This is a genomic window from Rahnella victoriana (assembly GCF_021276285.1).
Taxonomy (GTDB): Bacteria; Pseudomonadota; Gammaproteobacteria; order Enterobacterales; family Enterobacteriaceae; genus Rahnella; species Rahnella victoriana.
Window position 1 is genome coordinate 519,044 of sequence record NZ_CP089919.1, and the last position, 57,671, is coordinate 576,714.

Annotated in this window: 53 protein-coding genes (2 of these 53 running past the window's edge); 21 read left to right on the forward strand and 32 right to left on the reverse strand. The window is 54.5% G+C overall.

The annotated features are described in order from the left end of the window. Positions 1–341, reverse strand: partial view of a tRNA uracil 4-sulfurtransferase ThiI gene (gene thiI / locus J9880_RS02585; protein ID WP_095924942.1) — the 5' portion only. The gene continues 1,108 nt to the left of window position 1, outside the view; the window shows 341 of its 1,449 coding nt (coding positions 1–341); it begins with the start codon at positions 339–341; its stop codon lies off the left edge, out of view. Between the two features lie 276 nt (positions 342–617). Between thiI and xseB the strand changes: the two genes are divergently transcribed. The 4 genes from xseB (at position 618) to J9880_RS02605 (ending at position 4,834) form a co-directional block, all read left to right on the forward strand. After that, positions 618–860 (forward strand): exodeoxyribonuclease VII small subunit, encoded by a 243-nt coding sequence (gene xseB / locus J9880_RS02590; protein ID WP_095924941.1) that lies wholly within the window; start codon positions 618–620, stop codon positions 858–860. Positions 861–865: 5 nt separating this feature from the next. Further along, positions 866–1,795, forward strand: a complete 930-nt coding sequence (ispA, locus tag J9880_RS02595; RefSeq protein ID WP_119826801.1) for a (2E,6E)-farnesyl diphosphate synthase — start codon at positions 866–868, stop codon at positions 1,793–1,795. A gap of 18 nt (positions 1,796–1,813) precedes the next feature. Next, the gene (dxs, locus tag J9880_RS02600) at positions 1,814–3,676 is read left to right on the forward strand and encodes a 1-deoxy-D-xylulose-5-phosphate synthase (RefSeq protein WP_095924939.1); all 1,863 of its coding nucleotides are present in this window, start codon (positions 1,814–1,816) and stop codon (positions 3,674–3,676) included. 183 nt (positions 3,677–3,859) lie between these two features. Then, positions 3,860–4,834: an aldo/keto reductase gene (locus J9880_RS02605; protein WP_095924938.1), complete on the forward strand. Its 975-nt coding sequence runs from the start codon at positions 3,860–3,862 to the stop codon at positions 4,832–4,834. Between the two features lie 69 nt (positions 4,835–4,903). On the opposite strand, the gene pgpA is transcribed toward J9880_RS02605, so the two are convergent. The 6 genes from pgpA to nrdR all read right to left on the reverse strand — a co-directional run bounded on the left by pgpA (position 4,904) and on the right by nrdR (position 9,247). Further along, the gene (pgpA, locus tag J9880_RS02610) at positions 4,904–5,398 is read right to left on the reverse strand and encodes a phosphatidylglycerophosphatase A (RefSeq protein ID WP_095925292.1); all 495 of its coding nucleotides are present in this window, start codon (positions 5,396–5,398) and stop codon (positions 4,904–4,906) included. 62 nt (positions 5,399–5,460) lie between these two features. Further along, complete coding sequence (thiL, locus tag J9880_RS02615; protein WP_232770042.1) at positions 5,461–6,447, reverse strand: thiamine-phosphate kinase; 987 nt, start codon at positions 6,445–6,447, stop codon at positions 5,461–5,463. A 164-nt stretch (positions 6,448–6,611) separates the two neighbouring features. Beyond that, the gene (gene nusB, locus J9880_RS02620; protein WP_013576663.1) at positions 6,612–7,025 is read right to left on the reverse strand and encodes a transcription antitermination factor NusB; all 414 of its coding nucleotides are present in this window, start codon (positions 7,023–7,025) and stop codon (positions 6,612–6,614) included. Between the two features lie 20 nt (positions 7,026–7,045). Next, entirely contained in the window at positions 7,046–7,516 is a 471-nt protein-coding gene (gene ribH, locus J9880_RS02625) for a 6,7-dimethyl-8-ribityllumazine synthase (RefSeq protein WP_095924936.1), read from the reverse strand. A gap of 123 nt (positions 7,517–7,639) precedes the next feature. Next, the gene (ribD, locus tag J9880_RS02630) at positions 7,640–8,749 is read right to left on the reverse strand and encodes a bifunctional diaminohydroxyphosphoribosylaminopyrimidine deaminase/5-amino-6-(5-phosphoribosylamino)uracil reductase RibD (RefSeq protein WP_195817012.1); all 1,110 of its coding nucleotides are present in this window, start codon (positions 8,747–8,749) and stop codon (positions 7,640–7,642) included. Positions 8,750–8,797: 48 nt separating this feature from the next. Then, the gene (gene nrdR / locus J9880_RS02635) at positions 8,798–9,247 is read right to left on the reverse strand and encodes a transcriptional regulator NrdR (protein ID WP_015698341.1); all 450 of its coding nucleotides are present in this window, start codon (positions 9,245–9,247) and stop codon (positions 8,798–8,800) included. Positions 9,248–9,407: 160 nt separating this feature from the next. On the opposite strand from nrdR, the gene J9880_RS02640 reads away from it, so the two are divergent. Next, complete coding sequence (locus J9880_RS02640) at positions 9,408–9,971, forward strand: DUF3251 domain-containing protein (protein ID WP_131693515.1); 564 nt, start codon at positions 9,408–9,410, stop codon at positions 9,969–9,971. Positions 9,972–10,039: 68 nt separating this feature from the next. Here J9880_RS02640 and secF read toward each other — a convergent pair whose 3' ends face one another. From secF to queA, 5 genes are all read right to left on the reverse strand, one after another. After that, the gene (gene secF, locus J9880_RS02645) at positions 10,040–11,011 is read right to left on the reverse strand and encodes a protein translocase subunit SecF (RefSeq protein ID WP_095924933.1); all 972 of its coding nucleotides are present in this window, start codon (positions 11,009–11,011) and stop codon (positions 10,040–10,042) included. Between the two features lie 10 nt (positions 11,012–11,021). Continuing rightward, complete coding sequence (gene secD, locus J9880_RS02650; RefSeq protein ID WP_119826807.1) at positions 11,022–12,869, reverse strand: protein translocase subunit SecD; 1,848 nt, start codon at positions 12,867–12,869, stop codon at positions 11,022–11,024. 27 nt (positions 12,870–12,896) lie between these two features. Further along, positions 12,897–13,229: a preprotein translocase subunit YajC gene (gene yajC / locus J9880_RS02655; protein WP_095924931.1), complete on the reverse strand. Its 333-nt coding sequence runs from the start codon at positions 13,227–13,229 to the stop codon at positions 12,897–12,899. A gap of 162 nt (positions 13,230–13,391) precedes the next feature. Continuing rightward, entirely contained in the window at positions 13,392–14,516 is a 1,125-nt protein-coding gene (gene tgt / locus J9880_RS02660; protein WP_095924930.1) for a tRNA guanosine(34) transglycosylase Tgt, read from the reverse strand. Positions 14,517–14,628: 112 nt separating this feature from the next. Further along, entirely contained in the window at positions 14,629–15,699 is a 1,071-nt protein-coding gene (gene queA, locus J9880_RS02665) for a tRNA preQ1(34) S-adenosylmethionine ribosyltransferase-isomerase QueA (protein WP_095924929.1), read from the reverse strand. 134 nt (positions 15,700–15,833) lie between these two features. Here queA and J9880_RS02670 point away from each other — a divergent pair, with 134 nt between their 5' ends. From J9880_RS02670 to ggt, 3 genes are all read left to right on the forward strand, one after another. Further along, positions 15,834–16,415: an ACP phosphodiesterase gene (locus J9880_RS02670; RefSeq protein WP_095924928.1), complete on the forward strand. Its 582-nt coding sequence runs from the start codon at positions 15,834–15,836 to the stop codon at positions 16,413–16,415. A 224-nt stretch (positions 16,416–16,639) separates the two neighbouring features. Further along, positions 16,640–17,242 (forward strand): peroxiredoxin C, encoded by a 603-nt coding sequence (locus J9880_RS02675; RefSeq protein ID WP_095924927.1) that lies wholly within the window; start codon positions 16,640–16,642, stop codon positions 17,240–17,242. A gap of 255 nt (positions 17,243–17,497) precedes the next feature. Continuing rightward, complete coding sequence (ggt, locus tag J9880_RS02680; RefSeq protein WP_195816780.1) at positions 17,498–19,249, forward strand: gamma-glutamyltransferase; 1,752 nt, start codon at positions 17,498–17,500, stop codon at positions 19,247–19,249. Positions 19,250–19,388: 139 nt separating this feature from the next. Here the strand turns inward: ggt and proY are convergent, their stop codons facing one another. From proY to J9880_RS02695, 3 genes are all read right to left on the reverse strand, one after another. Further along, on the reverse strand, positions 19,389–20,813 hold the full coding sequence (proY, locus tag J9880_RS02685; RefSeq protein WP_205948387.1) for a proline-specific permease ProY: 1,425 nt from the start codon (positions 20,811–20,813) through the stop codon (positions 19,389–19,391). A gap of 162 nt (positions 20,814–20,975) precedes the next feature. Next, entirely contained in the window at positions 20,976–22,295 is a 1,320-nt protein-coding gene (gene brnQ, locus J9880_RS02690) for a branched-chain amino acid transport system II carrier protein (protein WP_095924924.1), read from the reverse strand. 444 nt (positions 22,296–22,739) lie between these two features. After that, positions 22,740–23,843, reverse strand: coding sequence for a cobalamin-independent methionine synthase II family protein (locus tag J9880_RS02695; protein ID WP_133822750.1), 1,104 nt, complete (start codon positions 23,841–23,843; stop codon positions 22,740–22,742). Between the two features lie 273 nt (positions 23,844–24,116). Here J9880_RS02695 and J9880_RS02700 point away from each other — a divergent pair, with 273 nt between their 5' ends. Together J9880_RS02700 and J9880_RS02705 are read left to right on the forward strand one after the other, a co-directional pair. Continuing rightward, entirely contained in the window at positions 24,117–24,512 is a 396-nt protein-coding gene (locus J9880_RS02700; RefSeq protein WP_095924922.1) for a type II toxin-antitoxin system RelE/ParE family toxin, read from the forward strand. After that, positions 24,505–24,837, forward strand: a complete 333-nt coding sequence (locus J9880_RS02705) for a helix-turn-helix domain-containing protein (protein ID WP_095924921.1) — start codon at positions 24,505–24,507, stop codon at positions 24,835–24,837. Before J9880_RS02700 ends, J9880_RS02705 begins: the two co-directional genes overlap by 8 nt. A 33-nt stretch (positions 24,838–24,870) precedes the next feature. On the opposite strand, the gene phoR is transcribed toward J9880_RS02705, so the two are convergent. Both phoR and phoB read right to left on the reverse strand, forming a co-directional pair. Beyond that, positions 24,871–26,190: a phosphate regulon sensor histidine kinase PhoR gene (gene phoR / locus J9880_RS02710; RefSeq protein WP_095924920.1), complete on the reverse strand. Its 1,320-nt coding sequence runs from the start codon at positions 26,188–26,190 to the stop codon at positions 24,871–24,873. A gap of 22 nt (positions 26,191–26,212) precedes the next feature. After that, positions 26,213–26,902: a phosphate response regulator transcription factor PhoB gene (gene phoB / locus J9880_RS02715; protein WP_013576682.1), complete on the reverse strand. Its 690-nt coding sequence runs from the start codon at positions 26,900–26,902 to the stop codon at positions 26,213–26,215. Positions 26,903–27,140: 238 nt separating this feature from the next. On the opposite strand from phoB, the gene sbcD reads away from it, so the two are divergent. The 5 genes from sbcD (at position 27,141) to J9880_RS02740 (ending at position 34,471) form a co-directional block, all read left to right on the forward strand. Further along, on the forward strand, positions 27,141–28,379 hold the full coding sequence (sbcD, locus tag J9880_RS02720) for an exonuclease subunit SbcD (protein ID WP_095924919.1): 1,239 nt from the start codon (positions 27,141–27,143) through the stop codon (positions 28,377–28,379). Continuing rightward, the gene (sbcC, locus tag J9880_RS02725; RefSeq protein ID WP_232770043.1) at positions 28,376–31,624 is read left to right on the forward strand and encodes an exonuclease subunit SbcC; all 3,249 of its coding nucleotides are present in this window, start codon (positions 28,376–28,378) and stop codon (positions 31,622–31,624) included. The genes sbcD and sbcC overlap by 4 nt, the downstream gene beginning before the upstream one ends. Positions 31,625–31,863: 239 nt before the next feature. Continuing rightward, positions 31,864–32,877, forward strand: coding sequence for an ABC transporter substrate-binding protein (locus tag J9880_RS02730; protein ID WP_119826815.1), 1,014 nt, complete (start codon positions 31,864–31,866; stop codon positions 32,875–32,877). Positions 32,878–32,888: 11 nt separating this feature from the next. After that, on the forward strand, positions 32,889–33,653 hold the full coding sequence (locus J9880_RS02735) for an ABC transporter permease (RefSeq protein WP_095924916.1): 765 nt from the start codon (positions 32,889–32,891) through the stop codon (positions 33,651–33,653). Next, positions 33,650–34,471, forward strand: a complete 822-nt coding sequence (locus J9880_RS02740) for an ABC transporter ATP-binding protein (protein WP_229920935.1) — start codon at positions 33,650–33,652, stop codon at positions 34,469–34,471. Before J9880_RS02735 ends, J9880_RS02740 begins: the two co-directional genes overlap by 4 nt. Positions 34,472–34,541: 70 nt before the next feature. On the opposite strand, the gene mak is transcribed toward J9880_RS02740, so the two are convergent. Next, entirely contained in the window at positions 34,542–35,462 is a 921-nt protein-coding gene (gene mak, locus J9880_RS02745) for a fructokinase (protein ID WP_095924915.1), read from the reverse strand. Between the two features lie 210 nt (positions 35,463–35,672). Between mak and rdgC the strand changes: the two genes are divergently transcribed. Beyond that, on the forward strand, positions 35,673–36,587 hold the full coding sequence (gene rdgC / locus J9880_RS02750) for a recombination-associated protein RdgC (protein ID WP_119826819.1): 915 nt from the start codon (positions 35,673–35,675) through the stop codon (positions 36,585–36,587). Between the two features lie 67 nt (positions 36,588–36,654). Here rdgC and ppnP read toward each other — a convergent pair whose 3' ends face one another. The 8 genes from ppnP to J9880_RS02790 all read right to left on the reverse strand — a co-directional run bounded on the left by ppnP (position 36,655) and on the right by J9880_RS02790 (position 43,757). Further along, the gene (gene ppnP / locus J9880_RS02755; protein WP_013576688.1) at positions 36,655–36,945 is read right to left on the reverse strand and encodes a pyrimidine/purine nucleoside phosphorylase; all 291 of its coding nucleotides are present in this window, start codon (positions 36,943–36,945) and stop codon (positions 36,655–36,657) included. Between the two features lie 181 nt (positions 36,946–37,126). Then, on the reverse strand, positions 37,127–37,804 hold the full coding sequence (locus J9880_RS02760) for an AroM family protein (protein ID WP_131693519.1): 678 nt from the start codon (positions 37,802–37,804) through the stop codon (positions 37,127–37,129). A gap of 4 nt (positions 37,805–37,808) precedes the next feature. Beyond that, a complete protein-coding gene (locus J9880_RS02765) occupies positions 37,809–38,738 on the reverse strand; it encodes a DUF1177 domain-containing protein (protein ID WP_095924912.1) in 930 nt (309 codons plus the stop codon). Between the two features lie 135 nt (positions 38,739–38,873). Further along, a complete protein-coding gene (locus tag J9880_RS02770; RefSeq protein ID WP_095924911.1) occupies positions 38,874–40,451 on the reverse strand; it encodes an OPT/YSL family transporter in 1,578 nt (525 codons plus the stop codon). Positions 40,452–40,524: 73 nt separating this feature from the next. Beyond that, the gene (locus J9880_RS02775) at positions 40,525–41,304 is read right to left on the reverse strand and encodes an IclR family transcriptional regulator (RefSeq protein ID WP_095924910.1); all 780 of its coding nucleotides are present in this window, start codon (positions 41,302–41,304) and stop codon (positions 40,525–40,527) included. A 547-nt stretch (positions 41,305–41,851) separates the two neighbouring features. Continuing rightward, positions 41,852–42,376 (reverse strand): shikimate kinase AroL, encoded by a 525-nt coding sequence (gene aroL, locus J9880_RS02780; RefSeq protein ID WP_095924909.1) that lies wholly within the window; start codon positions 42,374–42,376, stop codon positions 41,852–41,854. Positions 42,377–42,650: 274 nt separating this feature from the next. Further along, on the reverse strand, positions 42,651–43,229 hold the full coding sequence (locus tag J9880_RS02785; RefSeq protein ID WP_095924908.1) for a class I SAM-dependent methyltransferase: 579 nt from the start codon (positions 43,227–43,229) through the stop codon (positions 42,651–42,653). Between the two features lie 252 nt (positions 43,230–43,481). After that, positions 43,482–43,757, reverse strand: coding sequence for a YdgH/BhsA/McbA family protein (locus J9880_RS02790; protein ID WP_095924907.1), 276 nt, complete (start codon positions 43,755–43,757; stop codon positions 43,482–43,484). Positions 43,758–44,146: 389 nt separating this feature from the next. On the opposite strand from J9880_RS02790, the gene J9880_RS02795 reads away from it, so the two are divergent. Next, positions 44,147–45,067: a DUF808 domain-containing protein gene (locus J9880_RS02795; protein ID WP_095924906.1), complete on the forward strand. Its 921-nt coding sequence runs from the start codon at positions 44,147–44,149 to the stop codon at positions 45,065–45,067. A 55-nt stretch (positions 45,068–45,122) separates the two neighbouring features. Here the strand turns inward: J9880_RS02795 and J9880_RS02800 are convergent, their stop codons facing one another. Then, positions 45,123–45,893 (reverse strand): class I SAM-dependent methyltransferase, encoded by a 771-nt coding sequence (locus J9880_RS02800; protein ID WP_095924905.1) that lies wholly within the window; start codon positions 45,891–45,893, stop codon positions 45,123–45,125. Between the two features lie 138 nt (positions 45,894–46,031). Here J9880_RS02800 and J9880_RS02805 point away from each other — a divergent pair, with 138 nt between their 5' ends. From J9880_RS02805 to sseA, 3 genes are all read left to right on the forward strand, one after another. After that, a complete protein-coding gene (locus tag J9880_RS02805) occupies positions 46,032–46,823 on the forward strand; it encodes a helix-turn-helix transcriptional regulator (RefSeq protein WP_119826823.1) in 792 nt (263 codons plus the stop codon). Between the two features lie 121 nt (positions 46,824–46,944). Next, positions 46,945–47,493, forward strand: coding sequence for a GNAT family N-acetyltransferase (locus tag J9880_RS02810; protein WP_232770044.1), 549 nt, complete (start codon positions 46,945–46,947; stop codon positions 47,491–47,493). A gap of 34 nt (positions 47,494–47,527) precedes the next feature. Continuing rightward, positions 47,528–48,373: a 3-mercaptopyruvate sulfurtransferase gene (gene sseA / locus J9880_RS02815; RefSeq protein WP_232770045.1), complete on the forward strand. Its 846-nt coding sequence runs from the start codon at positions 47,528–47,530 to the stop codon at positions 48,371–48,373. Here the strand turns inward: sseA and J9880_RS02820 are convergent. The 5 genes from J9880_RS02820 to purL form a co-directional block, all read right to left on the reverse strand. Next, on the reverse strand, positions 48,342–49,175 hold the full coding sequence (locus J9880_RS02820) for a phosphate/phosphite/phosphonate ABC transporter substrate-binding protein (protein WP_232770046.1): 834 nt from the start codon (positions 49,173–49,175) through the stop codon (positions 48,342–48,344). The two genes, sseA and J9880_RS02820, sit on opposite strands and share 32 nt — an antisense overlap. Before the next feature lie 12 nt (positions 49,176–49,187). Beyond that, positions 49,188–50,195 carry a fatty acid desaturase gene (locus tag J9880_RS02825; RefSeq protein ID WP_232770047.1) on the reverse strand — a complete coding sequence of 336 codons (1,008 nt, stop codon included), beginning with the start codon at positions 50,193–50,195 and terminating at the stop codon, positions 49,188–49,190. A gap of 101 nt (positions 50,196–50,296) precedes the next feature. Then, positions 50,297–51,598, reverse strand: a complete 1,302-nt coding sequence (gene agp / locus J9880_RS02830; RefSeq protein ID WP_232770048.1) for a bifunctional glucose-1-phosphatase/inositol phosphatase — start codon at positions 51,596–51,598, stop codon at positions 50,297–50,299. A gap of 150 nt (positions 51,599–51,748) precedes the next feature. Then, entirely contained in the window at positions 51,749–52,360 is a 612-nt protein-coding gene (pagP, locus tag J9880_RS02835) for a lipid IV(A) palmitoyltransferase PagP (protein ID WP_095924898.1), read from the reverse strand. Between the two features lie 253 nt (positions 52,361–52,613). Then, complete coding sequence (purL, locus tag J9880_RS02840; RefSeq protein ID WP_195817011.1) at positions 52,614–56,507, reverse strand: phosphoribosylformylglycinamidine synthase; 3,894 nt, start codon at positions 56,505–56,507, stop codon at positions 52,614–52,616. Positions 56,508–56,782: 275 nt separating this feature from the next. Between purL and mltF the strand changes: the two genes are divergently transcribed. Beyond that, positions 56,783–57,671, forward strand: the 5' portion of a protein-coding gene (gene mltF, locus J9880_RS02845) for a membrane-bound lytic murein transglycosylase MltF (RefSeq protein ID WP_232770049.1). The gene runs 572 nt beyond the window's last position; the window shows 889 of its 1,461 coding nt (coding positions 1–889); it begins with the start codon at positions 56,783–56,785; the stop codon falls past the right edge of the window.

Here is a 57,671-nt window from a genome sequence, read left to right on the forward strand (position 1 = left end):
CGACGTTTAACACGCACGCAGAAGGTTTTCCCTTCCACTTCAGCACGATAGGCTTCCAGCGTTTGCTCGAAAATGTGGTGAACGTCAGTATAAGGACGGTCTTCCACTTCCTCGACATAACGGATGCCGGGAATGCGACAGAGCAATTCCTGGATCAGGTCGTGTTTGCTTTCGTCTTTGCTGCGAACTTCGATATGATCCCAGTGGCGGACCACGGCCAGCGTCTCATCATGCGGTCGCACGATATTGCGAATGCTGCTTGAGAGGATCTTAATGAAGCGCAAACGCACAGATTGGCTCTTGATGGTGATTTCAGGGAACAATTTAATGATAAACTTCATGGCAGTCTTTTGTTAGCGGGTGAAAAAACGGGGTAGTAAGTCGCTGAATAAGGATCTAGGATCCTATTATTGCTAAGCCAAATGTTGGTTCTGTGTCACATTGGGCTTAGCAATAATATCTGCGGCGCAGAGTATATCACTTAAAATGGGTACTCTGTGCACAAAACCCGACAGCAGATGTCATGCTGAACAGGAATGTCTCTTGAGGCTGAGCGCTGACTCTGCCGCTTCAGTACTTCGATCATCCATTCTGATCAACGATATTAAAAGAGAATTATGCCAAAAAAATCTGCACCACCTGCCAATTTTGAAACGGCTCTGGCCGAACTGGAACAGATCGTTTCCCGCCTCGAATCCGGCGAGTTGCCTCTGGAAGAGGCTCTCACTGAATTTGAGCAAGGCGTCCAGCTGGCACGTCAGGGGCAACAAAAGCTGCAGCAGGCAGAGCAACGCGTCCAGATCCTGCTCGACAGTGATAACGATGCGCCGCTGACGCCTTTCACCCCGGAAGCTGAGTAACTGGCATGTCTGAAGCGATCTCTCCCTCTTCCATCGACGGGTTTACGCACGACTTGCGCAAGATGCAAAAGCGTGTCGATGAGGCATTAACGGCGTATGTCAGCGCTCAGCCGCTGGCAGATTTGCCACTGGTTGAGGCCATGCGCTACGGTGCGCTGCTGGGCGGCAAACGCCTGCGCCCGTATCTGGTTTACGCCAGCGGCCAGTTATTCAGCCTTGATTTGAAAAATCTTGATGCCCCGGCGGCGGCTGTGGAATGCATCCACGCGTATTCACTGATCCACGATGATTTACCGGCCATGGACGACGACGATTTGCGCCGTGGTCAGCCAACCTGTCACATTAAATTTGGCGAAGCCAATGCGATTCTGGCGGGCGATGCCCTGCAGACCCTGGCTTTCTCCATTCTGGCTGACAGCGAGATGCCGGATGTTGCGGTGAAAGATCGTCTGGCGATGGTTTCCGAACTGGCACGCGCCAGCGGAGCAAGCGGAATGTGCGGCGGTCAGGCACTGGATTTAGCGGCGGAAGGTCATCAGGTTGATCTCGCCGCACTGGAAAAAATTCATCGTCACAAAACCGGTGCGCTGATCCGCGCTGCCGTGCGCATGGGCGCGCTGGCTGCCGGGGAAACCGGCCGTGCCGTTTTACCGATACTGGATAACTACGCTCAGGCCATTGGCTTAGCGTTCCAGGTTCAGGACGATATTCTGGATGTAATAGGTGATACCGCCACGCTCGGTAAACGTCAGGGCGCTGATCAGCAGCTTGGTAAAAGCACGTACCCTGCCCTGCTGGGGCTGGACGGTGCAAAAGCCAAGGCCGCGGATCTGTATCAGGAAGCCGTTGCCGCGCTGGATCAGCTCGCGGCACGCTCTTACAACACCGCGCCACTTCTCGCGTTAGCCCGCTTTGTCATTGAACGCGATAATTAAACTTACTATGAGCAACTGATGAGTCTTGAATTAGCCAAATACCCGACACTGGCGCTGGCGGAGGATCCTGAAGATCTCCGTTCGCTCCCTAAAGAGAGCCTGCCGAGGCTCTGCGATGAGCTGCGCCAATATTTATTGGCCAGCGTCAGCCAGTCCAGCGGACACTTTGCTTCCGGTCTCGGGACGGTTGAACTGACCGTGGCGATGCATTACGTCTATAACACGCCGTTTGACCACGTTGTCTGGGATGTCGGCCATCAGGCCTATCCGCACAAAATTCTCACCGGTCGCCGTGATCGTATTTCGACTATCCGCCAGAAAGGCGGCCTGCACCCGTTCCCGTGGCGTGGTGAAAGCGAATACGACACGCTGTCCGTCGGTCACTCATCGACGTCCATCAGTGCCGGTCTGGGCATGGCCGTGGCGGCTGAACGTGAAGGCAAAGGCCGCCGCACCGTCTGTGTGATTGGTGACGGCGCGATCACCGCCGGTATGGCGTTTGAAGCGATGAACCACGCGGGCGACATCAAACCTGACATGCTGGTGATCCTCAACGACAACGAGATGTCGATTTCAGAAAACGTCGGCGCGCTGAACAATCATCTGGCCCAACTGTTGTCCGGCAAACTCTATTCACGTCTGCGTGAAGGCGGTAAGAAAGTCCTGTCCGGCCTGCCTCCGATCAAAGAGCTGGTGCGTCGTACCGAAGAACATCTGAAAGGCATGATGGTGCCGGGGACGTTGTTTGAAGAGCTCGGCTTCAACTATATCGGGCCGGTAGACGGTCATGACGTGATGGCGCTGGCGCAGACACTGAAAAACATGCGCGACCTGAAAGGCCCGCAGTTACTGCATATCATGACCAGAAAAGGCAAAGGCTACGAGCCAGCCGAAAAAGACCCGATCAGTTTCCATGCGGTGCCGAAATTCGATCCGGCTTCCGGTACCCTGCCGAAAAGCAAAGAAGGTCTGCCAACGTATTCGAAGATTTTCGGAGACTGGTTGTGCGAAACCGCCGCGAAAGACAGCAAGCTGATGGCGGTGACGCCCGCGATGCGTGAAGGCTCGGGTATGGTGCGTTTCTCGCGCGAATACCCGCAGCAATATTTCGATGTGGCGATTGCCGAGCAACACGCCGTGACCTTTGCCGCCGGTCTGGCGATTGGCGGGTACAAGCCGATCGTGGCGATCTACTCGACGTTCCTGCAACGTGCGTATGATCAGGTTATTCACGACGTGGCGATCCAGAATCTGCCGGTGCTGTTTGCGATCGATCGCGGCGGCATTGTCGGCGCGGACGGACAAACGCATCAGGGCGCGTTCGACCTCTCCTTCCTGCGCTGTATCCCGAACATGACCATCATGACGCCAAGCGATGAAAATGAATGTCGCCAGATGCTGCATACCGGTTATCACCACAACAGCGGGCCGGTTGCCGTGCGTTATCCGCGTGGCAACGGGACGGGCGCCAGTTGTGAACCGCTGGCTTCATTGCCTATAGGCAAAGGCGTGGTGCGCCGTGAAGGCGAAAAAGTCGCTATTCTTAACTTCGGGACATTGTTACCGGAAGCCCTGGCGGCAGCGGAAAAACGCAATGCCACCGTCGTGGATATGCGCTTTGTGAAACCGCTGGATGAAGCGTTAATTCAGGAACTGGCTGCCAGTCATGAAGTGCTGGTGACACTGGAAGAAAACGCCATCATGGGCGGTGCAGGCAGCGGGGTGAATGAACTGCTGATGTCTAAACGTATTCTGGTGCCGGTGCTGAATATCGGTCTGGCGGACAGCTTTGTTCCGCAAGGCACACAGGAAGAAATTCGTCACGATGTCGGGCTGGATGCCGAAGGCATTGACCGCCAGATCACCGACTGGCTGGCCTGATTGTTCTCCCCTCTTTCTGCCTGAAAGAGGGGATTTTCCTCTCTGATTTCCTTCTCTGTCACACGTTCCTGCCGTTCTGTAAGCTACAGTTTTAGCGTGCGAACCATTTTCATCATGTTCTGCTAGTTTGGTTATCGATTAAAAACAATCAGATAGCCACACAAACCGCAATGGAGAAATGCTATGCAATACACCACATTGGGAAAAACCGGATTAAAAGTTTCGAAGCTGTGTCTGGGTTGTATGACGTTTGGCGAACCGGATCGCGGCACGCACGCCTGGACTCTGCCGGAAGAGAGCAGCCGCCCGATTATTCAGCAAGCGCTGGATGCCGGGATCAATTTCTTTGATACGGCCAACAGCTATTCTGACGGCAGCAGTGAGGAAATCGTCGGTCGCGCCCTGCGGGATTTCGCGAAACGCGATGACATTGTCGTGGCGACCAAAGTGTACAACGCTGTTACCGGCTTAAAACCGGGGCTTTCCCGCGCCTCGATTATGCAATCCATCGACGACAGTCTGCGCCGTCTCGGCATGGAGTATGTCGACCTGCTGCAAATCCATCGCTGGGATTACGACACACCGATTGAAGAGACGCTGGAAGCACTGAATGACGTCGTGAAAGCGGGTAAAGCGCGCTTTATCGGAGCCTCATCAATGCACGCCCATCAGTTTAAACAGGCTCTGGATGTCTCTGAGCAAAACGGCTGGGCAAGTTTTGTGTCGATGCAGGATCAATACAATCTGATCCAGCGTGAAGAAGAAAATGAAATGTATCCGCTGTGTCTGGAAAAGAACATTGCGGTATTGCCGTGGAGCCCGCTGGCGCGCGGTAAACTGACCCGTCCGTGGGGAGAAACTACCGCACGTTCGGTTTCTGATAATTTCGCCAAAACGCTGTATGACGCCACCGATGAGGCCGACGGGAAAATCGCCGAGCGAGTGGGGAAAATCGCGGAAGATCATGGCGTACCGCGTGCGCAAATCGCACTGGCGTGGATCCTGAGCAAACATGTGGTGACCGCGCCAATCATTGGTGCTTCCCGCCCTGCTCATCTGGAAGATGCTATCGCGGCACTGGAGGTTAAACTCTCTGTTGAGGAGATCGCCGAGCTGGAAATGGCTTACGTGCCGCATCAGGCGACCGGTTTCCAGTAATATCAGATCGTAAAAAAGGCGTTGTCAGGGAAACCCGGCAACGCCTTTTTGATGACTTTCTGACACGGATCAGAACAGACCCAGCGGCCAGTGATGCCCGATCAGATAGATAATCGCCGCACCCAGTACACCGGCTACCACGTCATCAATCATGATGCCCATTCCGCCCTGCACGTTACGGTCAAACCAGCGGATCGGCCAGGGTTTCCAGATATCCAGCACGCGGAAAACGATAAAACCGATTAATACCCAGCGCCAGTCATTCACCGGGATCGCCATCAGGGTGATCCACATACCGACAAATTCATCCCAGACAATACTGCCGTGATCATGCACCCGCATGTCGCGTGCTGTCTGGCGGCACAGATATACCCCGATACAAATACTGAACATGACGATCATGGAATAGACCTGCCACGGCAGGTAGGTCATGACAATCCAGAACGGGATCGCGGCGACCGAGCCTGCGGTACCGGGGCCGACAGGGAATAAACCGCTGCCAAAACCGGTGGCCAGTAAATGCCACGGATTGCGTAAATCCAGACGTTTTTTGGCGGCGGCCATGTCCTGAACCGGATCACCGGTTTTTCCTTTGTACCCTGCCGGGCGTTTTTTACGGCCTATATTCACAACAGTTCCTCTCCGGCAAAGTGGTCAAACCCATGCCATTCCAGTTCCACCGGTACGCCTGAACGCATAAACTTGATCCCTTCTGAAAGCGGCGCAATCTGACCGACACAGGTAAAGTCGATGCCCAGATGGCTCAGCGCCGCGTCCACCGCGCCCCGGTTAATTTCCGGCACCGTGAAGCAAAGTTCATAGTCCTCACCCCCGGTCAGTGCCCATTTCAGCGCCTGCTCAGGGTCGGTGACCTGCGTTAACGCAGCCGATAACGGGAGAGTATCCACATCGAGCCGTGCACCGCATTCGCTGGCATTCAGTATATGTTTAAGATCGGAAATCAGCCCGTCAGACAGATCGATAGCGGATGTCGCTAAATCGCGCAGCGCCTGCCCCTGCAGAACACGCGGCGTAGGGCGCAGATGACGTTTGAGCAAGAATTCACGCGTATCGGTATCGGCCACGCTCAGCTGTTCCAGCAGAATGGCCAGCCCTGCGGCACTGTCACCGAGCGTTCCGGTGACGAAGATCCAGTCGCCAATCCCGGCACCGGAGCGGGTTAACGCACGACCCGCGGGCACCAGACCCTGAATGGTTAACGTCATGCTCAGCGGGCCGCGTGTGGTGTCGCCGCCAATCAGCTGCATGCCGTAATAATTGAGCTGTTCAAACAGACTGTCGCTGAATGCCTGCAACCAGTCCGTGTTCACTTCCGGCAACGTCAGTGCCAGTGAAACCCAGGCCGGATCCGCGCCCATGGCGGCCAGATCGCTCAGGTTAACCGCCAGGGCTTTATAGCCCAGATCGGCCGGTGAAATCGTTTTGAGAAAATGGATGCCTTCAACAAGAGTATCGGTGCTGACTGCTAATAGCTGCTTCTCGCCAACCGTCAGTAAGGCACAATCATCACCAATGCCCAAATGCACATCCTGTCGGGCGGTTCTGAACCGGTTAAAGTAGCGAGTGATAACATCAAATTCGCCGCATGCCATAGTACATTTCCAAATCGTTAGAATGACTTAAGGCCGGAAATCCGGCCTTAAGAAGGGTGTCACACAAAGGATAAACAGGGTGACATCACCAGATTATCAACAGAGCCAGAAATCAGCCAAAATGACTGTCGCCATTTGTGACCGGGGCTGACTCTTTTTGACGATCACTTTTTACGAATATGCGGACCTGCTTTATCCAGCACACCGTTGACGAACTTGTGGCTGTCTTCGGCGCCGAAGGTTTTCGCCAGCTCGATCGCTTCGTTGATCGCCACTTTGTAAGGAACGTCCTGGCGTTTGCTCAGCTCAAACAGAGCCAGACGCAAAATCGCTCTTTCCACCTGGCCCAGTTCATCCAGCTGGCGGGACAGGTATGGCGCCATCAGTGCGTCAAGTTTCTCAGCACTGTTTGCTACACCAGCCAGCAGTTCGCGGAAATAGGCAATGTCTACGTCTTTGACATCCTGCTCGGTCAGGAATTCTAATTCAACATCGGCGATGTCATTTTTCGACAACTGCCAGGAGTAAAGCGCCTGAACGGCACATTCACGGGCGCGGCGACGAGCAGCAGGTTTCACGGATTTCCCCTTAACTAGATTCAGGCCTTAATAGCCTTGATAACATTAATCATTTCAAGCGCGGTCAGTGCAGCTTCTGCACCTTTGTTACCGGCTTTTGTCCCTGCGCGTTCGATGGCTTGTTCAATGCTTTCTGTGGTCAGCACACCAAAGGCAACCGGGATTTCGCTGTTCATGGCAACGCTGGACAGGCCAGAGCTGCATTCGCCCGCTACAAATTCAAAGTGGGCAGTGCCCCCGCGGATCACGGTGCCAAGTGCAACCACCGCGTCAAACTTACCGCTTTCAGCCAGTGCACGGGTTGCCAGAGGCAATTCGTATGCGCCAGGGACCCAGACTACGGTGATGTTGTCATCGCTGACCTGACCAATACGTTTCAACGCATCAACAGCGCCGGAAAGCAGGCTGTCGTTGATAAAATTGTTAAAACGAGCAATCGCGATCGCTACGCGCGCGTTAGGCGTGGCTACAACACCTTCGATAACGTTCATAGTTTTCCTTAAAGTGGGTTCAGGAGTTTCTCAACCCCAGCCGCAGGGGGGCGGATTCTATCATAAAATTACCCTGTCTGGACATGCGCTTTTAAAGCCATTCCGCAGGGAGGAGTAAAATTCTCAGTACACTGGTTTCAGGCGCAAACGTAAATCCGGGCCAACCTGACGGATATCGCTGAAAACGAATTCCGGCGCATCGGCCAGATGTTGCAGCCCGGGCAGGTCACACAGCGCGCGGCCATTATTACCCAATAACTTAGGCGCCATATAAACGATTAATTCATCAACCAGACCGGCTTGTAATAAGGCACCCGCCAGTTGAGCACCCGCTTCGACCCAGATGGCGTTTATCTGACGTTTCGCCAGCTGCATCATCAGCAGAACCAGATCAATACGGTTATCGCGCTCAGCCACACGCCATTGTTCGACGGACTCCGGCCAGATCTGATTATCTGTTTCCAGCCGTGCCAGCAACACCTCACCGGGCAGATTCACCAGCTGATGCTGTGGCGTCACACGGTTCTGACTGTCGAGAATAATGCGCAGCGGCTGGCGCAGATTATCTTCGGGATAAATTGCCTGTACGTCGCTGCCCAGTTCGCTCCAGCGCACATTCAGTGAAGGATTATCCGCCAGCACGGTGGCACTGGTGCTGAGTATCGCCGAGCTTTCGGCACGAAAACGCTGAACATCCGCACGGGCCGCCGCCGAGGTGATCCACTGACTTTCGCCAGAGGCCATCGCCGTCCGGCCATCCAGAGACGCGCCCATTTTAAGCTGCACGTAAGGAAAACCGGTGCGCATGCGTTTCAGGAAACCCAGATTCACCGCTTCGGCCTGCGGATGCATCAGCCCGTGGCTGACATCCACGCCGTTTTGTTTGAGGCGGTACAACCCGCGCCCCGCCACTTCCGGATTAGGATCCTGCATCGCGGCGACCACGCGGGTGATACCCGCTGCCAGCAACGCATCAGCACAAGGCGGCGTGCGCCCGTGGTGGCTGCAAGGCTCCAGCGTCACATACGCTGTCGCCCCTTTTGCTTTGTCACCGGCCATGCGCAAGGCGTGGACTTCGGCATGCGGTTCACCGGCACGCAAATGATAGCCTTCACCGACGATTTCGCCATTCAATACAATGACACAACCGACATTGGGATTCGGGGTGGTGGTAAAACGCCCGCGACGCGCCAGTTCGAAAGCGCGCGCCATATAGCGTTCATCGGAATGCAATTCAGCAGATTGTGGTTCAGCAGGCTGTTCGGGCAACATCAACTTTCCTCAGTCCTGAAGGCGGGCGATCTCTTCACCAAATTCACGGATATCTTCGAAGCTGCGATACACCGACGCGAAACGGATATAGGCGACTTTATCCAGCCCCTTCAGGGCATCCATCACCAGATTGCCAATCATTTTGGCAGGGATCTCACGTTCACCAGTCGCGCGTAATTGTGACTTAATGTGGCTGATGGCGGTCTCCACGTCATCAGAACTGACGGGGCGTTTTTCCAGTGCTTTCAGGAATCCGCCGCGTAGTTTGTCTTCGTTGAAGGGTTCACGGACTTCATTGCTTTTAATGACGCGCGGCATCACCAGTTCCGCCACTTCAAAGGTGGTGAAACGTTCATGGCACACCAGGCACTGACGGCGACGGCGAACCTGCGATCCGTCGCCTACCAGGCGGGAATCGATGACTTTAGTATCAACAGCGGCACAAAATGGGCAATGCATAGCACTTCCTGATCGCGAACTCAATTGGACATTAGTTTAACCCGAAGTGTGCCGACAACAAAGGCTGTCGCTACTTTCATCGACATCGGGTTAAACTTAGCTATCGATATGGGTGCCCGGACGGAATGTTTCAACGGGCAGATGAAAGGAAGTCTCTGATATGACTAAACACCCGCGCCTGTTACTGGCCTGCGCTGCGTTTGTCAGCCTGACGGGCTGTGCGACGCAAAACTCACCAATGCCCGAGCTGAAAACGGAAGTCGGCCAGCTGAATCAAAAGCTGCAACGCCTGACTGATTTAGCCACCGCGCTGGAGCAACAAACCACCCTCAACCGCCAGTCAAATAATGGTGTCTATTTGTTACCGGCGGCCAAAAGTGCCGCGCTGCTGAAAAGTGACATCGGCGAACTCAGTGTTCAGCTGACCCGCGTCGCGCCGGATGCCAGCGGTGTCCAGGCGGTACTGGAAATCAAAAACAACGCCGGTCAGCCATTGCCGCCGTTTACCGCGTCAGTCAGCTGGGGACAGCTGGATCCGGTGACCGGCAAACCGCTGACCGTCGACATGCAAACCCAGACCATTACCGTGGAACCCGATCTGCTGCCGGGGCCGCTGAAAACCGTCGACGTGAAGTTTAATCAGGTGACGGTGGATACGCTGGGGTTCGTTCATCTGCATAATATCGTGGCGATCCCGCAGACGCAGCCCGTCGTCGCGCCGTAAGCACAGCGAACCGCAGATAAAAAAAAACCCCGCAATGCGGGGTTTTTTATGGCTTTCACACGGGTAGCTTAAGGAAGAATTGAAGGCTGATCGGCGCCTTCTTTTTCCACTTTTTGCTGCAACATGTGTTCACGCTTCATGCCCAGTTTCAGAGCCAGCGCGGACGCCACGTAAATCGATGAAGCCGTACCGATTGAAACACCAATCAACATGGTCAGTGAGAAACCACTCAGTAATGCACCACCAAACAAATACAGCATCAGGATCACGACTAACGTGGTACCGGATGTGATTAATGTTCTGTGCAACGTCTGGGTCAACGACACGTTAAAGATTTCGTAAGGCGTCCCGCGACGGATCTTGCGGAAGTTCTCACGAATACGGTCCGATACAACGATGCTGTCGTTAAGCGAGTAACCGATAACCGACATCAACGATGCGACGATGGTCAGGTCAACCTCGATATGGAACAACGAGAGCACACCCATGGTGATCACAACGTCGTGAGCCAGCGCGATAACCACACCAGCTGCCAGACGCCACTCGAAGCGGAAACCGACGTAAACCAAGATAGCGATCAATGCCACTAACAGTGCCATAGCACCATTTTGCGCCAAATCGGCCCCTACGCTTGGACCCACGAACTCGATACGTTTTACCAGAGCATTCTGGCTGGTCGTTTCGTTAATCACGCTAAGAACTTTAGCACCCAGTTCCTGGCCGCCTGTTTCACCCTTAGTCGGGGGCATACGAACCATGATGTCACGACTGCTACCAAAATTCTGTACCAGCGGTTCTGCAAAGCCTGCTTTCTCAAGCGAAGCGCGCATCACGTCCAAATCCGCAGGTTTTTCCAGCGAGATTTCAATGACCGTACCGCCGGTGAAATCCAGACCCCAGTTGAAACCTTTCACACCGATAATCGCGATAGAAAGGATCAACAGGAAACCAGAGATACCGAAAGCCCAGTAATCCCAGCGCATAAAGTCATAGACTCTACGGCCGTGGTTTAATTGTTCAACAGTATATTCCTGTGCCACAACGCACTCCTCAGATAGACAGCTTTTTGATGCGCTTGCCGCCGTACAACAGATTTACGAGGGCACGGGTACCGACGATTGCGGTAAACATGGACGTCGCTACACCAATACCGGTTGTAATCGCAAAGCCTTTAATTGCCCCGGTGCCGACGGCATACAGGATGATGACCTTGATTAGCGTCGTGACGTTGGCATCAAAAATGGAGCTGAACGCGCCTTTGTAACCTTCATCAATAGCCTGCTGTACTGTACGTCCGTTACTAAGTTCTTCTTTAATACGTTCGTTAATCAGTACGTTGGCATCAACCGCTACGGCAAGGGTTAATACGATACCCGCTATACCCGGCATGGTGAGTGTTGCCCCTGGTATCAGAGACATGATCCCAACAATAAGCACCAGGTTAGCAATCAGCGCAGAGGTCGCAATCAGGCCAAACTTCTTATAGAAGAACAGCATGAAGATAATTGAGACCACAAGTCCTGCCAGACAGGCTTCCAGACCTTGCTTGATATTTTCCATCCCTAAGGTCGGGCCGATGGTGCGTTCTTCAACAATCTGAATTGGCGCGATCAACGCCCCGGCACGCAGCAGCAGAGAGAGCTGACGGGCTTCATTCGGATCGTTCACCCCGGTGATACGGAAGCTGTTACCCAGACGTGACTGAATAGTCGCCACGTTGATGACTTCTTCCTGTTTCGCCAGAATCGAACGGCCATTGGCATCTTTCTTACCGCTGTCTTTGTACTCCACGAACAGGGTCGCCATCGGTTTGCCGATGTTGTCCTTGGTGAAGTTAGACATGGCGTTACCGCCAGCGCTGTCGAGAGAGATGTTAACCTGCGGCTGATTGTATTCATCCATACTGGATGTGGAATCAGTGATGTGGTCACCGGTCAGGATCACGCGCTTGTACAGCACAACCGGACGGCCATCACGCATGTTTTTCACTTCACTGTCACCCGGTACACGACCGGTCGCGGCAGTTGAAGCGTCCACATTGGTGTTAACCAGACGGAATTCCAGTGTCGCAGTCGCGCCTAAGATTTCTTTGGCACGCGCAGTATCCTGAATACCCGGCAGCTCAACCACGATACGGTCAGCACCCTGACGCTGTACCAGCGGCTCGGCGACACCCAGTTGGTTAACACGGTTACGCAGGATGGTGATGTTTTGCTGAACGGCATACTCGCGAGCTTCACTCAGGCGAGCATCAGTCATCACCACTTTGACGGCATTGTCGCCGCTGTTGGTGATCACTAAATCGCGGTGACGTGGGCTCAGGTAGCTGACCGCAGAATCACGGGTAGCAGCATCGCGGAAACGCACTTCAACGCCATAGTTGTCGAGCTTACGCACCGTGGCATAAGGAATATTCTTGTCGCGCAGATCACTGCGCATATTGTCCATCGTTTGTTCTTGCAGCTTGGTTAACGCGGTATCCATATCCACTTCCATCAGGAAGTGCACACCACCACGTAAATCGAGGCCCAGCTTCATCGGCTCAGCGCCCAGCATACTCAACCAGCGCGGCGTTGCCGGTGCAAGGTTCAGTGCAATAACAAACTTATCGCCCAGCGCTTCAGTCAGCGCTTCACGTGCACGAAGTTGTACATCCGTGTCTTTGAAACGGGCAAGAATAGCGCCATTCTCCAGAGCAACTGATTTGATCTGGATTTTGCTTTGATCTAATACATTACGGACTTGGTCCAGCGTTGCTTCACTGGCGTCGGAACCCCGAGCACCAGTGATTTGAACAGCCGGATCCTCACCATAAAGGTTGGGAAGTGCATAAAGCAGCCCGACGATGATCACGACGATCAACATCAGATACTTCCACGCAGGATAACGGTTTAACACGGCAGTTCCCTTCGGGAAAATCGAAAATTAGATAGACTTAATCGTGCCTTTTGGCAGAACAGCTGCCACGAAGTCACGTTTAATCATCACTTCGTTAGTGTCGTTCAGTGCGATAACCACGTAGCCGGTTTCGGATACTTTGGTTACGCGACCGATCAGGCCACCGCTGGTCATAACTTCATCACCTTTACCGATAGAGTCCATCAGTTTTTTGTGTTCTTTCGTACGTTTCTGCTGCGGGCGCAAGATCATGAAATAGAAAATCAGACCAAAGACCACCAGCATGATGACCAGAGAGTAAGGACTTCCCTGTGACGGTGCGCCGGTCGCTGCGACTGCATCGGAAATGAAAAGACTCATTTAACTTCCCTCATTGTTGTTGTGAAGCAAATTGATGTAAAACTAACCCGGGATCCGACCCGGAGTCTGGCGATGAAACGTCTCGCACAATACCCCATAATGCCGGCCCAAGAAATTATAAAATCGGCACCCCCTTTCGAAGATGCCGACGCGAGAAAGAAATCAGAAGTTTAAAGGCGGAACCGGTTTGCCTTTACGCTCATAGAAGTCTGTCACAAACGCGTCTAATTTACCCTCTTCGATAGCCTGACGTAAACCGGCCATCAGACGCTGGTAATAGCGCAGATTGTGGATCGTATTCAGCCGCGCACCCAGAATTTCGTTGCAACGGTCGAGATGATGCAAGTAGGCACGGCTATAATTGCGACATGTGTAGCAATCACAGTGCTCGTCGAGCGTTGACGTGTCATCTTTATGCTTCGCATTTCGGATTTTCACGATACCGTCGGTCACGAAAAGATGACCATTGCGCGCATTGCGCGTTGGCATCACGCAGTCGAACATGTCGATGCCGCGACGTACGCCTTCCACCAGATCTTCCGGTTTACCGACGCCCATCAGATAACGAGGTTTGTCTTCCGGAATTTGCGGACAAACGTGCTCCAGAATACGGTGCATGTCTTCCTTAGGCTCGCCGACTGCCAGGCCGCCCACAGCGTAACCATCAAAGCCGATATCTACCAGCCCTTTTAATGATACATCTCGTAAATCTTCGTAAACGCTTCCCTGAATAATCCCGAACAAAGCATTCTTATTATTCAATTCGTTGAAGCGATCGCGGCTGCGTTTTGCCCAGCGCAAAGACATCTCCATCGAGCGTTTTGCGTAATCCCAGTCAGCAGGATATGGCGTACATTCGTCGAAGATCATCACGATGTCGGAGCCCAGATCGTTTTGGATCTCCATGGATTTTTCCGGGCTCAGGAAGACCGGATCACCGTTGATCGGGTTGCGGAAATGCACACCCTCTTCTTTGATTTTACGCATCGCACCCAGGCTGAACACCTGGAAGCCGCCGGAATCGGTGAGGATCGGACCGTGCCAGTTCATGAAATCGTGCAGGTCGCCATGCAGTTTCATGATCTCCTGACCCGGGCGCAGCCACAGGTGGAAAGTGTTGCCCAGTAAAATCTGTGCGCCGGTCTCTTTCACTTCTTCCGGGGTCATGCCTTTTACGGTGCCGTAAGTGCCCACCGGCATAAATGCCGGCGTCTCGACCACGCCACGTTCAAAGACCAGACGCCCGCGGCGTGCGCGGCCATCGGTAGTGCTTAATTCGTACTTCACATTGCCTCCAGCATCAGAGAAACAGTCTGATGAGGTTAAGTCCGTGGCATGACGCCCGGAAAAGAAAGCCCGGATGCACCGAGTGCGACCGGGCCGATAGTTACAAAAATCGTTACTGGCCGACCACTTCCTGCGGCGCCAGCGGGTTACGGTTGATGAACATCGCATCGCCATAACTGAAGAAACGGTACTGCTCTGCGACGGCCTGATGATAGGCATTCATCGTATTTTTATAGCCGGCAAACGCCGACACCAGCATGATCAGCGTTGATTCAGGCAGGTGGAAATTGGTGATCAGGGAATCAATCACCTGATAGTGATAGCCCGGATAAATGAAAATCTTGGTATCGCCAAAGAACGGCGCAATCAGCGCATCTTCACTGGCCTTGGCCGCGCTTTCCAGCGAACGCACAGACGTGGTGCCTACGGCGACGACTTTATTCCCGCGCGCTTTACAGGCCAGAACGGCATCCACCACGTCCTGAGGCACTTCGGCATACTCAGCGTGCATGATGTGGTCTTCGATGGTGTCCACACGAACCGGCTGGAACGTCCCGGCGCCCACGTGCAGCGTGACGAAAGCAAATTCCACACCTTTCGCTTTCAGCGCATCCATCAGCGGCTCATCGAAATGCAGGCCAGCGGTGGGCGCGGCTACCGCACCCGGACGTTCGCTGTACACGGTCTGATACAGTTCACGGTCAGCATCTTCATCGGGACGATCAATATACGGCGGCAGCGGCATGTGGCCGATTTCGTTGAGCAGAGTAAAGACATCACGGTCTTCATTAAATTCCAGCTCGAACAACGTATCGTGGCGCGCCACCATCGTGGCTTTAATGTCTTCTTTATCACCGAGCAGCAGTTCAGCACCCGGTTTTGGCGATTTGGACGCACGCACATGCGCCAGTACGCGGTGCGAATCAAGCACACGCTCAACCAGCACTTCAATTTTACCGCCGCTGACCTTACGGCCAAACACGCGGGCCGGGATCACGCGGGTATTGTTGAATACCAGCAAATCGCCGGGATGAATTTTATCGAGAATGTCGGTGAACACGCCGTGCGTTAACTCACCGCCCGGCCCGTCCAGAGACAACAAACGACAGCCGCTGCGCTGGGTCTGCGGATAGCGGGCAATCAGGGATTCAGGGAGTTCAAAAGAAAAATCGGCAACACGCATGGCTTTTCACTTCACTTAACGACAAAAACAGGCGGCTTAGTCTAGTGGGACGGGGCATCCCCTGCAAGCATCTGCGTCAATAAAGGCATCCGCTGCCCTGTCAGAGATCAACTTTCCTGCGTTATACTTCGCGAATGAATTTTTTAGCCCATCTCCATCTGGCCTCGCTGGCCGGAAGCTCGCTGACCGGCAACCTGCTGGCAGACTTCGTTCGCGGCAATCCTGACGGTCAGTTTTCTGCTGAAATCGTCAGCGGCATCCGCATGCACCGTCGCGTAGATACCATGACCGATGCGCTGCCGGAAGTGAAAATTGCCCGCAGCTATTTTCGTGAGGATTTTCGCCGCGTCGCGCCGATCACCCTTGATGTCGTCTGGGATCACTTTCTCTCACGTCACTGGTCCACCCTTCATCCTCAGCAATCGCTGGAAGATTTTCTTGAGGCCTGCCAGCAGGAAATCGAACCGCAGTTGCCTGACATGCCGGAACGTTTCCAAAATCTGAATGCGTATTTATGGCCGGAACGCTGGATGGAACGGTATGCCGCGCTGCCTTTTATCGGCAATGTGTTACGCGGTATGGCTAACCGGCGACCAAAGCTGAGCGCGCTGACCGGCTCATTTCATGATATCGAACTCAATTACGACGCCCTGGAGCAACTGTTCTGGCAGTTTTATCCGGTCATGATGCAACAGGCCAAAGACCGCCAGCTCTGAAACATCCGGCGAATTTTGTGAAATACGCCACATTTCCCTGCAATCCAAAAGGTTGTTGTTAAAAAAGTATGGGACTTACGTCAAAGACTGATAGCCGGATGCTATCTGATTGATTGGTGCGATGGGGTTTATTCACCCGAGGGTTGCCCCTATACTGGCAGTCGTTTTGTTCACCCTTCCTTCTCACCTACGACGCCCGTAAGGGTTTCATAAGGAGTAATATTATGGTTCTGGTAACTCGTCCAGCCCCTGACTTCACCGCAGCAGCAGTTCTCGGTAGCGGCGAAGTAGTTGAAAACTTCAACTTCAAAAAACACACTGCAGGCAAACCTACTGTTATCTTCTTCTGGCCAATGGACTTCACTTTCGTATGTCCTTCTGAGCTGATCGCTTTCGATCACCGTTACGAAGAATTCCAGAAACGTGGCGTAGAAGTTGTCGGTGTGTCCTTCGACTCCGAGTTCGTTCACAACGCATGGCGTAACACCCCTGTTGAGAAAGGCGGTATCGGTCCTGTTAAATACGCGATGGTTGCTGACATCAAACGCGAAATTCAGAAAGCCTACGGTATCGAACATCCGGACGCTGGCGTTGCACTGCGCGGCTCTTTCCTGATCGACAAAGAAGGCGTTGTTCGTCACCAGGTAGTGAACGATCTGCCACTGGGTCGTAACATCGACGAAATGCTGCGTATGGTTGACGCACTGCAATTCCACGAAGAGCACGGCGAAGTGTGCCCGGCTCAGTGGGAAAAAGGCAAAAAAGGTATGGGCGCATCTCCGGACGGCGTGGCTAAATACCTGACAGAAAACGCATCAAACCTGTAATCCCTTCACGGATGTAAAGGTCAATAACGGTCAGCCTCGCTGGCCGTTTTTTTTGCCTGCCATCCGGCACGATCACATTTTCCCCTTCCCGCTCCTCGTATTGCCTCTTTTGCGTCTACGCTGAAAACGGTCTGACCGCGTCATTCTGGCGTGCCGATTGCATAAACATTGTCGGACTGAAATCACAAAAAAGCGTTATCACACAATAACCTGAAGGTTATGACTCATAAGACAGGGTAATAAACAGGAGCCCCTATGTTACGGAAATCACTCATCGCGCTGGCCATGCTGACCAGTCTCCCGCTGTACGCCGCGTCGAATCCTGCGGTTGAAGCCAAAAACGGCATGGTCGTCACCTCGCAATATCTGGCCTCTCAGGTCGGCGTGGATATTCTGAAAATGGGCGGCAATGCCATCGATGCTGCCGTGGCTGTTGGCTATGCGCAGGCGGTCGTCAACCCATGCTGTGGCAATATCGGCGGCGGAGGCTTCATGACGGTGCATCTTGCTGATGGCAAGGACACATTCATCAACTTCCGCGAAACCGCCCCGGCGGCGGCCAGCGCCAATATGTATCTGGATGCCGACGGCAACGTGAAAAAAGGTGCCAGCCTGTACGGCTATCTCGCCGCAGGCGTGCCGGGTACCGTGTTGGGCATGGATACCGTGCAAAAGGAATACGGCAAACTGACGCGTCAGCAGGTGATGGCACCGGCGATTAAACTCGCCCGTCAGGGCTTTGTACTGACCCGCGCCGATACCGATATTCTTGATACCACGGTGAAACGCTTCAAAGAAGACCCTGAAGCCGCGCGTATTTTCCTGCGTAAAGACGGCAGTCCGCTGCAACCGGGCGACAAACTGGTGCAAACCGATTTAGCCAACACGCTGGAATCCATTTCTCAACACGGACCGGATGCATTCTACAAAGGCGACATCCCGGCGGCGGTAGAAGCGGCCTCCAAAAAAGGCGGCGGCATCCTGACGGCAGCGGATTTCGCGAACTATAAAGTCACCGAAGACACACCGATTTCATGCAGCTATCGCGGGTATAAATTCGTCTCAGCGCCCCCGCCAAGCTCCGGCGGCGTGACGATGTGTGAAATTCTCAATATTGTCGAAGGCTATGACCTGAAAAGCATGGGCTTCAACTCCGCGGCTTCGCTTCACGTCCTCACCGAAGCCATGCGTCATGCCTATATGGACCGCAATACTTATCTCGGCGATCCGGAATTTGTGAAAAACCCGATCGACCGTCTGGTCAGTAAAAGCTATGCCGATGAAATCCGTAAGAAAATAGAAGCGGATAAAGCCACGCCGTCCACGGCAGTTCAGCCGGGTATGGAACCGCATGAAAAGCCGGAAACCACGCATTATTCTATTGTCGATAACCTGGGCAACGCCGTGTCCACCACTTATACGGTCAATGGCCGCTTTGGTTCGGTGGTGATTGCGCCGGGTACCGGTTTCTTCCTCAATGACGAAATGGATGATTTCACCACCAAAGTCGGCGAGAAAAACCTCTACGGTCTGGTGCAGGGAACCAAAAATGCCATCGCCCCCGGTAAGCGCCCACTATCGTCTATGAGCCCGAGTCTGGTGACCAAAGACGGTAAGATCTTCATGGTGCTGGGTTCGCCGGGCGGTTCACGCATTATCACCATCACCTTGCAGGCGGCGCTGAATGTCATTGATTACGGCATGGCACCACAGGAAGCGGTCGATGCGCCGCGTATTCACCATCAGTGGCTGCCGGATGAAGTGTATTACGAGCAGCGCGGCGTTTCTCAGGACAGCCTGAACATCCTGCAGAAGATGGGTTACAAAATGGTTGAACAGACGCCGTGGGGCGCGACAGAGCTGATTATGGTGGGATTACCGGGGGCTGCTGGCGTGACATCAGCGAACTCAGGCAATGACTCTGCGGTGTCCGGCAAGGTTCGCGAAGGTTATCTGTATGGCGCGAATGATGTGCGACGCCCCGCTGGTGCCGCCATCGGTTATTAACCGCCATCCTTCGGGCTGTCTCTGCGTTGCCGCCTTGATATAGCCCGAACGAGTGGGTTAATAAAATGTATAAACAGCAAAAAGCCCCCGGGATCATCAGATCCCGGGGGCTTTTCTTTACCGGAAGGTAAGTGCTTGCTTACGCTTTGTTGTTCAGCGCCAGCGCTTGTTTTTTGCGGTCATTGCGCAGTTTAAAGGCATAACCGACCAGCAGCGCCACAACCCACACCATCCCGACGTACAGCGAAATACGGGTATCCGGGAAGTAACCAATCAGGCCAATGATGAACACCAGGAAAATGATACCGAACACGGAGGTGTAAACACCGCCACGCAGCGGGAACTCAAGTTCTTTAACCTGCTGTTTGCTCAGCTTGCGACGGAAACCAATCTGGGAGAACAGGATCATAATCCACACCCAGACAGTTGCGAAGGTCGCCAGAGACGCGATCACCAGGAACACGTTAGACGGCATGATGTAGTTCAGGTAAACCGCCACCAGCAGCGCCGCCATCATCACCAGCACGGTGACCCACGGCGTCCCCAGACGCGATACCTTACTGAACATTTTCGGTGCCTGTCCCTGCTCTGCCATACCGTGCAGCATACGGCCCACGCCGAATACATCACTGTTAATGGCCGAAAGCGACGCGGTGATCACCACAAAGTTCAGAATGGTCGCCGCCGCCGTAATGCCCATATGCTGGAAGGTCAGTACAAACGGACTGCCCTGCGTGCCCACCTGATTCCAGGGAAAAATAGACATGATCACAAACAGCGTACCCACGTAAAACACCAGAATACGCAGCGGTACGGAGTTGATCGCTTTCGGAATGGATTTTTTCGGATCTTCAGCTTCACCGGCGGTGATGCCGATAATCTCAATGCCGCCGTAAGCAAACATCACCAGCTGGAGCGACAGGATCGTCCCCATAATACCCTGACTGAAGAAGCCGCCGTTGCTCCACAGATTGTGGATACCGGTCGCCTGACCGCCATTGCCGATGCCCCAGAAGATAATGCCAAAGCCTGCCACGATCATGATGATGATGGTCAGGACTTTGAAGAAGGAGAACCAGAACTCCAGCTCACCGAACACTTTCACGCTGACCAGATTGATCGCGCCGATGATCAGCACCACGCTGAGCACCCAGGTCCATTGCGGTACATCCGGGAACCAGACGCCCATATAAATACCGAATGCCGTCACATCCGCGATGGCGACAATCAGGATTTCGAAACAGTAGGTCCAGCCGGTGATGTAACCCGCCATCGGGCCGAGATAATCCTGAGCGTAACGTGAAAACGAACCGCTTTGCGGGTTGTTAACAGACATCTCACCGAGCGCGCGCATGATGATAAACGCGATGATCCCGCCGACCAGATACGCCAGCAATACGCTCGGTCCGGCCATTTTGATGGCATCTGCCGAGCCATAAAACAGACCGGTTCCGATGGCTGATCCCAGTGCCATAAAGCGGATATGGCGCGTTGTCAGGCCACGTTTTAACTTCGTGCCCGGCGCTTGATTCTGCGCGGTTGGTTGTTCAGCTTCTTGCTGCATGTGCATTGACCCGTATTGTTTTTTTAACTTTCAAAAATCGTATTCTAAAAAATGACTTTTAGCCTGCCAATGAAAAAGCCACGGAAGGGGTCTCCGTGGCCTGATTGGCGAAACATTCGTCAGACGATCATGCTTTTATGTCTTCGAACATTCACCCGATGATCATTGGTGCGCGGTAACGCTGCGCGGGCCGCTGATTTTGTCATAAATCCCGACCAGTACCAGCATTAATAATGACGGTGGTAACCAGGCAAGACCTTGCGCAGCCAGTGGCAGGTTCGCAGTCCAGGCTGGCATCAGGTCAGCAAAAGCAGAGGCCTTGATACCGTCAACAATGCCGAACACCAGACTCACGACCATCACCGGCGCCACGATACGCGTGGTGCTGTTCCACCAGCGCAGGGTGAAGCTCAGCACGACCAGCGCGATACATGGCGGATAAATCGCCGTCAGCACCGGTACAGAAATCGCAATCAGATGGCTCAGACCCAGGTTGGACACCAGCATGGAGAACAGACCCAGAATGAAGACCAGTGACTTGTAAGACAGCGGCAGATACTGAGCAAAGAACTCCGCACAGGCGCAGGTCAGGCCCACAGCCGTGACCATACAGGCGATGAAGATCAGCGCACCGAGGAAGAAACTGCCCACACCACCGAAAGTATGCGCCACATAGGCATGCAAAATAACCGCCCCGTTGGTCGCGTCAGGCACCAGTGAAGCACTGTTTTCGCCGAGCTTGAACAGGCTCAGATAAACCAGCATCAGCCCCAGACCGGCAATCAGCCCGGCCAGCACCGTATAACGGGTCAGCAGTTTGGCGTCAGACACTCCACGGGAACGCGCGGCATTAACGATAACGATACCAAACACCAGCGCACCCAGCGTATCCATGGTCAGATAGCCGTTCACAAACCCGCTGGAGAACGGCACCGTCTGGTAAGCGTCAACCGCAGGCATCGGCGAACCGGCAGGCCACAGCACAGCCGCGATACCCAGCGCACCCAGCGCCACCATTTTCAGCGGAGCCAGGAAATGGCCGACGGTATCGAGCAGACGGCCCGGATACAGGGAAATGCCGATCACCAGAGAGAAGTAAATCACGCTGTAAATCAGCAGAGGCAGCGGGCCGTCACCGGTCATCGGCGCGATACCCACTTCAAAGGAAACCGTCGCAGTACGTGGCGTGGCAAACAGCGGGCCGACAGCCAGATAACACACGGTGGCCAGAAGAATACCGGCACCACGACCAATCGGCGTACTCAGGGCATCCACACCGCCGCCAACGCGCGCCAGTGCAATTACCGTCATCACCGGGAGTCCGACCGCAGTGATCATAAATCCGGCGGCTGCCCACCAGACGTCATGACCTGCCTGCAAGCCAACCATAGGCGGGAAAATGATATTTCCGGCCCCGACGAATAAGGCGAAGGTCATGAAACCTAACGCCAGAATATCTTTATTTGTTAAACGAGTACTCATGATTGGTGTCGTGTTGCCTGTTCAAATGAATAAAGTGTCCGATGCTGTCGTCGTGCTACTTCGTCAAAAGGATGAATGGCCTGAAAAAGCCAGAGAGCACCAATGTGAGGATCGAAGTGAGCTAAAAACGCCTGATGATATGCAGATGATTACGTTGTTATGCAGGGAGTATCGAGCGACAGCGGAGGCTAAGGTAATCTTTTATAGCGTATAAAGGCAAGCCGTGATCCAAAAAGCAGAGTCTTCGACCAGATTAAGAATGGAAAGCAGTAATATTCACTAAATACAGCGAAAAACGCGCCATATGATATGTATGATTTTTGCGCTAACAGAGCACAAGATATGCTCCGATGAGATGAAAAATGCGTGAAATCACCACCAGAAGGTCATTTCACGCACAATATTCAGAATATTTACCAAGCCGGTAATTTGCCGGCGAGATATTTACCAGACGCGGGCAGCGATATCGACCACCAGTTTCAGTTTTTCCCACTGTTGCGCTTCGGTCAGGCTGTTACCCTCTTCCGTTGACGCAAAGCCACATTGCGGGCTGAGGCAAATCTGGTTGATATCCAGATATTCGGCCGCTTCTGCCAGACGGGCTTCCACTGTTTTTGCCAGTTCAAGCTCACCGGATTTGGTGGTGATCAGACCCAGAACTGCCTGCTGATGCCCCTTCTTAATGAAACGCAGTGGCTCGAAGCCCCCGGAACGCTCATTGTCATATTCCAGGAAGAAGGCATCAATGTTCACGCCGCCAAACAGGATCTCCGCGACCGGCTCATAGCCGCCTTCTGAAATCCAGGTGGAACGGAAGTTGCCACGGCACACATGCAGACCAATCACCAGATCATCCGGTTTACCGGCGATGGCTTTGTTCAGCACATCCGCGTAAGTGCGTGCTAACTCTTCCGGAGAATCGCCACGCTCGCGGATTTGTTTCTTCTGATCTTCAGAACACAGATAAGCCCAGACGGTGTCATCGAGTTGCAGATAGCGACAACCGGCATCGTAAAACGCCTTAATCGCATCACGGTAAACCTGTGCCAGATCGTCAAAATAATCTTTCAGATCCGGGTACACCTCTTTGCTGATGGCATTACGACCACCGCGGAAATGCATCACGCTCGGGCTTGGAATGGTCATTTTCGGCACGGCCGTTCCGCTGATGCTTTTCAGGAAGCGGAAATCTTCCAGCATCGGATGTGAACCGAAACCGAGTTTGCTGACCACTTTGATGCTGCGCGCTTTGGTCTGAACGCCGTTGAACTGGATGCCCTGCACTGCGTCGTAACCTTCCACCCCTTCCAGCCCTTCGAAGAAATCAAAGTGCCACCACGCACGGCGGAACTCACCGTCAGTGACCACTTGCAGACCCGCTTCTCGTTGTAAATCCACCACACGGCGGATTTCAGTGTCTTCCACCGCACGCAGCTGGGCGGCATCAATCTCACCGGCCTGGAACTGCTTACGCGCTTCTTTAATCGCCGCAGGGCGCAGGAAACTGCCGACGACATCGGCGCGGAACGGAGGGGTTGTACGTTGCATGCATGACTCCTTTTAGGCACCCCGCTTCTAATGGCGGAATACGAATGATTTACAAAGTAAATAATTACGCGGCGTTATATGTAGACATCTGGATGTCTAAACGTCTTTAAACCGATATTGTCATGCAGAATGTTCAGGGGCAACAGAGGAATCTTCATGGGACGTGAATAAAATTCATGATCGCTTCGCGATGTTTCATGATGCTGGACAATATTTGTCCCATTGCGATCTGTGGTAATAAATACTATAGTTATTTTTACCAGGGACGATAGCATGAACTGTTTACGTATTTTCGTTACAGAGGATTTTCACGATTTCATGAACGCCAGCAAACTGTCGGAAAAGGATATCCTCAAGTCTGCGCATGAGCTGGCAAACGGACTTTTTGATGCGGATTTGTCCGGCAACGTTTACAAGAAGAGAATCGCGCCTTCAGGAAGATCGAAGTCAGGCTTTGGTCGTGCAGTCATCGCTTTTCGTTTTGAAGATAAGATCTTTTATATCGACGGGTGGCTGAAAAATAGTGTCCGCAAGAAAGGCAATGAAATTCCCGACAAACTTCTGTCTTTATATAAAGCAATTGCTAGAGATTTGCTCAACTTCACAGAGCTTCAACTCGAAACAGAACTTCGAAATGGATTAATTAAAGAGGTGATTTCTAATGGTTGATGAACGTTTGCTAAAAATGCAGCGGATGGCTCAACGCTTCCATGATTCATCTGGCGTGGTAACCCAAACCACGATGCGCGAAATTAACAAAATTGTTGATGAAGCCATGCAGGAAGAGAGATTGAAAGCCTTTGCCGAAAGTTCAGCTGAACGTATTCGTGCGCTGCGGGAAAAAGAAAAAATCAGTCAGGGTGTACTGGCCAGACTCATCAATATGTCGGCTAACAGCATTCAAAAATGGGAGCGGGATGAAACCAAACCCACCGGTGCGGCTCTGATCTTACTGATGCTGATCGAAGAAAAAGGTTTGCAGATCATCTGCTAGAAGAAGCCACAGCGAGTGCTGTGGCGTGGTGGTTTATCCTTTCACATCGCTTTGCGTGGTCTGTTCCTCAGGAACAATCAACTTCGGTGCCAGCGTAAATATAAAGCGGGTTCCGGTGCCGACTTCACTCATCACTTCCAGTTTGGCGTGATGATGGCTGAGCGCATGTTTGACGATCGCCAGTCCGAGGCCGCTGCCGCCGGTCTGGCGTGAGCGGGCTTTATCGACGCGGTAGAAACGTTCCGTCAGGCGCGGCAGATGTTGCGGTGCAATACCCGGTCCGTTGTCGCTTATCTGGAACTGCGCGCCGTGCGGCGTTTGTTGCCAGCTGACTTCAATCCGGGTACCGGCTGGCGTGTGGTTGACCGCGTTATACACCAGGTTCGACACCGCGCTGCGCAGCTGATCTTCGTTGCCGAACACTTTCAGCTTGTCGTTTACCCGGAACACCACGTCATGCCTGCCGTTGCTGAGCGTTTGCACTTCACGTTCCAGCATGCCGAGCATCAGCGGAATATCGACTTTCTCGTGCAAATCGATATTCGCTGAGGCTTCAATTTTCGACAGCGTCAGCAGCTGTTTCACCAGCCCGTCCATCCGCCGCGTCTGTTCCTGCATGGTATCCAGCGCTTTGCTGCGAAACGGTTCTTCCAGCTTGGCGTCTTCCATCATTTCCAGATAACCCTGCAATACCGTCAGCGGGGTTCGCAGTTCATGACTGACGTTGGCGAAAAAGTTACGCCGTGCGCCTTCGAGCTGGCGCATCTGCGTGACGTCGCGCGCCACCATCAGCAGTTGCCCTTCGGAATAGGGCATGACGCGAAACTCGACGTAATGCTCATTATTGAGTTGCAGATTCAGGGCACGGCTGAAATCGCGGGTCTGGATCCACAGCCGGAATTCCGGATAACGCAGCAGGTTAAAGATGTGCTGGCCGTTATCTTCCGGCCAGCGGAAACCGAGCAAATCCTGAGCCAGTCCGTTACACCAGAAAATATTGCCTTCTTCGGTCGTGAGCACCACGGCGTCCGGCAACGATTCGGCACCGCTGCGAAAACGCTTGATGAGCTGGCCTAATTCGCGACGGCGACGCCGGTTACGCATCTGCATCTGGTTCAGCCCGTAAAACAGCGGCTCCCAGCTCCAGCGGCCATTCGGCGGGGTAATGCTGCGGTCGAGCCACAGCCAGTGAGAAAGTTTCAGCTGGTTGTAATAATTCCAGCCCAGTGCCGCCATCAGCGACACAAAGAGGAGCCAGCCAAAATGGCCGACGAAGATACCGAGGATTAACGCGGGCAGGCAAAAGAGAAAAAATTCACCTGCCAGCCGTTTCCATGACAAACGTTCTAGCACACAGATTCTCCGCTGTGAGGGCTCAATAACGCGTTGAAAAACGGTATCCGGTACCGCGAACAGTCTGGATCATTCTGTCATGTCCACTGGTTTCCAGCGCCTTACGCAAACGACGAATATGCACGTCAACCGTGCGATCTTCCACATAAACGTTAGTGCCCCAGACGTTATTCAGCAACTGCTCGCGGCTGTAAACACGTTCGGAGTGCGTCATAAAGAAGTGTAATAATTTAAATTCTGTCGGCCCCATATCGAGCGCCTGCTCGTTGGCCATCACACGGTGAGACGACGGATCCAGGCTTAAACCCTGCATGTCGATCACTTCTTCTACCGCCATTGGCGAGATGCGGCGCATCACGGCTTTAATGCGGGCAACCAGTTCTTTCGGTGAAAACGGTTTGGTGATGTAATCATCGGCACCGACTTCGAGGCCGCGCACCCGATCTTCTTCTTCACCGCGCGCGGTCAGCATCATCACCGGGATTTCGCGGGTCAGGGCTTCACGTTTCAGGTGTTTAATAAACTGAATACCGGAACCGCCGGGTAACATCCAGTCGAGCAGGATCAGTTCAGGGTAAGGTTCAACAAGCTGCCCGATCGCTGAATCAAAATCCTCAGCTTCTACTGCCTGATAGCCATTCTGTTCCAGTACAAAACACACCATTTCACGGATTGGAGCTTCGTCTTCAACCACCAATATACGTCTAGCCATCGTAGGTCCTGCCAATAGGTTAGCGATCTTTTATTTGATTGCGGGCGCCATTATGCGTCAGTTTTGTGACAGATTTATGAATAGAAAGGATGGTTCATTACAGTCAAATATGACAGAGACATTTCTTCTATTTAGCGGCCATCTTGCTGAAATTGGTCTGATTTATCGGGGACAGCGTCCCCCGCCGACGTTTATACTTTGCCCTATCGTTGTCATCCAGGATCCATACGGGAGTCTCATGCGCCTGATCCACACGTCAGACTGGCACCTCGGCCAGTACTTTTTTACCAAAAGCCGCGCTGCCGAACATCAGGCATTTTTGCGCTGGCTGACCGGTCAGGTGCAGCAACATCAGGTCGATGCCGTGATTGTCGCGGGGGATATTTTCGATACCGGATCACCGCCCAGTTATGCCCGCGAATTGTATAACCGCTTCGTGGTGGAATTACAACAAACCGGCTGCCAGCTGGTGGTGCTGGCCGGTAATCACGATTCTGTCGCCACGCTCAACGAATCCCGCGAACTGCTTTCCTGTCTGAATACCCGGGTGATTGCCACCGTGGGTGAAAACCTGGCGGAACAGATTTTAGTGCTCCGTCAGCGAGACGGAACGCCCGGCGCGGTGCTGTGTGCCATTCCGTTTTTACGTCCGCGTGATTTGCTCGCCAGCCAGGCCGGACAATCCGGCAGCGACAAACAGCTGGCATTACAGGAAGCCATTGCCGCCCATTATGACGCGCTGTGGCAGGCCGCGCAGGCGAAACGCGATGAACTGGGCGTACCGCTGCCGGTGATTGCCACCGGCCATCTGACCACCGTCGGCGTCAGCACCTCCGATTCGGTGCGCGACATCTATATAGGCACGCTCGATGCGTTTCCGGCACAGGCTTTCCCGCCGGTCGATTATGTGGCACTCGGCCATATTCACCGCGCGCAGTGCGTCGCCAAAACCGACCATATCCGCTACAGCGGTTCGCCGATTGCCCTGAGTTTTGATGAACTGAGCAAGGCCAAAAGCGTCTACCTGCTTGATTTCGAGGGTGCGACACTCAACGCCATCGAGACGCTGGAAATCCCCGTTTTCCAGCCGATGCAGATCATCAAAGGCTCGCTGGCGGAGATTGAAAAGCAACTGACACAGTTCGAAGGCGGCGATCCGGCAAAACCCGTCTGGCTGGATATTGAAGTCTCCACGCAGGATTATCTCAGCGATATTCAGCGACGTATCCAGGCGCTGACGGCAGATTTGCCGGTAGAAGTGGTGCTGTTACGCCGCAGTAAAGAACAGCGCATCAACCGCATTGAGCAGCAGGAAAAAGAAACCCTCAGCGAACTGAGCGTCGGCGATGTCTTTGAACGGCGGCTGGCGCTGGAACCCGATCCCGATGAACCGCGTCAGGCGCGGATGCGTACCTTATTTGCGCAGGTGGTTGAACAGGTGACCAGCGGTCAGAACGCGGAGGACAGCGCACAATGAAAATTCTCAGCCTGCGTTTAAAAAACCTGAATTCGCTGGAAGGCGAATGGAAAATTGACTTCACCGCCGAACCTTTTGCCAGTAACGGATTGTTCGCCATTACCGGCCCGACCGGCGCGGGGAAAACCACCCTGCTCGATGCTATTTGTCTGGCGCTGTATCACCAGACGCCGCGTCTGAACATCACGCCAAGCCAGAACGAACTGATGACCCGCCACACCGCCGAATCGCTGGCGGAGGTGGAGTTTGAAGTCAAAGGCGTGGGTTACCGCGCATTCTGGAGCCAGCGCCGCGCCAAAAACTCGCCGGACGGCAACCTGCAGGCACCGAAAGTGGAGCTGGCATTGCTGGCCGACGGCAAAATTCTGGCCGATAAAGTGCGCGACAAACTCGACACCATCGCTTCACTGACCGGACTGGATTTTGGCCGTTTCACCAAATCGATGATGTTGTCTCAGGGGCAGTTCGCCGCGTTCCTGAATGCAGATGCCAACGACCGCGCCGAACTGCTGGAAGAACTGACCGGCACCGAAATTTACGGACTGCTGTCTGAGCGTGTGTTTGAGCAACATAAAGAAGCGCGCATTACCCTCGACGGCCTGCATCAGCGCATGGCGGGTATCGAACTGCTCAGCGAAGAACAGCGCCAGACGCTGGAGGCGCAACTTGCTGAACTGAACGCGCAGGAAATCAGCCTCAGTCAGCAGGCACACCAGCGCCAGCAGGATCTGAACTGGCTGCAACAGTGGCAACAGGCACAGCAAAAACAGCAGCAGTCTCAGCAACAACTCACCGCCGCAGAACAGGAAAATCTGGCCGCCGCGCCGCAGTTACAGCAACTGGCGCGCAGTGAACCGGCAGAAAAACTGCGTCCGTTACTCGTGGATCGCCAGCGTTGTCAGGACGAATCGCAACGCCTTCAGCAATGGCTGACACAACTGACGCAGCAGCAGGAACAGCAGATTGCGCAGCTGACGCCGCTGAAACAGGCGGAAGAACAGGCACAAACGGCGCGGCAGACACAGGCGCAAGCACAGCGCCAGATGCAGACGCTGATCGAGGAAAAGATCCTGCCGCTGGATGGCGACATCGCCCTGCTGCGTAAATCGCTGGCTGAAATGCAGCAGTCGGCCGGTGACGCACAGAAACAGGTCGCTGAACAGCACGCGGCGCTGGTGCAAATCACGGCAGAACGCCAGAAACTGGACGAAGAAAGCCGTCAGCATCAGACCCGCCAGACCGCACTGACCGACGCGCTGAACAGCGCACAACAACGACAGGCGGCGCTGGAAAAACAGCACCCGCGGGCGGCATTGCAGCAAAGGCAGACTGAACTCATCCAGCTGCGCCCGGTGCGTCAGCAGCTGTTCTCGCTGATGCAAATTTTCCCGCAACTGAACCAGCGGGTGCTGCAACAGCACAACGATGCCGCTCAGTACCAGACGCAACTGGCTGAAGAAGAACAGCGTCTGGGCGCCATCCGTCTGCAATGTCAGAAACAGCTGGACCATCTCAACGACGTCAAAACCCTGCATAAACAGGAAATGCTGATCGTCAGCCTCGAAGCCGAACGCGCCAGCCTGCAAAGCGGCCAGGCCTGTCCGCTGTGCGGCTCGACATCGCATCCGGCAATTGAACATTATCAGGAGGTCAAACCTTCTGAAACGGCGCTGCGCGTCGAGAAAATGCAGCTGGAGTTTGATGCGGCGAAAGCCAGCGGCATCGAACTGGCAGCAAAAATCAAAAGCCTGAAAGAGCAGCAAACCCGCCTGCAAAGCCAGCTGGAACAGGATCAGCAGCAACTGAATGCGCATACCGCACACTGGCAGCAGCTCAGCGAATCGCTGAATCTGACCTTCACGCTGCATGACACCGCTGACATCACGCAATGGCTGACCGCACGCGACGACGAAGAGCAGCAGTCACAGACGCTGATCAGCCAGCACGAACAGCTGGCACGGGCGCTGCAACAGGCCAAAGATGCCCTGAATGATGCCCTGAACGCACAGCAGAAAGTGCAGCAGCAAAGCGCGTTGCTGACTGAACGTTTCACACGGCTGGAAGAGACGCAGGCGAAATCCCAGGAACATCTCGCGAAGCTGCAAAAACAGTGCGCTGAGGGTGAAAAATCACTGGCGGAACTGAACGCCAGACGTCACGAACTGTTCGGCGATCGTCAGGTGGCGCAGGTACGCGGGCACTTACATCAGCAACAGCAGGCGGCAGAAAAGGCCGTCAGCGATGCTCAGACCGCGCTGCAAAAGGCACAGGAACAGCGTGATCAGCTTGCCGGTCAGCTCGCCAGTACGCAGCAGCAACAGCAGCAGGCGCTGGCACGTCTGACGCAGGCGGAACAGGCGTGGCAACAGGCGCTCGGCGCCAGCGGCTTTGCGGATGAGGACGCCGTAAAACAGGCGTTGCTGGATGACGCGTTACGTCAGCAGCTTCAGCAACGTAAAGAACATCTGCAACAACAACTGGCGCAGGCGCAGGCCTTGCTGGTCGACGCCAAAGACATGCTGGAAAAACAGCGGCTTGCCCGCCCCTCGCATCTCAGTGAGGCCGGCAGCGATCTTCACGCGCTGACCGCGCAACAGGCGGAGCTGGCACAACAGCTGAAAGCCTTACAGCAACGTCTGGGTGAAGTGAAGAATCAGCTGGAAAGCGACAAACAGCGTCACAGCGGACAACAGGCGCTGATTGCTCAGATTGCGCAGGCGCAGCTGACCTGTGATGACTGGGGCTATCTCAATCAGATGATTGGCTCCAGCGATGGCGCGAAATTCCGTAAATTTGCGCAGGGTCTGACGCTCGATCATCTGGTGTATCTGGCCAACCGTCAGCTGGAAAAACTGCATGGCCGGTATCTGTTGCAGCGTAAAACCAGCGATGCGCTGGAGTTGCAGGTGGTCGATACCTGGCAGGCGGACGCGGTGCGCGACACCCGCACGTTATCCGGCGGCGAAAGTTTCCTGGTCAGTCTGGCACTGGCGCTGGCACTGTCAGATCTGGTCAGTGATAAAACCCGCATCGACTCGCTGTTCCTTGACGAAGGGTTCGGCACGCTCGATGCCGACACGCTGGATACCGCGCTGGATGCCCTCGACAGTCTGAATGCCTCAGGTAAAACCATCGGCGTGATCAGCCATGTCGAGGCGATGAAAGACCGTATTCCGGTGCAGATCAAAGTCACCAAAGTGAACGGTCTGGGCGTCAGCCGCCTGAGCAGTGAATTTAAAGTCTGATCCCCCGCCACCGCCGGGCAGGTTGCTAGATAAATTGCTAGCCGCCTGCCCTGCGGTGGATCCTTTTTGTGAAAGCGTGCACAAAAATCGCACCAGTTCAGTGCGCGCTTTTTCCCCAACCTGCTGAATTTACGTTTATTCCCGCTGCCGGAATGAACTGGCACGCCCTGTGCTTAACGTTATGTATACAAGTTGCAGTACAAGTTGCAACGTCCTCATAACCGCTTAGGGAACCGCCAATGAAAAACATCAAACCTGAAGTTGATAAAAAACGTCGCCAGCTGATGAAATGGCTCGCCATTACCGGCGGAGTGTCCACCCTTGGCGGAATGATCCCGACGTCCGTCTTTGCCGCCGAAGACGATGAGATCCGCATCGGTTACTGGCCGATTGTCGGCGGTTTACCGCTGTATGTGGCGCTGGAACAGGGCTTTTTTAAACAAGCCGGACTGAATGTGAAAGGCGTTAAATTCGCCAGCGCCCAGCAAATTGTCGAGGGGATGATCACCGGCAGGATCCACGGCTGCGCCAACGGCACGGCAACCGGCGCGCTGGGGCTGGGGGCCATCACCTCACCGGGGCTGTTCAAAATTATCTGCTCCAACCCCTCCAACCATAAGCTGGTGCTGGATGAATTTCTGGTGCCGCTGAACAGCACAGCCAGCGCCATCAGTGACCTGAAAGGCAAGAAAATCGCCTGCGGTCCGGGGATCCAGAACGTCACCATGGCAAAAATTATTCTGGAGAAAAATGGCTTCACTCACCCGTCGGTGATCGAACTGCCGGTCGGCCAGCACGCTCCGGCGCTGGCGGCCGGACAAATTGACGGCGTCTATACGCTGGAACCGACCGGCACGGTCGGGCGCATGAAGCATCTTTCCCGCACGCTGGAAACCGGCGTGATTTCTAAATACGTGCTCGGCAATGCCGACGCCCCGTGGTTTGGCGGCGCGGCGGCACTGAACGCCAGCTTTATCGCGGACAAACCGGAACAAACCAAAAAGTTTATTGCTGCTTATCAGAAAGCCGTGGAGTTCATCGCCGCACAGCCTGACAAAGCCCGCGAAAACGTCGCCGGTTACACCAGCATTGAACCGGCGCTGGTGAAGGAAGTGCCGCTGCCGGGCTTTGTGATGTATCCCGATTTAAAAGGCGACAACCTGCAATGGTTCCAGAAGTTTTATGACGTCTTTACCGAAAGAAAAATCTTCAGCAAGCCGGTAGATGTCGCCTCGCTGATTTATCAGGGATAAGGAGAAACAGGATGACTTCACGCTGGTCTTCAAGGTTACTGCCGCTGGTCGGTCCGGTATTGCTGTTTTTATTCTGGCAACTGGCCGTCAGCGCAAAATGGCTGAACCCGGTGCTTCTGCCCTCGCCCGTCGAGACAATCGGCTACATGTTTCAGTCGTTTTCGGATGCGTCCATGCGCACTGACATCGGCGCAACCCTCTACCGCACGCTGGTGTCCTTTGCCTTTGCGGCGGTGATCGGCGTGCCGCTCGGCGTGATCTTAGGCAGTAACGAAAAGGTTTACCGCAGTCTGGAATTCCTCATCGACTTCTTTCGCTCTACTCCCTCGTCGGCACTGATCCCGCTGTTTATGCTGATTTTCGGCATCACCGATGCCAACAAAATCGCTATCGCCGCCTTTGCCGCCGTGCTGGTGATCTTGTTTAACAGCGCCTACGGCGTGATGAATGCCAAAAAAACCCGCCTGATGGCGGCCAGAGTGATGGGGATTTCCCGCTGGCATATTTTCAAAGACATCATGCTGATGGAAAGTCTGGCGCAGACGTTTGTCGGTTTGCGTACCGGCGTGTCGATAGCGCTGGTGATCGTCATCGTCGCCGAAATGTTTATCGGATCCGAAACCGGCCTCGGCCACCGGATCATTGATGCCCAGCAGGTGTTCAATATCAAAGACATGTACGCCTCGATCCTGATCACCGGCGCGCTGGGTTACCTGCTTAATCTGGCCTTTTTGCTGATCGAGAAAAAAACCGTCCACTGGAGTAGCAAAGCATGACGCAACCTCTCTCGCTGAACCCGGATTATAAAGGCCCGCAGTTGCCGCAATACGCCACCCGCCCCGACACCCATGTAACGATCCGCGGGCTGAGCAAGGCATTTGCCGGACAGCCGCTGTACACCGATCTGAATCTGGATCTGCCGCGTGGCAAAATCGTATCGATTTTCGGGCCGAACGGCTGCGGAAAATCGACCCTGATGAACATGATCGCCGGGCTGATCCCGGTCGATAAAGGCGACATTCTGTTTGACGGAAAAACGCTGGCACAGACCACCATCGGCTACGTATTCCAGAACTACCGCGACGCGCTGTTTCCGTGGATGAGCGCACGCGCCAACATCGCCTACCCGCTGATCCGCCACGGCATGAGCAAAGCGGATGTGAATGCGCGGGTGGAGGAACTGACGCAGATGTTTGATATCCGCTTCGATCTGAAACGCTATCCGTACGAGCTTTCCGGCGGCCAGCAGCAAACCGTGTGCATCATGCGTGCGCTGGCAACGCGGCCGGAAGTGATGTTCCTCGACGAACCTTTCTCGGCGCTGGATTTCGAAATGACCTTGTTTATCCGCGATAAATTGCAGGAAGTGCAGCTGGCGACCGGCGTCACCATGCTGATTGTCTCGCACGATCTGGAAGATGCGGTGTTTCTGGCGGATGAGATTTTACTGCTGACGCGGCGGCCGACGCAGATCGCAGAAATCGTGCCGTTCGATCTGCCACGTCCGCGTGGTTCAGAAATCATGAGCCATCCGGAATTTATCCGCGTGAAGGCGCATACGCTGGAGGTGTTTAAACGGGAGATGGCGCTTTAACGGTGACGCGAGGAATGAGATCAGGGGCGCAAAAACTGCGCCCCTTTTTATTGCCTGACAACGCCCTGTTTTATAACGCGAAACGCGATTGCGGCCACAGCCAGGCGGCGCCGCGTACGCCGCTCGAATCGCCGTGAACCGCTTTCAGCATCGGCGTTTCACATTCGCCGCCAAACACCCATTGTTTGATCAGCAACGGCACGGTCTGATAAATGCGATCGACGTTGCTCATGCCGCCACCAAAGACAATCACATCCGGATCGAGAATGTTCACCACGTTCGCCAGGGCTTTTGCCAGACGACGTTCATAACGCCCCAGCGCCCGCTCTGCGGTTTCGTCGCCCTGCTCCACCAGCGCAATGATCTCTGCGCCTTTCAGCCGCTGACCGGACAGACGGAAGTAATCTTCGGCAAAGCCGGTGCCGGAAACAAAGGTTTCGACGCAACCGGATTTCCCGCAGTAGCACGGCACCTCGCGGGCAAACTGCATTTCCTCTTCATCCTGCCACGGCAGGGGATTGTGTCCCCATTCTCCTGCGTTACCGTTGCCGCCCGCATGGGCCGCGCCGTTCAGTGCCACGCCGGAACCGCAGCCGGTGCCGATGATGACCGCAAACACCGTATGACGACCGGCACCTGCGCCGTCGGTGGCTTCCGACACCGCCAGACAGTTGGCATCGTTGGCGATATGCACTTCACGTTTTAACAGCAGCGCCAGATCCTCATCCAGCTGCTGTCCGTTCAGCCAGACCGAGTTTGAATTTTTCACCTTGCCGGTAAACGGCGACAGTGTGCCGGGGATCCCCAGCCCGACGCTGCCGTGCTGACCGGTCGCCTTTTCGGCGTCCAGCACCAGCCCCTCAATCGCTTTCAGCGTGCGCTCGTAGTCATTTCTCGGCGTATCAACACGCTTGCGAAACAGCTCTTTGCCTTCATCAGATAACGCAATCACTTCTATTTTTGTGCCGCCTAAATCAATGCCAATTCGCACGTGTTGTTCTCCTTTTACACCTTGCAGGGTCAGTTTTTTTTGAGTTTATTCAGTTTAGAAGCCAGACGCGACTGTCACCAGAATAAGCTGTTATGCAATGTTACAGGGTGCCGCGATTTCTTAACGACGACTGGCGCTCAATTGGTTATCATGCCGCCCTGCATTCATTTATTCAGCGTACCACGGGTGCGCCGGGACAGGGATAACGCCATGTTATGGTTTAAGAATTTGTTGGTTTACCGTTTGAGCCGTGAAGTTTCGTTATCTGCTGACGAAATGGAAAAACAGCTCAGTGCTTTCACCTTTACCCCGTGCGGCAGTCAGGATATGGCGAAAACCGGCTGGGTCTCGCCGATGGGTTCTCACGGTGGCGATGCACTGACGCACGTCAACGGCGGGCAGATCCTGATCTGCGCCCGTAAAGAAGAAAAAATTCTGCCTTCTCCGGTGATCAAACAGGAGTTACAGGCCAAGATTGAACAGCTTGAAGGCGAGCAACACCGCAAGCTGAAGAAGACCGAAAAAGACTCCCTGAAAGATGAAGTGCTGCACAGCCTGATGCCGCGCGCCTTCAGCCGTTTCAGCCAGACGTTCATGTGGATCGACACCGTTAACGGCCTGATCATGGTCGATGCCGCCAGCGCCAAGAAAGCCGAAGACATGCTGGCGCTGCTGCGTAAAAGCCTCGGTTCGCTGCCGGTGGTGCCACTGACCATGGAAAGCCCTATCGAACTGACGCTGACCGAATGGGTGCGTTCAGGCGATACTCCGGCCGGGTTTGCCTTGCAGGACGAAGCCGAGCTGAAAGCGATTCTGGAAGAAGGCGGCGTGATCCGCTGTAAAAAACAGGCGCTGGTCAGCGACGAAATCGCCACGCACATCGAGAATGGCAAACTGGTGACCAAACTGGCAGTGGACTGGCAGGAACGTATTGCGGTGGTGCTGGCCGACGACGGCAGCATTAAACGTCTGAAATTCAGCGACGTGATCCGCGATCAGAACGAAGACATCGACCGCGAAGATTTCGCCGGACGTTTCGATGCGGACTTCGTGCTGATGACCGGTGAACTGGCCGCGTTAATTCAGAATCTGATCGAAGCACTGGGCGGCGAAGCGCAGCGTTAACACCGGATTCAGCACATAAAAAAGGCGCTAACCGGCGCCTTTTCTGTTTTAACGGTGTCTGAATAAATTACTTGGTCAGGTATTTACACAGGTACGACGTGGTTTCACCGACCTGCAAGTTGAATTCACTTTTACCCGGAATGTAGAAAGTTTCGCCCGGCTTAAACACCTGCCAGTCCGGCGATCCCGGGATCAGCACTTTCAGGGAGCCGCTGATCACAGTCATTTCTTCCGGTTTTGCGGTACCGAAGGTGTACTCGCCGACGGCCATCACGCCAACACTGGCTGAACCCGTACTTTCGCTGTCGAAACCAATCGACTTCACTTTCCCGTCAAAATACTCATTATTTTTCAACATAGATTGGCCCTTTGCGATAATTTTCAGAGCCTTCATATTAGGGGCAGAAACCGTCTTCTGTCACTGATTATTACCGCTTTATCTGCACCAGACGACACCGCCCGCAAAGCGGTATCGCTGATTTGATTTTACGGCCACACAGTGCCATTGTGGGTGGCTGTCCGCCCTGTTCGTCTCAACCTCAGACCACCAGTTCCGCCGCCAGTTTTGCCATCAGCACATTCGACAACAGCACCGGAATATTCAGATGCTTTTGCAGCACGTCAGCGTGATGACGGTTGTAACCAATGCAGTCGAGCACCACCACTTCCGCGCCCTGCTCTGCGAGACGTGTGGCCGCTTCCGTCAGCGTCTGGTCATCCGAAATATACGGGCTGGCGACCGCGAAGCACGGCGGCGTGGCTAATTTTCGCCATTTGTTCGCCTGCTCAACCACCTGCGATTCCACCGGAACCACAATGCCTGCCCGGTGCTTCCCGACTATCGCGCCGATCAGCGGCGGGATGATGCGGTCAGGCTCGAGCAGCAGCGCGTTGCGGGCATGCAGACGGTTAAATTCACCGGTGCACAGCAGCAGAATGGTCTGGCAACCCAGCGCTTCCAGCACATCAATTTTTTCCTGCAGACCGCGCTCGACGAGGTGCGCGGCCATCGACACCTGTGAACCATCCAGCAACCGCGTGACCAGCACGGCATCGCCTTCCGCAGGGGCATAACGCTGTTCAATGTGCTCCGTGCTCAGCCCGTCCAGTAACCCCACATGGGTCACGGATCCGGCTGGCAGATGCGCCATCAGCAGCGGCATGATATCGCTGCGTGGCGCCTGTCCGATGGTTAACGTCGCAAAGGATGTCATCATGGTGTTACTTCCGGTTTTGCAGGTGACGCAAGCTTCCGTACAGCGACAACAGGAGTTGATATTCATCGGCATCAAAGAACTGACAGGTGCCGCGGCCAAACTCTTTCGCCACTTCCACGGCAAATTTTGCCGCCAGTGCGATATCCACTTCGTGACTTGCCCCGGTGCCACAGCCCGGCACCACCGATTCTGCGGTGATCGCCACACCGACTACCGGTACAGAGGTCGCCGTGGACGGTTGCAGAATGCTGTTCAGGTGATGCACGCCGTTGCCGTAAGGCGTGATGTCCTGCGTGGTGATCGGGAACGTCACCGCCGGTTTGCCGCTGGTCATTTCCATGATGCGCAGTAAATCTTCGGAAACACGCAGGATGTACCCCTCTTTCACCGTCGGCGAAATGGCGTATCCCTTGTGGTTGATAATGCGGTTGCCCTTGGTGGTGTCGATGGAGAGGATCGCATCCACACCGTCCACCACTTCGTTGTCATTCATGGTCACGTCGTCAATCGGTGAATCCATAAAATCCACCGGATCGTGCGGACGGGTCGGGGCGTTCGGGCAGATATGCGTCGTGATGATCACATCGCCGTCAAGCACATCGCCTTTGCGCTGCATGTCAGCCAGTTTCAGCGCGCTGGTGACGGCGGCAATCGCGCCGTCGCCATCAGACACCAGACCGATGCGTGTCGGACGTGCGCCGATACCGCCCAGACGGCCGATAATGCCCAGCGTCGGCGCGGTGCCGCCGCTGCTTTTACCCTGACTGCCCGGCACGGTGATACGGACAAAATCCGTGCCGCCTTTCGGGCCATCAGCGCGATGCGTGCTGGCCGTGATGCCCGGATAGCGGGCGAATAAGTCCACAATGTCCTGACCGCTGACGTGTGCACTGTCAATCAGTTCGAATACCGTTAATGTCTGTTGCAAACTCATCACAAAATCCTCTTAAAACATCGCGGCTGGCGTATTTCACGCAGTAGCCAAAACAGTCGCGGGCGCTGTTCATCGTGGAACAGTCAGGTGTTTAATGCTGGCTAAACATCAGCCCTGGTGTTGGTGCGGTACTCACTACTTTTTGGCACTGAAAACCGACGTGAAGAAGCTGTAAAGTGCGTCACCGGCGATAAATCCTGCCGCCAGCACTTCCATTGGCGTACGCCCTTTTTCACCCCAGATACGAATAATGATGATGCGCAGTACAATGCCGCAAACCACGGCCCATCCGGCCATCACGCTGTTGATCAGTAAACCGGTGGCCAGCAATACGCCGAGCTGGCGTTTCGGCCCGCCAATCAGCTGGATCAGCGCCCCCGGAATGGCCCAGATCAGCAGACTGTGGGCAATGCCCGGCTGCGCACCGGCCTGAATAGTTTTGGCATACACGCGCGCCACCGGCGGCACCAGATCCTGTGCGAAGTAACCGTAATGGGCATACCAGACCACCGGAATGGCGATGATAAAGGCCAGCAGGGCGGCGAATAACTGGATGCGGCGACCGGCGAGTTCAGCCTGCAAATCTTTGCCATAACCCCGCAGGATAAATCCGGCTTTGAGGTCAAACCCCATGTCGGCAAATGCCGGGCCGGTCGCGGCGGTAAAGCCGGTCAGCACGCACAAGGCCAGCGGCGGGAAGCCAATCAGAATACCGATAATCAGCGTGATCAGCGCAACAGCAAAGGCCGGGAACCAGCCGGAGTGCATCGCGGCAATGCCGACAATCAGTTCATGGAAGAAGGCGGCAAAAGCGGCGTAAATCACGAACGCAATCAGCATGCCGACGGACATCTCGCTATATAAACCGCCCGCCAGCGCCAGCAGCGCGGCAATGGCGATATAGCCAAATGCGCCCAGCCCGAGCGCGGTTCGCACTTCTTTCGCCGGTTGGGTAAAGGTGGTTCTGGCGTCAGCATTTTTCGCACGCACCACCTGAATCACCTGCAACAGCGAGACCAGCCCCGCGCCGACCATCATGCCGTGCGGAATATACATCGCATTCAGATCCAGCCCGGCCAGCGGCTGTGCGTAAGCGCGGATCAGCAAACCAATCCCGAACATACTCAGCGCCCAGATATTGCCGATAAATGCCGTACCAAATGCCGCCATCGGAATTTTAAGCATCGCGCCGCCCAGCCCGATCACCACACCGGCGACCAGCAACCAGGCCTGACGCCCGCCGTTATCCCCTGCTTTAATGGCTTCCGCTGCCGCCACACCCGGCGGCCAGGCATTACTGGCCGGGAACACTTTGGTGTCAAACAGGCGGTAAAGCAGATAGGCATCGAGCAACATCGCCACCGCCACGCCGGTAAACATCGGCATGATCAGTTGCGGTTGCCCCATGACATATGGGATAGCAATGGGCATCAGCAGGCTGTTTGCCGCGCCAAAGGTGGCAGAAGAAATGACGGTTTGCGCCAGATTCTGGGTATGAACAGAACGGTAACGCTGAAACGCCTGCATCGGAATGCGCGCCAGCAGCATGGCAAACAGCGCGCCAATAATGGAAGTATTAGGCGTCACGCCTAAGGTGGTAATCAGTTGAACACCGATGATTGCGCCTAACACAGACAACAGAATCATCACGATGAGAGTGCCAATATCCTTTAGCTGATTTTCCTTATTATTCTTAACAGGTTGATCTGACATAAGGCCCCTGGTGTTGAGCAAGTATTTCACATAAAAACATTCCGGGCCCGTTACCGGTCATTCCCTTTGCGGATTATTCCCGTGTCGGTAAATGCCAGTATTCATCACCCAATTTTTCGGCGAGTTGCCGGGTTACAGCAATCAGCCCTTCTTTTATTCCTTGCGGAATTTCTTTCCCTTGTGCAGGCGAAGGGAAAGACAAACATAATCCGACGGTTTCATTACGGTGCTTATTAAAAATGCTGGTGGCTAATGAACTGATGCCCAGCAAGGTTTCATTATTGGCAAACGACACACCGGTGTTCCGTACCTCTGCCAGACGGGCTAATAACAGTGCCATACTGGCCGGGGCATTCACCGAATTCACCTGATATTCCCCGTGAAAACGCTGCATCACCTCGTCATCGGAATACCGAGCAAGAATCGCCCGGCCAATCGCGGTTTCATGCGCCGGGAGCAGGCTGCCTGCGGGGGTCACCACCTGCAGATAAGTTCTGCCGGGAAACATCCGCATGACCAAAATATCCCGCCCTTCCAGCATCGAGATATAGCCGGTGCATTGCGTCAGCTGACTGAGTTGCGTCATATACGGCGATGCGGTATCCACCAGCGGCGTCGATAAATAATGACTTGAGACGGCCAGTAATAATTTTCCGATGCGATACAGGCGACTGTCCGGATCGCGTTCCAGCAATCCTTCTGTTTCCATGGTCATCAGCAAACGTGAAACCGTACTTTTCGGTAATTTTAAATTTTCGACCACGTCACTGAATGACAAACCGGGATGTCCCTGACGGATCCCCTGCCTGGAAAATAATTTCAGTACCGCCGACGCATTTTCTAAAGTGGTCATAAAGGAGTGAGTTCCGGTATATGGAACAGGGTTCCTGTTAAGTTAAATAAAAACTAAAGCTGATACGTGTCAGCGTCAAGCCGTTTATTTTTCACTCAGAACGGAACAGGCAAAGGAATATGCTTAAAGAAATTCCTAAAGCCATTTATTTTTGGGAGAGGAAGAGAGGATGCCGAGTATTTATGAGGTGACGGACGTCAAACTCAGCAGATTATCGTGATTAAATATTACGCAAAATATACAAAGCGATGGAGGCTTCAACGAGGATAATGGTGACTGACCAGATAGCGGGCATGGCTTTGGCGTGCTGGTGGAAGAACGACATCAGGGATTTCATCATGGGTTCCAGGTTTAAGGACTGAACTAATCACATGGGTTATTATTTTACGCCCACTAATTCACCAGTACAATACTTAGACGACTGTGATCTTCCTCACAGGCGATGGCCCGTTTTGTTTACATGCCGCCACCCTGCCCGCGTTCAGGCAAAAAAAACGAGCCACCGCGGCTCGTTTCTGAAAAGACATCATCACGTTCAATGCTGAATTTAGCGCGCCATGGGCAAGGCCAGCGCATCCATAATGGCATTCACCACGTCGGCAGGATCCTGCGTGCCATCGACCACATGATGGGCGGCCTGCTGGTAAAGCGCTTCACGTTCGTTCAGCACTTCCGTCATTTCTTCAGTGATCGGTTTGCCGGTCAGCGTCGGGCGCTGATCTTCCAGCGGAGCATCTTCCAGACGGTTTGCCAGCGTTGAAGCCGGCGAGCGCAGATAAATCACGGTGCCCGCTTCCCGCATAAAATCGCGGTTTTCCTGCGCCAGCACCACGCCGCCGCCGGTGGCAATGACAGTCAGCGGCGAACAAATCGCTTTCAGCGTTTCAGTTTCACGACGACGGAATCCCTCCCAGCCTTCACGTTCGACAATGTCTGCGACGCTAAGACCCGAAGTGCGCAGCAGATGCAGATCGGTATCGACAAATTTGTAGCCCAGCACTTTCGCCAGCTCGCTACCTACTGTCGTTTTACCCGCGCCGCGCGCGCCTACCATGAAGATGGGTTGTGTCATTACCGCTTCCTTTATTCCCCGGGAGCCCCGTTGCTCGCCTGATAAAAATCCATCCTCTGTAAGGAGGTTGAACGTCAAACGTTACCTGATGTGCTGACTGTCGTTGTACTCGCGAGATAGTACAACAAAAAAGCTTCACTGGCAGATTTTTGTCACCTGCCGGTGAAGCTTCTGTAGCGTTTTATTTACGCCGTTAAGGGCATCATACTGAAAAATCCTTGTTACGCAACGGCCTGCAATGAGCTTTGCGAGCCTCCGCCCTTAAGTGACTGTATCAGCGGGGTTTACAGATATACACCAGCGCGGGAGGAAAATTCCTGACCACACGGATTTTTTTCCAGGTGAAATAGCGTGACAACAGTTTTTCTGACAGCTGGCTGTACTGAAACAAAATCAGCACTCCGTCTTTCTCCTTCAGTTGTTGCTGCGTTCTCTGCAAAATCCTGATGCTGGTACGCACGGGCATCGACAGCAGCGGCAGACAAGAAAATACCGCGTCGTAATTCGTGCTCATGTGCTCCGCAGAATGCGCCATCACCTGCAAACGGCGATCCTCCATCTGGTTCAGCTTACGCACAAAAGCGGGCTGAATTTCGAAAGCCTCCAGTTTGGCATCGGCGCGCATCCGGCTGAGAATACGGCGGGTCAGCACCCCGTCGGCCGCGCCAAGTTCTGCAATATCCAGCGAGGTGGTCCAGTCAATCTGGCTGAGCATCGCATGGCATAACCAGGGTGACGACGGCATCAGCGTGCCCATGGTCCTGGGTGAAGTCATAAAATTCTGTAAATAAAAAAAGCGGTTCTGAATCGAAAGTCCGGTGTTCTTAATCGTCATTATTGCGGCGTTCAGCATATATACGTCCTCCTGAAAGGGATAGACCCCTATCAGGCCAAAAAATTCTTAAGAAATGATTAATAAGAGAAATAATGACCAGTAAGATTCAAACAAAATAAATCACATGGGATAACTCTCAAAAAAGACGTCAACCGCAGGCAGGATTCAGATAATAAAAAGGCCAATGTCAGGTGACATTGGCCTTCTCACACTACATTCACTTAATCACGTTTAAATAAAAAACGTTGAGGGATATTCCGTCAGACGATTTTATTTATACAGCTCGACGCTGGCACGGCTCAGGCTGGAATCCCCCGGGGTGTCGGCACCGATGACGCGGTAATGGGTTGCCCCTTTATCGCTGGCAATCTGGTTCAGCTGGTCACGCATGCTACCCGGAACCGTATTCGGCGCACTCACAGACACGGTACCCAGTGACTGAAAGTTACCGCTTTGCGCCTGCATTTCTGAAATAGGCGTAGCCGCGAGGGCTGAGAATGAAGCGACAGTAATAGCAACAGCGGCAATTGCAGGTAAGATTTTCATATTACGCACCTTTCTTTCGTTAGTTTCGTTAATTAATGGGGCGGAAGCAATCCGTTGAAATAATTATCGGCGAATCAATGAAAGCGGACGTAATCGAATGTAAAGAACTTCAACCATTGTGGTAAAAATAAGGAGAGGATGAAAATAAATATTTCTGAGAAGGTAACTTACGAGGAAATAAAGATATTTAATGGAGAAAGTGTGGAGAGTTGTTAATGTTATTTATGACCCGGACAACATTCGCACAAATCGACGCCGGGATGCAATCACTGATATGATTATTTTTTATGAATTTTCTGTTGTTGTGATCACCTGCATGTCAGGGCAACAGAGGTCGGGTGACCGCGTGCGCGGACAGCCCATTGCACAATGATAAAAGGGAGTGATTTATGGCGGGTGGCAGCCTTCTGGCGTTAATCGATGATATCGCGTCGATTCTTGATGATGTGGCGGCGATGAGTAAGGTCGCGGCGAAAAAAACAGCCAGCGTGCTGGGTGACGATCTGGCGCTGAATGCGCAACAGGTCACGGGGGTGAAAGCCGATCGTGAGTTGCCTATCGTCTGGGCAGTGGCCAAAGGGTCGATGATCAATAAAGCCATTCTGGTGCCGCTGGCGCTGCTGATCAGTGCGTTTATTCCCTGGGCCATCACACCCTTGCTGATGATTGGCGGTGCTTATCTGTGTTACGAGGGTTTCGAAAAAGTCGCCCATAAGCTGATGCCGGGCGAGCATCATGAAGAAAAAAAACCGGCAGCTGCTGAAATTAAAAATGAAGCGGATGCCAAAAAGCTGGAGAAAGAAAAGGTTAAAGGTGCGGTGCGCACCGACTTTATTCTCTCGGCTGAAATCATCGTTATCTCGTTAGGTATTGTGTCAGCGGCACCGTTCCTGAATCAGGTCACCGTGATGGTACTGATTGCGGTGGCGATGACTGTCGGGGTTTACGGGCTGGTGGGGGCGATTGTGAAAATCGATGACGCCGGTCTGTATCTGAGCAACCTCAACGGCGAAAGCGGGATGATGAACGCCGTACGCGCTTTTGGTCGCGGTATCGTCAACGCCGCCCCCCTGCTGATGAAAACGCTGTCTGTCGTCGGCACCATCGCGATGTTCCTGGTCGGTGGCAGTATCATCAGCCACGGCCTGCCGTTTATGCACAGCCTGATTGAACCGCTGACTCACGGCCACGAAAGCTGGGTAAATACACTGATTACCGGCGCGACCGATTTAGTGGTCGGTCTGGTGGTCGGTGCTGCCGTGCTGGTGCTGGTACTGCTGGGGAAAAAGATCTTCGGCAAATCGTCATAAGATCACATTCTGCGCCCTTCCCTCCGCGGAAGGGCGCAACTCATCGCACTTCTCTTCAGTTCTTCGACGCCACCAGCATCATGATATCGCTGGTGAAGGTGCCGTCAGGCTGGATCTCAAAATGTTTAACCACGTCTTCAGACATCGTTTTTTGCAGCTCACGGATGGCGACAGCAAAATGTTCCGGTGTACGCATACGCGCGATCCAGCTGGTGAATTCCAGCGGCAGACGATCTGTCGTCACTTCACGGGTAATCAGCCCGGCCTCAGCGGTCATGTTCAGCCATTCACCTGGTGAATAGTTGCAAACATGGGACGTGTCACGCAGCACTTCGACGGTTTGCAGATAAATATTCAGCAGCGGATGCCCCGGCGACACCACGTCCATCATGATGAATTTGCCGCCCGGTTTCAGCACACGCGCCACCTCGCGCAGCGCCTGCCCGACGTCATGCCAGTGGTGCGCAGAATAACGGCTGATGATCACATCTGCGCTGTGGTCGGCAAACGGCAGTGATTCCGCGACACCCTGTTGTACGCTGATGTTCGCCAGTTGCTTGTCGCGGGCGGCCTGCGCCACCACGTCCAGCATCTGCGCCGACAAATCATAGGCAATGACATTATTGACGATGCCCGCGGCGACAAAACTGGCGTGCCCCGCACCGCAGCCCAGATCAATCACCTGCGCATGCGGAAAGGGTGCCAGCAGCGTCGCCAGACGTTGTAAATCCGCCCCCTGCGAGTGCACGGCGCTGGTCAGATAATCCTGTGCCTGTGAACCAAACTGCTTATCGACCGCCTGACTGTGGGTATTTTTCATGTTCATCATTGCTCCTGTCTGTCTTGTTTTTGTATTGAGAAAGCGGGTTTCAAATGACCTCAAAATCACTATAGGCATTGTTCTATACGGGTACAATATGAGCGTTTATACTGGTATGAGTTACTCCCTGTTTAAGAGCAAAGCATGATTGATAACGCAGACTCACTGAGCGGTCCGAAGGCACTGGGGACATTTTTACGCACACACCGCGAGCGGGTGACACCTGAAATGGTCGGGCTGCCCGGTTCTTCACGTCGCAGAACCAGCGGATTGCGCCGTGAAGAACTGGCGCAAATCAGCGGCATCAGCGCCACCTGGTATACGTGGATTGAACAGGGGCGCGACGTGTCCATCTCCGCCGCCACGCTGGACAGTCTGGCGAAGGCGTTGCGCATGGAGCCTGCCGCCCGCGAGTATTTATTCAGTTTAGCTTCGGTGAAAGATCCGCAGGCGTTGCCCTCCTCCGGCGCACCGGACGCCAGTCTGAGAGATTGCGTCAATCAGCTGACCTGCCCCGGCTATCTGCTCGACAGCGGCTGGAATGTGCTGGCATGGAACCCGCAGGCGCAGGCGTTGTTCAGCGGCTGGCTGGGCGTTGACGAACACCCTAATCTGCTGGATTTCATGTTTCTGCATCCGCTGGCGCGCGAACTGGTCACCAACTGGGCCGAACGCGCCAAACGGGTGGTGGCCGAATTTCGTGCCGAAACCAGCCATTACGCCCATTCTGACGCGGTCCGTCAGTCGGTGATCAGTCTGCGGGAGCGCAGCAGTGAATTTAATCAGTGGTGGTCGCAGCAGGAAGTACTGGCGCGCGAAGGCGGAGAACGGCGCTTCCATCATCCGCTCAAGGGTGAAATCTGTTACCGCCAGCAGACCTTTTTCCCCGCCGGTTATGCAGAATGCAAGCTGGTGATCCTGGTGCCGGACGCATGACAACATCGCCGGGCCAGCCTGCTGTTTTTTCTCACTTAATGCGCCTTTTCACCAATTGACATACGGATGCCAGATATGTGAGGCTGATTTGATTGGTTTCCTTTATGACAGGATAACGCCCATGATGACACGCCAGATTTATCAGGATGAAGAGTTCGAGATCCGCGTCGCGACCGAGCTTGAAGCCATCACGCATTTTGCCGCCGTTCAGGCATCCGTGAAGGATATCGGCGCGTGGGAATCCTGGTGTTCGGATAAATACTCGCTGGAAGACAGCCGGAAATATCTGGCTGGCTGCGAGCAAAAACGCCATCGCGGCGCAGAGTTTAATTTCTGTCTGTTTGAGCGTGCCAGCGGAAATCTGATTGGCAGCGTGGGCATCAACCGCATCACGCCGGAGTATAAGTTCGCCAACCTCGGTTACTGGATCCGCACCGGTTATACCGGCCGCGGACTGGCGACACTGGCGGCCAGAACCGCGGCACGTTTTGCATTTACCGCGCTGGAACTGACCCGTCTGGAAATCGTGGTGATGGATGGCAATGACCGCAGCCGCCGGGTGGCCGAAAAAACCGGCGCGATATCCGAAGGTCTGCACCGTAACCGGCTTTATTATCACGGTCAGCCGCGTGATGCCTGGATGTATTCCCTGATCCCGGGCGATCTCTGAGGCTGGCTCCACAAAAAAGATAAGGCAACAGAACATGACTTTTTCTACCCATACCGTATCTACCGACTGGCTGGCGAAGAATCTGAATTCACCGGACGTGGTCATTATCGATTGCCGTAAATCCAAACCGGGCATTACGCCGCCGGTGGATTTTCATGGCAAATATCTCGAAGCGCACATTCCCAACGCGATCTATGTGGAAGTCGACAGCATTTCCGACTGCAGCACCGGCCTGCCGCATATGATGCCGACGGAGGAAGAATTCGCCGCATCGATGAGTCGTCTGGGTGTGGCCGACACGCAAACCATCGTGCTTTACGATGAAGGTGATTTGTTCTCCGCCCCGCGTGTGTGGTGGATGCTGACCAGTTTCGGCGCGAAAAGCGTGCGCGTGCTGGATGGCGGGCTGAATGCGTGGATAGCGGAAGACAAACCGACACAAAGCGGTGAGCACACCCGCGTGCCGTCGACGTTTAATGCAAAACTGGTGCGCCCGGTGGTGGTCAGCGCCGAAGAAGTGAAAAACGCCCTCGGCAAGGTACAGATTATCGATGCCCGCTCGCTGGCACGCTTTAAAGCCGAAGCGCCGGAACCGCGTCCGGGGCTGCATGGCGGCCATATTCCGGGCAGCCTGAGCGTACCTTTTACCGAACTGACGCAGGACGGACACCTGAAATCGCCGCAGGCACTGAAAGCGACGTTCGAAGGTCTGGGCGTGGATCTGAACAAACCGGTGATCACCAGTTGCGGCTCCGGTGTGACGGCGGCCGCGCTGGCTTTCGGCCTGGATTCTCTGGGGGTGAAAGACGTGATGTTGTATGACGGTTCATGGGCCGAATGGGGCGATGTTAACGAAGACTTCCCGATTGAAACCCACTGATTTCTGGTTGCGGTAATGGCGTCAGTTCGCTGACGCCAAACGCCAGCGCCATGTTTTTCATCTGACTGATCACGCTGTAAGCCGGCCTCGGCACCACAGTGAACTCTTCGATCAGCAAACACGCGCTGACCGGATCATGCGCCGTCTCACGCAATGCCTGCCGCAAAACAGCCAAATCCTCAGGCGATGTCTTCGCCGACGTAATCAGCGGTAAACCCGGTACGGCTGCGGTTTGTCCGATCACCGCCAGTCCTTCCAGCGCCTGCGGTTCCGTGCGGCGGAGGAGTTCCAGCGTTACACAATCTATCGCCGCCAGATCGGCAAGGTTTTGCTGAACGTAGCGCAGGGATCCACGGTGACTGCCGGTGGCGGTGACCTGCGAGAAAAAGCGTCCGTCCACCGCCAGAGGCGCGACCAGCGCCCGCAAACTGTTGTAACCCGATTGCGAATCCGTGCTGTTAAACGCCAGACGACGCTGACGAAAACCGGCCAGATGCAGACTGGCATCTTCTTCCCGCGCCAGCAAAAAGCTGCGGTAACGGAATCCGTCACAGCCCGGCGCACGGTAGCTGAATGTCCCCACCAGCTGAACCTGCGGCAGACTTTCCACCAGCGGATAACCGCAGGTCTGGCTGAGCAGCAGATCCGGTGTCTGCCAGTGATGGAGTAAATCCTGCGGCCAGCTCAGCGCATCCGGCACGGCATTCAGGCCAGCATCTTTCAGTTTTTGGCGCAAAATATCGGCGAAAGCCTCGACATCCGGCGGAGAAATCGCATACATCGGCAAAGACATCAGCATCATCTGGCCACTCCGTCAGGGGGTTTCCTGCTGATAATCATAGTCGCTGCGCGCGGGTTGCGCCGCTGTTGTGCCGGTGGCAAACGGATGCGCTTCGACGTCAACAGGCACCCGCGTGTGATCGCGGAACCACTGCCGGTATCCTTTCACCACAAACCCGTCACTGCGCTGAATATAGACCTCGCGATCGGCGACATACACCTGTCGCAGTGCATACCAGGGCACGCCGGGTAAATCATGATGGACCAGATGATAATTCAGGTTGAGGAACAGCAACCGCCAGACAACACCGGCTTCATTGAGGGTCGATCTCGCCTGTGGCAGGCGTTCGGCGCGGTGCTCGAAGAAGGAGCGGACTTTGGTCAGGCTGAGCGCCGGATAACTCACCGCCAGAATAAAATACAGCGGCGATAATCCGCGCTGCGCCATCCAGCCGAGCAACATCGCCAGCAGTGCGCCGTGCACCAGCCACATACTGACGGTGCGCCATTCGCCGCGTAAAACAGCCAGCAGCGCGCCGGTCAGCGTACTGAGTATATCCAGCAGCGGACCGGTCAGCATTCTTCCGGGCAAGGTATTGCGCAGGCGTACCGCCGTCTTCATCGCAGGTGACAGGGTTTCCCAGCGGGCACGGCTGAAATAATAGGCTTCAGGATCATCGCCCGGCAGCGTCAGATGCTCGTTACGGTGATGCTGCAAATGGGTGTCGCGGTATAAACCGTAGGGATACCAGACCGCCAGCGGCAGCGTTCCGAGCAGCTGATTAAGCCAGGGTTTGCGGGTCGGATGGCCGTGGATTAATTCGTGTTGCAGCGACATATACCAGGTGGTGAACCAGATAAGCCACGGCGTGCCGAGCCACGGACCCAGATCGCGCCAGAAGAACACACCGGCAAACCAGCCGCCATAAACCGAGGCAATCAATAACCAGGTGGGGATTTCCAGCCGCCACCCGAGGCTGCGGCGACGGGCTGCAATGTCGGCCCGCTGGCGGGCGCTGAGGTAAAACGAAGAGGACGCCATAATGTGCCAGAGTCAGAAACCTTTGGCACATTATCGGGCAGCCGGGGACCGCCGCTAACTAACTTAAAACACTATCTATTGCCAGTCAGCGGCTAAGCGACTCAGCCTTGCAGATCCTTTTGCACGGCCTGAGTGAACTGCTCCATCGGGCAGAAGCCCTGTTTATCAACGGTGCAGCCTTCAATTTGCAGGGTGACACGCTCCGGCGGATTTTTCAGGCTCAGGGCCACGTTGTTGCGGATCTGATGCGCCGTCGGATAGACGTATTCGATTTTCATCAAATCTTTATTGGCTTTCTTATCGTGCCAGCGCTGGAAGACCACCGTGCCGCTGATCGGCGTACGTTCATACTGCCCCGGCAACTGGTAATCGCGGGTTTTCAGCGCCGCGAGCAATGAAGCGATGTTCGAATCATGCCCGACCAGCACCGCCAGTTTTGCCTGTTGCGCGGCTTTCTGATCGTCTGACGTGGCAGGCTGAGCATCAAGCGCGCCGGCGATAAATGTCAGCAAGGGTTTCGCGGCATTCGCTGCGATAGCCGGTGAGCCGAACAGCGTTTCGTGATACAGGTTCTTGATGGTTTCAAGTTTGGTCCACTGGTCAGGCGTGCTGATTTGCCCCCAGGCGACGTCCTTCATCGGGAAACCTTCGTAATACTGCAACATGAACGCATCGGTCGCACCGGTCGCCATCCGCAACGGACCGGTAATGCCCGGCTCTTTGCCCTGCGTCAGCACCACGTCCGAAGGCTGAGACGCCAGATCGCACTGTTGTTTCTCTTTGCAGATTTTGCTGTTTTTGTAATCGAGGATATTTTCGAGCAACGCATAGTTTGGCTTGAGACGCTGATTCAGGCCATCAAGACCGCCCTGCCCGGCGTGCTGATTCACTGAGTTCAGCGCACTGGTTTTAAAACTGTCGTTCACGTCGGCGGTGATAATCGGGTTGAAGACCGGATCCATTTTGCCGATTTCAACGCGATTGATCACAGCGACATCACAGCCGGGGAAAGCACCGGTGCTGAAATGCTTCGCGGTATCGATGGTACGCGGCAGGCTGTTGGCGTAGGTAAACACCTGATTTTTATCCGGACACTCCGCCGCAGGCAGCAGGTTATCTTTCGCCAGCCAGGCACGGAAATAATGCCCCATATGTTCGGAAATCTGGCCACCTTTTGGCGTCAGCAATCCGCCTTCAGTTTTCCATACCGGCCAGGTGTGCGTGGTGGATTCGGCGAGCACATCGCCATAGTTGACCAGCGGCGCACGGATGCCGTGGCGACTGAGCACCAGCACCTGTTGCAGTTCTAAATTGTCGGAATGCGCCGCCTGAGCGGCAGGCATGGCAAGCGGTAATGCGCAGGCAAGTGCAGACAGCACAAGAAAACGGGATGCTTTTTTCACGAGTGATCCTCTTCTGTTGATTCCCTGTAATAAGAAAGCACCGGACGCGCCAACAGATTGATTCGTCCGGTGAATTTTCAGCATAGTGGATTATTCAGCAGAAGTGGGGGATCAGCTTCACAACCTCTCCCCATAAAGGCGTTAACTCACTCAGAACCGGAAGCGCAGCCACGCGAAGAACACGTTACCGTTGTTATAGGTGCCGGGAATGTAGGTCGCCTGAAATGTCAGACGATCGTATCCGACGGACGCCAGCGGTAAGACAATCGGGATCGGAATATATTTATAGTCGTCACGCGCTGTCACGGCCGCGGTATATCCCAACCCTAAGCGAAAATTCTTATCCTGCGCAGGCGTCCATATTTTTTCCCAGCCATAACCCCCGATAGGTTCCCATTTATTATGGGAATCTTTAAACGCCATAAAATAAATGCCGTTCCAGTTACCTTTTTCATCGTATCGGGAAATACCGTAACCCCCGCCCCACGGACGTTCGTTATATTTGTCGGTTTTCTCTTTATCGTAGGTAAAACGGTTATGCCAGGTGATCACCGGCAAATACAGATCCTGCGACTGTGGTTCATTCCAGGTGGTGGACACCTTCTCTGTGAACGACGACCAGATACCGGGAATGATCGATTCTTTATGTACCTTGTTGGGATCGCTGACGGGATTATCTCCGTTGCTGGCCGCAAAAGCCGGAACACAAAAAGCCATGGAAACAGTAAGGCTAAAATCCCTGATTAATTTTTTATAAGACATCTTTTAAATAACTCCCTGACGTAAGGTTTTATTATACCTAACCCCGGCCAGGAAATAATTAAACAACAGAAGAACAGCAGTCAGAATGGGTTTAATTGCCTGAAATATCAGGCATTGAGGGTTTTATTATGGGAGTTTTCCTAGCAGGATAAATAAGACAAAATATGAACAGTTCGTAAGAAATAAGTCAGCGCCATAAAAAAATCCGCAGGCTTTCGCACTGCGGATTTTTATTACCGGTTCCGTTTACGCATCAGCCAAGCTGTTTACGCGCGTTACGGAACATGCGCATCCACGGGCTGTCTTCGCCCCACTCTTCCGGATGCCAGGAGTTGCTGACAGTACGGAAGACACGTTCAGGGTGCGGCATCATCACGGTGACACGGCCTGACAGGTTAGTGACCGCCGTGATGCCGTTCGGTGAACCGTTCGGGTTCGCCGGATAGTTTTCTGTCGCCTGACCGTTGTTGTCCACGAAACGCAGCGCCACCAGATTGCTGTGTTCGATTTGCGCCAGATGTGCCGCATCACGCACTTCCACATGGCCTTCGCCATGAGACACCGCGATGGGCATCCGTGAACCGGCCATCCCCTGCATAAACATCGACGGGCTGGCGGTCACTTCCACCAGACTGAAGCGCGCTTCAAAGCGGTCAGACAGGTTACGCACAAAGCGCGGCCAGTGTTCTGCGCCCGGGATCAGCTCTTTCAGGTTCGACATCATCTGACAGCCGTTACACACGCCCAGCGCCAGTGTTTGCGGACGGTGGAAGAATTCTTCGAACTCTTCACGCACGCGGTCGTTGAACAGAACCGATTTCGCCCAGCCTTCGCCCGCGCCCAGCACGTCACCGTAAGAGAATCCGCCGCACGCCACCAGCGTGTGGAAATCCTGCAAATCGCGGCGACCGGCCAGCAGGTCACTCATGTGCACGTCAACCGCATCAAAACCGGCACGGTGGAAGGCGGCCGCCATTTCCACGTGGGAGTTGACGCCCTGCTCACGCAGCACAGCGACTTTCGGACGCGCACCTTTGGCGATGTACGGCGCAGCCACGTCCTCATCCGGTGCGAATGTCAGTTTGACGTTCAGACCCGGGTCAAGATCCTGAGTTTTCGCCTGATGTTCCTGATCGGCACACTCAGGGTTATCGCGCAGACGCTGCATCTGCCAGGTGGTTTCTGCCCACCAGGTGCGCAGCGTGGTACGGCTTTCGCTGTACACCGGTTTGCTGCCGGAAGTGATGATGAAGCGATCGCCGGTTTCCACACTGCCGAGGTAATGCGTGCAGTCCGCCAGACCAAAGTCGGCCAGCGTTTTCTCAACGGCTTCGCGGTCAGACGCACGCACCTGAATCACGGCACCCAGTTCTTCGTTGAACAGCGCGGCCAGCGAATCGTTGCCCAGCGCCGCGATATCTGCGGTCAGGCCGCAATGTCCGGCAAAGGCCATTTCCGCCAGTGTCACCAGCAAACCGCCGTCGGAACGGTCATGGTAGGCCAGCAATTTCTGCTCAGACACCAGCGCCTGCATGGCGTTGAAGAAGCCACCCAGTTGCTCAGCACTGCGCACGTCGGCAGGCGTGTTGCCGAGCTGACGGTAGACCTGCGCCAGCGCGGTTGCGCCCAGCGCGTTATGACCGGCACCCAGGTCGACCAGCAACAGCGCGGTGTCGCCTTTGTCGGTGCGCAATTGCGGCGTCACGGTGTGGCGCACGTCTTCGACACGGGCAAAGGCGGTGATCACCAGCGACAGCGGAGAAGTCATCTCGCGTTGTTCGTTACCTTCCTGCCAGCGGGTTTTCATCGACATCGAGTCTTTGCCCACCGGAATGGTGATACCCAGCGCCGGACAAAGTTCTTCGCCCACCGCTTTAACCGCCGCATATAAACCGGCATCTTCGCCCGGGTGACCGGCCGCCGACATCCAGTTTGCAGAAAGTTTGACGCGTTTCAGGCTGCCAATTTCAACGGCAGCGAGGTTAGTCAGTGCTTCGCCCACCGCCATGCGGCCGGACGCCGCGAAGTCCAGCAAGGCCACCGGGGCGCGTTCGCCCAGAGACATGGCTTCGCCGTGATAGCTGTCGAGGCTGGCGGTAGTGACCGCGCAGTCAGCAACCGGGATCTGCCACGGACCGACCATCTGGTCACGAGCCACCATACCGGTGACGGTACGGTCGCCGATGGTGATCAGGAAGGTTTTCTCAGCCACTGCAGGCAGATGCAGAACGCGTTTCACCGCTTCGGTAATCTGAATGTTTTCCGCATTCAGCTCGTCGCCTTTGGCTTTAAGCGTGGTGACGTCGCGGGTCATTTTTGGCGTTTTGCCCAGCAGCACGTCCAGCGGCATATCAATCGGCTGGTTATCGAAATGGCTGTCTTCCAGAGACAGATGCATTTCTTCCGTCGCTTCACCGATGACCGCGTAAGGTGCGCGTTCACGCTGGCAAATCGCATCGAACTGTTCCAGCTGTGCCGGAGACACCGCCAGTACGTAACGTTCCTGCGATTCGTTACACCAGACTTCCAGCGGGCTCATGCCCGGCTCGTCGTTGAGGATGTCACGCAACTGGAAACGGCCGCCACGGTTGCCATCGCTGACCAGTTCCGGCATGGCGTTGGATAAACCGCCTGCACCGACGTCATGGATGAACAGGATCGGGTTGGCTTCGCCAAGTTGCCAGCAACGGTCGATCACTTCCTGACAGCGACGTTCCATTTCCGGGTTGTCGCGCTGTACGGAAGCAAAATCCAGATCCGCATCCGACTGACCGGATGCCATGGAAGATGCCGCGCCGCCGCCCAGACCGATATTCATCGCCGGGCCGCCGAGCACGATCAGTTTCGCGCCCACGGTGATTTCGCCTTTCTGCACGTGATCCGCGCGGATGTTGCCGATACCGCCCGCCAGCATGATCGGTTTGTGGTAACCGCGCAGCTCAGGGCCGTTGTGGCTGTTAACGTTTTCTTCGTAAGTCCGGAAGTAGCCCAGCAGCGCCGGACGACCAAATTCGTTGTTAAATGCCGCGCCGCCCAGCGGGCCGTCGGTCATGATATCCAGCGCGGTGACGATACGATCCGGTTTACCGAAATCTTCTTCCCACGGCTGTTCAAAGCCCGGAATACGCAGGTTGGACACAGAGAAACCGACCAGACCGGCTTTTGGTTTTGCACCGCGACCGGTTGCGCCTTCGTCACGGATTTCACCACCGGAACCCGTTGCCGCGCCCGGCCACGGAGAGATCGCCGTCGGGTGGTTATGGGTTTCAACCTTCATCAGGATATGCGCCTGCTCCTGATGGAAATCGTACAGACCGTCTTTCGCATCGGCGTAGAAACGGCCGACCTGCGAACCTTCCATCACGGCGGCGTTATCTTTATACGCCGACAGCACGTGATCAGGGGTCTGTTCGAAGGTGTTTTTGATCATCTTGAACAGGGATTTCGGCTGCGTTTCGCCGTCGATAATCCAGTCTGCGTTGAAGATTTTATGACGGCAGTGTTCCGAGTTGGCCTGTGCGAACATGTAGAGTTCGATGTCAGTCGGGTTGCGCCCCAACGACGTAAAGGCTTCCATCAGGTAATCAATTTCGTCCTGCGCCAGCGCCAGACCTAATTTGATGTTGGCGGCTTCCAGTGCGCCACGGCCAACGCCCAGGATATCCACATGCTGCACCGGCGCAGGCTGATGCTGCGCGAACAGCGCGCTGGCATCTTCAGGCTGAGTGAAGACGGTTTCCATCATGCGGTCATGCAGCAACGCGCCCAGTTCGTTCCACTGTGCTTCGGTCAGTTGCGGTGCCTGTACATAAAAGGCCAGACCGCGCTCAAGACGCAGAACCTGCGACAAACCGCAGTTGTGCGCGATGTCGGTAGCTTTGGAAGACCAGGGAGAAATGGTGCCGGGGCGCGGAGTGACCAGCAGTAAACGACCAGAAGGAGCGTGTTCAGCGAGAGAAGGACCGTATTTCAGGAGGCGTTGTAACTTGGTTTGTTCGTCCGAATTCAGCGGCGCGCTGACATCGGCAAAGTGTACATATTCGGCGTAGATATCGCTGACCGGAAGGCGGGCTTCCTGACAACGTGACAATAATTTGTTAATGCGAAAAGCCGACAAAGCGGGCGAACCACGCAGTATTTCCATAATCACAGATCTCTCGTCTTCGAAGACACTGACCACAGTGCTTCATTGGGCGCAACAGGGGGAAAACGCGGGCTATTATAAAGAAAGCCGGCGTCCGACGAAACCGTTTGCGTAGTGAAACTTGATATTCATTTATAGGCCCACATATCTTACGGGTATCATGAATAAAGTTGCAGACTGCCGTTTTGTTGAGCAAAATGCGTCAGCACTGGGGATATAACCATACAAACTGCACAGCATAGCGTAAAAAAACAAGAGCGCCGCAGCGAGATAACTATTTGACGCGACTAAAAATTAATTATGTTCTGATGGGGATCGCCGCCCTGTTGCTGGCACTGGCCTTATGGCCAGCCGTCCCGTGGCACAGAGGTGAAGGCGACCTGCTGGATCAAATAAAATCCCGTGGAGAATTGCGCGTCAGCACGCTCAATTCTCCACTGACTTTTATGGACTCCCCGGAAGGCAATCTCGGCTTCGATTACGAACTGGCTAAACGCTTTGCAGATTATCTGGGCGTGCAGCTGGTCGTCACGCAGCACACCACGGTTGACGCCATGTTTGACAGTCTCGATCAAAATAAAGCCGATTTACTGGCGTCGGGTCTGGTCTACAACAATGAGCGGCTGAAAAACTACCGTGCCGGGCCTGAATATTATTCCATCTCTCAGCAACTGGTTTACCGGCAGGGTGCCCCGCGTCCGAAGAGTTTCGCGGATGTGAAAGGCTCGCTGATGGTATCGGCGGGTACGGCACACATCCCGACACTGGAAGCGGCCAAAAGCAAATACCCGGACCTGACCTGGACGACCACCGACAATATGTCACCGCGTGACCTGCTGCAACAGGTGGAAACCGGCAAGCTGGATTACACACTGGGTGACTCGGTGACCATCGCGCTGATGCAGCGCGTTTATCCGCGTCTGGCTGTCGCTTTTGATGCGACGGAAGACGAGCCGGTGACCTGGTATTACCGCAAGGTGCCGGATGACGACAGCCTGTCTGCCGCCATGCTCGACTTCTTCAGCCAGATTTCAGAAGACGGTACGCTGGAAAAACTCGAGGAGAAATATCTCGGTCACGTCGGTGATTTTGATTACGTCGATACGCGGACATTCCTCAAAGCCATCGACAGTACGCTGCCGGACCTGCAACCGCTGTTTGAGAAGT

Bases quoted from the DNA above. Each gene is read 5' to 3' on its own strand.
- brnQ (WP_095924924.1), bottom strand. From the start codon at position 22,295: ATGAGTACTCGTTTAACAAATAAAGATATTCTGGCGTTAGGTTTCATG.
- J9880_RS02605 (WP_095924938.1), top strand. From the start codon at position 3,860: ATGCAATACACCACATTGGGAAAAACCGGATTAAAAGTTTCGAAGCTG.
- J9880_RS02820 (WP_232770046.1), bottom strand. From the start codon at position 49,175: ATGATGCTGATGTCTTTGCCGATGTATGCGATTTCTCCGCCGGATGTC.
- J9880_RS02735 (WP_095924916.1), top strand. From the start codon at position 32,889: ATGACTTCACGCTGGTCTTCAAGGTTACTGCCGCTGGTCGGTCCGGTA.
- aroL (WP_095924909.1), bottom strand. From the start codon at position 42,376: ATGACACAACCCATCTTCATGGTAGGCGCGCGCGGCGCGGGTAAAACG.
- rdgC (WP_119826819.1), top strand. From the start codon at position 35,673: ATGTTATGGTTTAAGAATTTGTTGGTTTACCGTTTGAGCCGTGAAGTT.
- nrdR (WP_015698341.1), bottom strand. From the start codon at position 9,247: ATGCATTGCCCATTTTGTGCCGCTGTTGATACTAAAGTCATCGATTCC.
- J9880_RS02785 (WP_095924908.1), bottom strand. From the start codon at position 43,229: ATGCTGAACGCCGCAATAATGACGATTAAGAACACCGGACTTTCGATT.
- ribH (WP_095924936.1), bottom strand. From the start codon at position 7,516: ATGAACGTTATCGAAGGTGTTGTAGCCACGCCTAACGCGCGCGTAGCG.
- J9880_RS02675 (WP_095924927.1), top strand. From the start codon at position 16,640: ATGGTTCTGGTAACTCGTCCAGCCCCTGACTTCACCGCAGCAGCAGTT.
- pagP (WP_095924898.1), bottom strand. From the start codon at position 52,360: ATGTCTTATAAAAAATTAATCAGGGATTTTAGCCTTACTGTTTCCATG.
- J9880_RS02640 (WP_131693515.1), top strand. From the start codon at position 9,408: ATGACTAAACACCCGCGCCTGTTACTGGCCTGCGCTGCGTTTGTCAGC.
- J9880_RS02695 (WP_133822750.1), bottom strand. From the start codon at position 23,843: ATGCAACGTACAACCCCTCCGTTCCGCGCCGATGTCGTCGGCAGTTTC.
- thiL (WP_232770042.1), bottom strand. From the start codon at position 6,447: ATGGCATGCGGCGAATTTGATGTTATCACTCGCTACTTTAACCGGTTC.
- J9880_RS02775 (WP_095924910.1), bottom strand. From the start codon at position 41,304: ATGACCACTTTAGAAAATGCGTCGGCGGTACTGAAATTATTTTCCAGG.
- J9880_RS02730 (WP_119826815.1), top strand. From the start codon at position 31,864: ATGAAAAACATCAAACCTGAAGTTGATAAAAAACGTCGCCAGCTGATG.
- dxs (WP_095924939.1), top strand. From the start codon at position 1,814: ATGAGTCTTGAATTAGCCAAATACCCGACACTGGCGCTGGCGGAGGAT.
- J9880_RS02790 (WP_095924907.1), bottom strand. From the start codon at position 43,757: ATGAAAATCTTACCTGCAATTGCCGCTGTTGCTATTACTGTCGCTTCA.
- sbcC (WP_232770043.1), top strand. From the start codon at position 28,376: ATGAAAATTCTCAGCCTGCGTTTAAAAAACCTGAATTCGCTGGAAGGC.
- J9880_RS02795 (WP_095924906.1), top strand. From the start codon at position 44,147: ATGGCGGGTGGCAGCCTTCTGGCGTTAATCGATGATATCGCGTCGATT.
- J9880_RS02760 (WP_131693519.1), bottom strand. From the start codon at position 37,804: ATGATGACATCCTTTGCGACGTTAACCATCGGACAGGCGCCACGCAGC.
- ppnP (WP_013576688.1), bottom strand. From the start codon at position 36,945: ATGTTGAAAAATAATGAGTATTTTGACGGGAAAGTGAAGTCGATTGGT.
- J9880_RS02805 (WP_119826823.1), top strand. From the start codon at position 46,032: ATGATTGATAACGCAGACTCACTGAGCGGTCCGAAGGCACTGGGGACA.
- J9880_RS02740 (WP_229920935.1), top strand. From the start codon at position 33,650: ATGACGCAACCTCTCTCGCTGAACCCGGATTATAAAGGCCCGCAGTTG.
- xseB (WP_095924941.1), top strand. From the start codon at position 618: ATGCCAAAAAAATCTGCACCACCTGCCAATTTTGAAACGGCTCTGGCC.
- sbcD (WP_095924919.1), top strand. From the start codon at position 27,141: ATGCGCCTGATCCACACGTCAGACTGGCACCTCGGCCAGTACTTTTTT.
- J9880_RS02770 (WP_095924911.1), bottom strand. From the start codon at position 40,451: ATGTCAGATCAACCTGTTAAGAATAATAAGGAAAATCAGCTAAAGGAT.
- ispA (WP_119826801.1), top strand. From the start codon at position 866: ATGTCTGAAGCGATCTCTCCCTCTTCCATCGACGGGTTTACGCACGAC.
- J9880_RS02825 (WP_232770047.1), bottom strand. From the start codon at position 50,195: ATGGCGTCCTCTTCGTTTTACCTCAGCGCCCGCCAGCGGGCCGACATT.
- queA (WP_095924929.1), bottom strand. From the start codon at position 15,699: ATGCGTGTTGCCGATTTTTCTTTTGAACTCCCTGAATCCCTGATTGCC.
- J9880_RS02800 (WP_095924905.1), bottom strand. From the start codon at position 45,893: ATGAACATGAAAAATACCCACAGTCAGGCGGTCGATAAGCAGTTTGGT.
- pgpA (WP_095925292.1), bottom strand. From the start codon at position 5,398: ATGGCCGCCGCCAAAAAACGTCTGGATTTACGCAATCCGTGGCATTTA.
- J9880_RS02810 (WP_232770044.1), top strand. From the start codon at position 46,945: ATGATGACACGCCAGATTTATCAGGATGAAGAGTTCGAGATCCGCGTC.
- J9880_RS02765 (WP_095924912.1), bottom strand. From the start codon at position 38,738: ATGAGTTTGCAACAGACATTAACGGTATTCGAACTGATTGACAGTGCA.
- phoB (WP_013576682.1), bottom strand. From the start codon at position 26,902: ATGGCTAGACGTATATTGGTGGTTGAAGACGAAGCTCCAATCCGTGAA.
- J9880_RS02700 (WP_095924922.1), top strand. From the start codon at position 24,117: ATGAACTGTTTACGTATTTTCGTTACAGAGGATTTTCACGATTTCATG.
- proY (WP_205948387.1), bottom strand. From the start codon at position 20,813: ATGCAGCAAGAAGCTGAACAACCAACCGCGCAGAATCAAGCGCCGGGC.
- sseA (WP_232770045.1), top strand. From the start codon at position 47,528: ATGACTTTTTCTACCCATACCGTATCTACCGACTGGCTGGCGAAGAAT.
- J9880_RS02670 (WP_095924928.1), top strand. From the start codon at position 15,834: ATGAATTTTTTAGCCCATCTCCATCTGGCCTCGCTGGCCGGAAGCTCG.
- yajC (WP_095924931.1), bottom strand. From the start codon at position 13,229: ATGAGTCTTTTCATTTCCGATGCAGTCGCAGCGACCGGCGCACCGTCA.
- ggt (WP_195816780.1), top strand. From the start codon at position 17,498: ATGTTACGGAAATCACTCATCGCGCTGGCCATGCTGACCAGTCTCCCG.
- J9880_RS02705 (WP_095924921.1), top strand. From the start codon at position 24,505: ATGGTTGATGAACGTTTGCTAAAAATGCAGCGGATGGCTCAACGCTTC.